Origin of the sequence: Thermaurantimonas sp. (genome assembly GCF_046299575.1) — a bacterium.
GTDB lineage: Bacteria > Bacteroidota > Bacteroidia > Flavobacteriales > Schleiferiaceae > Thermaurantimonas.
The window spans coordinates 1-57178 of record NZ_JBKBHX010000008.1; the positions used below are offsets into that span (position 1 = coordinate 1).

The 57178-nt window shown below is 44.0% G+C and carries 61 protein-coding genes (1 of these 61 cut by a window edge); 52 read left to right on the top strand and 9 right to left on the bottom strand.

What is annotated here, in order from left to right; genetic code table 11:
• The first annotated feature begins 362 nt into the window (after positions 1-362).
• The 6 genes from ACK4EX_RS10270 (at position 363) to ACK4EX_RS10295 (ending at position 14195) form a co-directional block, all read left to right on the top strand.
• The gene (locus ACK4EX_RS10270; protein ID WP_409772461.1) at positions 363-962 is read left to right on the top strand and encodes a T9SS type A sorting domain-containing protein; all 600 of its coding nucleotides are present in this window, start codon (positions 363-365) and stop codon (positions 960-962) included.
• A 53-nt stretch (positions 963-1015) separates the two neighbouring features.
• Positions 1016-2647, top strand: coding sequence for a gliding motility-associated C-terminal domain-containing protein (locus tag ACK4EX_RS10275; protein WP_409772464.1), 1632 nt, complete (start codon positions 1016-1018; stop codon positions 2645-2647).
• A gap of 212 nt (positions 2648-2859) precedes the next feature.
• Positions 2860-10524, top strand: a complete 7665-nt coding sequence (locus ACK4EX_RS10280) for a PKD domain-containing protein (RefSeq protein WP_409772466.1) — start codon at positions 2860-2862, stop codon at positions 10522-10524.
• A gap of 474 nt (positions 10525-10998) precedes the next feature.
• Entirely contained in the window at positions 10999-12348 is a 1350-nt protein-coding gene (locus ACK4EX_RS10285) for a vWA domain-containing protein (protein WP_409772468.1), read from the top strand.
• 2 nt (positions 12349-12350) lie between these two features.
• On the top strand, positions 12351-13136 hold the full coding sequence (locus ACK4EX_RS10290; protein WP_409772470.1) for a hypothetical protein: 786 nt from the start codon (positions 12351-12353) through the stop codon (positions 13134-13136).
• Positions 13137-14195: a glycosyltransferase family 2 protein gene (locus ACK4EX_RS10295; protein WP_409772472.1), complete on the top strand. Its 1059-nt coding sequence runs from the start codon at positions 13137-13139 to the stop codon at positions 14193-14195. It begins immediately after the preceding gene.
• Here the strand turns inward: ACK4EX_RS10295 and ACK4EX_RS10300 are convergent.
• The 4 genes from ACK4EX_RS10300 to ACK4EX_RS10315 form a co-directional block, all read right to left on the bottom strand.
• Positions 14184-14585, bottom strand: a complete 402-nt coding sequence (locus ACK4EX_RS10300; protein WP_409772474.1) for a DUF2141 domain-containing protein — start codon at positions 14583-14585, stop codon at positions 14184-14186. The genes ACK4EX_RS10295 and ACK4EX_RS10300 overlap by 12 nt on opposite strands.
• A 24-nt stretch (positions 14586-14609) precedes the next feature.
• On the bottom strand, positions 14610-16178 hold the full coding sequence (locus tag ACK4EX_RS10305; protein ID WP_409772477.1) for an endonuclease: 1569 nt from the start codon (positions 16176-16178) through the stop codon (positions 14610-14612).
• 85 nt (positions 16179-16263) lie between these two features.
• Complete coding sequence (locus ACK4EX_RS10310; RefSeq protein WP_409772480.1) at positions 16264-16629, bottom strand: CoA-binding protein; 366 nt, start codon at positions 16627-16629, stop codon at positions 16264-16266.
• Complete coding sequence (locus tag ACK4EX_RS10315; RefSeq protein WP_409772483.1) at positions 16629-18209, bottom strand: peptide chain release factor 3; 1581 nt, start codon at positions 18207-18209, stop codon at positions 16629-16631. The genes ACK4EX_RS10310 and ACK4EX_RS10315 overlap by 1 nt, the downstream gene beginning before the upstream one ends.
• Before the next feature lie 185 nt (positions 18210-18394).
• On the opposite strand from ACK4EX_RS10315, the gene ACK4EX_RS10320 reads away from it, so the two are divergent.
• Positions 18395-18721: a hypothetical protein gene (locus tag ACK4EX_RS10320; RefSeq protein ID WP_409772485.1), complete on the top strand. Its 327-nt coding sequence runs from the start codon at positions 18395-18397 to the stop codon at positions 18719-18721.
• A gap of 67 nt (positions 18722-18788) precedes the next feature.
• On the opposite strand, the gene ACK4EX_RS10325 is transcribed toward ACK4EX_RS10320, so the two are convergent.
• The gene (locus tag ACK4EX_RS10325; protein WP_409772487.1) at positions 18789-21302 is read right to left on the bottom strand and encodes a VPS10 domain-containing protein; all 2514 of its coding nucleotides are present in this window, start codon (positions 21300-21302) and stop codon (positions 18789-18791) included.
• A 71-nt stretch (positions 21303-21373) separates the two neighbouring features.
• On the opposite strand from ACK4EX_RS10325, the gene ACK4EX_RS10330 reads away from it, so the two are divergent.
• The 45 genes from ACK4EX_RS10330 (at position 21374) to miaA (ending at position 52317) form a co-directional block, all read left to right on the top strand.
• The gene (locus ACK4EX_RS10330; RefSeq protein ID WP_409772489.1) at positions 21374-22564 is read left to right on the top strand and encodes an aminopeptidase C; all 1191 of its coding nucleotides are present in this window, start codon (positions 21374-21376) and stop codon (positions 22562-22564) included.
• Between the two features lie 35 nt (positions 22565-22599).
• On the top strand, positions 22600-23292 hold the full coding sequence (locus tag ACK4EX_RS10335; protein WP_409772492.1) for an ABC transporter ATP-binding protein: 693 nt from the start codon (positions 22600-22602) through the stop codon (positions 23290-23292).
• 69 nt (positions 23293-23361) lie between these two features.
• On the top strand, positions 23362-24477 hold the full coding sequence (gene dnaN / locus ACK4EX_RS10340; protein ID WP_409772495.1) for a DNA polymerase III subunit beta: 1116 nt from the start codon (positions 23362-23364) through the stop codon (positions 24475-24477).
• Between the two features lie 36 nt (positions 24478-24513).
• Positions 24514-25212 carry a metallophosphoesterase family protein gene (locus ACK4EX_RS10345; protein ID WP_409772498.1) on the top strand — a complete coding sequence of 233 codons (699 nt, stop codon included), beginning with the start codon at positions 24514-24516 and terminating at the stop codon, positions 25210-25212.
• Positions 25213-25234: 22 nt separating this feature from the next.
• Entirely contained in the window at positions 25235-26266 is a 1032-nt protein-coding gene (mvaD, locus tag ACK4EX_RS10350; RefSeq protein ID WP_409772501.1) for a diphosphomevalonate decarboxylase, read from the top strand.
• A 4-nt stretch (positions 26267-26270) separates the two neighbouring features.
• Entirely contained in the window at positions 26271-27215 is a 945-nt protein-coding gene (locus tag ACK4EX_RS10355) for a mevalonate kinase (protein ID WP_409772503.1), read from the top strand.
• Between the two features lie 77 nt (positions 27216-27292).
• On the top strand, positions 27293-28135 hold the full coding sequence (locus tag ACK4EX_RS10360; RefSeq protein ID WP_409772505.1) for a geranylgeranylglycerol-phosphate geranylgeranyltransferase: 843 nt from the start codon (positions 27293-27295) through the stop codon (positions 28133-28135).
• Positions 28136-28196: 61 nt separating this feature from the next.
• Positions 28197-29390: a hypothetical protein gene (locus ACK4EX_RS10365; RefSeq protein WP_409772508.1), complete on the top strand. Its 1194-nt coding sequence runs from the start codon at positions 28197-28199 to the stop codon at positions 29388-29390.
• Between the two features lie 219 nt (positions 29391-29609).
• Complete coding sequence (gene rpsL, locus ACK4EX_RS10370) at positions 29610-30029, top strand: 30S ribosomal protein S12 (RefSeq protein WP_124398483.1); 420 nt, start codon at positions 29610-29612, stop codon at positions 30027-30029.
• 17 nt (positions 30030-30046) lie between these two features.
• The gene (gene rpsG / locus ACK4EX_RS10375; protein WP_409772512.1) at positions 30047-30517 is read left to right on the top strand and encodes a 30S ribosomal protein S7; all 471 of its coding nucleotides are present in this window, start codon (positions 30047-30049) and stop codon (positions 30515-30517) included.
• Between the two features lie 3 nt (positions 30518-30520).
• Positions 30521-32647, top strand: a complete 2127-nt coding sequence (fusA, locus tag ACK4EX_RS10380) for an elongation factor G (RefSeq protein WP_409772514.1) — start codon at positions 30521-30523, stop codon at positions 32645-32647.
• A 13-nt stretch (positions 32648-32660) separates the two neighbouring features.
• On the top strand, positions 32661-32966 hold the full coding sequence (gene rpsJ, locus ACK4EX_RS10385; RefSeq protein ID WP_124398486.1) for a 30S ribosomal protein S10: 306 nt from the start codon (positions 32661-32663) through the stop codon (positions 32964-32966).
• A 12-nt stretch (positions 32967-32978) separates the two neighbouring features.
• Positions 32979-33596 (top strand): 50S ribosomal protein L3, encoded by a 618-nt coding sequence (gene rplC, locus ACK4EX_RS10390; protein WP_409772518.1) that lies wholly within the window; start codon positions 32979-32981, stop codon positions 33594-33596.
• Positions 33596-34225, top strand: coding sequence for a 50S ribosomal protein L4 (gene rplD, locus ACK4EX_RS10395; RefSeq protein WP_409772520.1), 630 nt, complete (start codon positions 33596-33598; stop codon positions 34223-34225). The genes rplC and rplD overlap by 1 nt, the downstream gene beginning before the upstream one ends.
• 3 nt (positions 34226-34228) lie before the next feature.
• Positions 34229-34519, top strand: coding sequence for a 50S ribosomal protein L23 (gene rplW, locus ACK4EX_RS10400; protein ID WP_409772523.1), 291 nt, complete (start codon positions 34229-34231; stop codon positions 34517-34519).
• Positions 34520-34521: 2 nt separating this feature from the next.
• Positions 34522-35346, top strand: a complete 825-nt coding sequence (gene rplB, locus ACK4EX_RS10405; RefSeq protein ID WP_409772525.1) for a 50S ribosomal protein L2 — start codon at positions 34522-34524, stop codon at positions 35344-35346.
• Positions 35347-35351: 5 nt separating this feature from the next.
• On the top strand, positions 35352-35633 hold the full coding sequence (gene rpsS / locus ACK4EX_RS10410; RefSeq protein WP_124398491.1) for a 30S ribosomal protein S19: 282 nt from the start codon (positions 35352-35354) through the stop codon (positions 35631-35633).
• 11 nt (positions 35634-35644) lie between these two features.
• Positions 35645-36055, top strand: coding sequence for a 50S ribosomal protein L22 (rplV, locus tag ACK4EX_RS10415; RefSeq protein WP_409772527.1), 411 nt, complete (start codon positions 35645-35647; stop codon positions 36053-36055).
• 3 nt (positions 36056-36058) lie between these two features.
• On the top strand, positions 36059-36793 hold the full coding sequence (gene rpsC, locus ACK4EX_RS10420) for a 30S ribosomal protein S3 (RefSeq protein WP_409772529.1): 735 nt from the start codon (positions 36059-36061) through the stop codon (positions 36791-36793).
• A gap of 11 nt (positions 36794-36804) precedes the next feature.
• Positions 36805-37233 (top strand): 50S ribosomal protein L16, encoded by a 429-nt coding sequence (gene rplP / locus ACK4EX_RS10425; RefSeq protein ID WP_409772532.1) that lies wholly within the window; start codon positions 36805-36807, stop codon positions 37231-37233.
• A gap of 6 nt (positions 37234-37239) precedes the next feature.
• On the top strand, positions 37240-37437 hold the full coding sequence (gene rpmC / locus ACK4EX_RS10430; RefSeq protein WP_124398495.1) for a 50S ribosomal protein L29: 198 nt from the start codon (positions 37240-37242) through the stop codon (positions 37435-37437).
• Between the two features lie 11 nt (positions 37438-37448).
• A complete protein-coding gene (gene rpsQ, locus ACK4EX_RS10435) occupies positions 37449-37718 on the top strand; it encodes a 30S ribosomal protein S17 (protein ID WP_409772534.1) in 270 nt (89 codons plus the stop codon).
• Between the two features lies 1 nt (position 37719).
• Positions 37720-38088, top strand: a complete 369-nt coding sequence (rplN, locus tag ACK4EX_RS10440; protein ID WP_409772536.1) for a 50S ribosomal protein L14 — start codon at positions 37720-37722, stop codon at positions 38086-38088.
• 12 nt (positions 38089-38100) lie between these two features.
• Positions 38101-38418, top strand: coding sequence for a 50S ribosomal protein L24 (gene rplX / locus ACK4EX_RS10445; RefSeq protein WP_409772538.1), 318 nt, complete (start codon positions 38101-38103; stop codon positions 38416-38418).
• A 2-nt stretch (positions 38419-38420) separates the two neighbouring features.
• Positions 38421-38975: a 50S ribosomal protein L5 gene (rplE, locus tag ACK4EX_RS10450; RefSeq protein ID WP_409772540.1), complete on the top strand. Its 555-nt coding sequence runs from the start codon at positions 38421-38423 to the stop codon at positions 38973-38975.
• 4 nt (positions 38976-38979) lie between these two features.
• Entirely contained in the window at positions 38980-39249 is a 270-nt protein-coding gene (gene rpsN, locus ACK4EX_RS10455) for a 30S ribosomal protein S14 (protein ID WP_124398500.1), read from the top strand.
• A gap of 25 nt (positions 39250-39274) precedes the next feature.
• Positions 39275-39676 (top strand): 30S ribosomal protein S8, encoded by a 402-nt coding sequence (gene rpsH, locus ACK4EX_RS10460; RefSeq protein ID WP_124398501.1) that lies wholly within the window; start codon positions 39275-39277, stop codon positions 39674-39676.
• A 13-nt stretch (positions 39677-39689) separates the two neighbouring features.
• A complete protein-coding gene (gene rplF / locus ACK4EX_RS10465) occupies positions 39690-40250 on the top strand; it encodes a 50S ribosomal protein L6 (protein WP_409772543.1) in 561 nt (186 codons plus the stop codon).
• A gap of 3 nt (positions 40251-40253) precedes the next feature.
• On the top strand, positions 40254-40616 hold the full coding sequence (rplR, locus tag ACK4EX_RS10470; protein ID WP_409772546.1) for a 50S ribosomal protein L18: 363 nt from the start codon (positions 40254-40256) through the stop codon (positions 40614-40616).
• Positions 40617-40619: 3 nt separating this feature from the next.
• Complete coding sequence (gene rpsE / locus ACK4EX_RS10475) at positions 40620-41141, top strand: 30S ribosomal protein S5 (RefSeq protein WP_124398504.1); 522 nt, start codon at positions 40620-40622, stop codon at positions 41139-41141.
• Positions 41142-41152: 11 nt separating this feature from the next.
• Positions 41153-41332, top strand: a complete 180-nt coding sequence (rpmD, locus tag ACK4EX_RS10480; protein WP_409772549.1) for a 50S ribosomal protein L30 — start codon at positions 41153-41155, stop codon at positions 41330-41332.
• A gap of 3 nt (positions 41333-41335) precedes the next feature.
• On the top strand, positions 41336-41785 hold the full coding sequence (gene rplO, locus ACK4EX_RS10485) for a 50S ribosomal protein L15 (RefSeq protein WP_409772550.1): 450 nt from the start codon (positions 41336-41338) through the stop codon (positions 41783-41785).
• Between the two features lie 10 nt (positions 41786-41795).
• Entirely contained in the window at positions 41796-43142 is a 1347-nt protein-coding gene (gene secY, locus ACK4EX_RS10490; protein ID WP_409772552.1) for a preprotein translocase subunit SecY, read from the top strand.
• Positions 43143-43152: 10 nt separating this feature from the next.
• Complete coding sequence (gene infA, locus ACK4EX_RS10495) at positions 43153-43368, top strand: translation initiation factor IF-1 (protein ID WP_124398508.1); 216 nt, start codon at positions 43153-43155, stop codon at positions 43366-43368.
• A 6-nt stretch (positions 43369-43374) separates the two neighbouring features.
• A complete protein-coding gene (gene ykgO, locus ACK4EX_RS10500; RefSeq protein WP_037360644.1) occupies positions 43375-43491 on the top strand; it encodes a type B 50S ribosomal protein L36 in 117 nt (38 codons plus the stop codon).
• A gap of 11 nt (positions 43492-43502) precedes the next feature.
• Entirely contained in the window at positions 43503-43880 is a 378-nt protein-coding gene (rpsM, locus tag ACK4EX_RS10505) for a 30S ribosomal protein S13 (protein WP_409772555.1), read from the top strand.
• A gap of 13 nt (positions 43881-43893) precedes the next feature.
• Entirely contained in the window at positions 43894-44283 is a 390-nt protein-coding gene (gene rpsK, locus ACK4EX_RS10510) for a 30S ribosomal protein S11 (RefSeq protein WP_409772557.1), read from the top strand.
• 21 nt (positions 44284-44304) lie between these two features.
• Entirely contained in the window at positions 44305-44901 is a 597-nt protein-coding gene (gene rpsD / locus ACK4EX_RS10515) for a 30S ribosomal protein S4 (RefSeq protein ID WP_409772559.1), read from the top strand.
• A gap of 21 nt (positions 44902-44922) precedes the next feature.
• Positions 44923-45915: a DNA-directed RNA polymerase subunit alpha gene (locus tag ACK4EX_RS10520; protein WP_409772562.1), complete on the top strand. Its 993-nt coding sequence runs from the start codon at positions 44923-44925 to the stop codon at positions 45913-45915.
• Between the two features lie 3 nt (positions 45916-45918).
• A complete protein-coding gene (rplQ, locus tag ACK4EX_RS10525) occupies positions 45919-46452 on the top strand; it encodes a 50S ribosomal protein L17 (protein WP_409772563.1) in 534 nt (177 codons plus the stop codon).
• A 199-nt stretch (positions 46453-46651) separates the two neighbouring features.
• The gene (gene carA / locus ACK4EX_RS10530; RefSeq protein WP_409772565.1) at positions 46652-47761 is read left to right on the top strand and encodes a glutamine-hydrolyzing carbamoyl-phosphate synthase small subunit; all 1110 of its coding nucleotides are present in this window, start codon (positions 46652-46654) and stop codon (positions 47759-47761) included.
• Positions 47758-49041, top strand: coding sequence for a phosphopyruvate hydratase (gene eno / locus ACK4EX_RS10535; protein WP_409772568.1), 1284 nt, complete (start codon positions 47758-47760; stop codon positions 49039-49041). Before carA ends, eno begins: the two co-directional genes overlap by 4 nt.
• 24 nt (positions 49042-49065) lie before the next feature.
• On the top strand, positions 49066-50376 hold the full coding sequence (locus ACK4EX_RS10540) for a citrate (Si)-synthase, eukaryotic (RefSeq protein WP_409772570.1): 1311 nt from the start codon (positions 49066-49068) through the stop codon (positions 50374-50376).
• Between the two features lie 131 nt (positions 50377-50507).
• Entirely contained in the window at positions 50508-51395 is an 888-nt protein-coding gene (locus ACK4EX_RS10545) for a universal stress protein (RefSeq protein ID WP_409772571.1), read from the top strand.
• 22 nt (positions 51396-51417) lie between these two features.
• Positions 51418-52317: a tRNA (adenosine(37)-N6)-dimethylallyltransferase MiaA gene (gene miaA, locus ACK4EX_RS10550; RefSeq protein ID WP_409772573.1), complete on the top strand. Its 900-nt coding sequence runs from the start codon at positions 51418-51420 to the stop codon at positions 52315-52317.
• A gap of 33 nt (positions 52318-52350) precedes the next feature.
• On the opposite strand, the gene ACK4EX_RS10555 is transcribed toward miaA, so the two are convergent.
• The 4 genes in view from ACK4EX_RS10555 to ACK4EX_RS10570 are tightly spaced (at most 53 nt apart) and all read right to left on the bottom strand, a layout consistent with a single transcriptional unit that may run on beyond the window.
• Complete coding sequence (locus ACK4EX_RS10555; protein ID WP_409772575.1) at positions 52351-53313, bottom strand: AAA family ATPase; 963 nt, start codon at positions 53311-53313, stop codon at positions 52351-52353.
• A complete protein-coding gene (locus ACK4EX_RS10560) occupies positions 53306-54652 on the bottom strand; it encodes a peptidylprolyl isomerase (RefSeq protein ID WP_409772578.1) in 1347 nt (448 codons plus the stop codon). Before ACK4EX_RS10560 ends, ACK4EX_RS10555 begins: the two co-directional genes overlap by 8 nt.
• A gap of 53 nt (positions 54653-54705) precedes the next feature.
• Positions 54706-55569, bottom strand: a complete 864-nt coding sequence (locus tag ACK4EX_RS10565; protein ID WP_409772580.1) for a hypothetical protein — start codon at positions 55567-55569, stop codon at positions 54706-54708.
• A 44-nt stretch (positions 55570-55613) separates the two neighbouring features.
• Positions 55614-57178, bottom strand: partial view of a peptidylprolyl isomerase gene (locus ACK4EX_RS10570; RefSeq protein ID WP_409772582.1) — the 3' portion only. 406 nt of this gene lie beyond the right edge of the window; the window shows 1565 of its 1971 coding nt (coding positions 407-1971); its start codon lies beyond the right edge, outside the window; it ends in the stop codon at positions 55614-55616.

Below are 57178 nucleotides of genomic sequence, written 5' to 3' on the forward strand. Positions count from 1 at the left end.
GTGCCCGACGGGGTGTACCTGTACGTAATCCGCCACACCGACCGCCACGGCAATCCCATGCCCATCCGCCGGGGGGATATACGGCTGTACCGATGAGGTTAAGTGGGTGAAAGATTTAAGGGGGAAGGCAATAGACTTTTTCAATGACCGATGCTATATCAATACCTTTGAAAAAAAAACCGCCTTTTTGCTTCGTTTTCAGAGCTACTCAAAAAAAAGCCGATGTAAAACACACCTTTCCTCTGCCCTCTTGTGCCTATTCGCCTGACACCCCCTGAGGTATATGCATGCACCACAAAAAAAATTTTGCCGTTTTAAAATTTCTTTTAAATTTGACGTAGTATCGCCAAAAATGCCTGCCTGTGAATACAAATACTACCACTCACCGCAAACTGGCTAAGGCAATAACCCTATGGGTTATGAATACAACGTGTACATCCACGCTACACCATAGCTTCTACCTCGACCACGTAAACATCGGCAACTTCTGCTCTCCCGGCCAAACAGCTAATAACAGGTGGATTAACAATAATGGGGCAGTTAAAATAGATGGTTCTTTGATGAATCCAAATCCAAAAATACTCTATTACTGGAACAGCAGTCAGGGAAGTGATTACGATCCAGGTACAATTTCAAATGTCTTTAATCCGATTAATAATGCGACGTTGTATTCCTGCATATCAGCCCCCGCATACCGCCCGCTTGAAGCTGCTGAACAAGCAAAACCTGACCTACAGATCTATCCGAATCCCTTTACAGACCGACTCACTCTTCATAGCAATAGTCATCCGTTGACAGATATATCCTTATACAATCTGCATGGTCAGCTTGTATTCCAAAAAAATCAATTGAACCTAAACGAACAGGTAGTACTCCACCTGCAAGGCCTTCCGGCGGGTATTTATATGCTCTCTGTGCAGCAAAACGGCCATCAAAATGTATATAAAGTTGTCAAGCAATAAACAAATAAAAGCCGGATGAAACGTTTTATCCTGCTTTCAAAAAATCAATGCCGATGAAAAGGTATGTAGTACTTCTTTTTCTAAGCATATATGCCCTCACCAATGCGCAAAATCTGATTCAAAATCCCTCATTTGAGGAATTAGACAAACCGTGTGCCGGCGCTTTTGAATGTCCATTTTTAAGACTTTCCTTGAGATTCTCTCACTCCGGCTCATGGATAAAAAATTGGTATAACTTTACAGATAATCGCTACAATATTTTTTACGATGGATCGGATGTTTTGCGCAATGGGAAATTTCATGAATTTAACACAACGCATCCAGATTTTTTTTTATACAACTCCAATGGTGTACCCATACCACAATCAAGAAAAGGAATTACACATTTGGCATTACTTGTGCATTTTAGATATGCGGCTGTAACTGCAAGCGGCATTTGTACCAGACTTCCACATAAAGACATTTATCATGGTTTGGTCGGAAATAAATTAAAAGACACCGTCAAAACAGGGGATTATTGCGGATTTTTCTATGCCCGGGCCGATAGTAGAAATAATTTCCGGTTTAAAAGCATAGGCATCTTTTTGAAAGATGATACCCTGTATCAGCCCTTCGGACCGAATGTTCACTATACAAATGCAGATCTTCCATCGATTGGCCATGTAGTCCTTATCAACGACTCAGCTTCTATAAATCAATCATCGGAATGGAAGAAGATTTCGTTTAAGACAACCATCGCCAATGGAAATTACACGATGTTCTACCTTGGGTGGTTAGAGCCGAATATAAACGATAATTTCAGCTCAGTGGTTGATTCCACAAGTAGTTTGGTTATACTTCGATGCGGTTCAAATCAAATACCGTTAGTGTTTTCTTCTATGCTCTACATCGACGACGTGCATTTTTTCCGGTGCAGCGATACGGTCTTCAGCGTGCATCTGCCACCGGATACGACCCTGTGTGAGGGTGAGTCGCTGACCATCACCCCCACGGTGGTGGACAGCCTCTATGCCCTGGAAAACGATACCCGCTCCTACCTCTGGAACACAGGCGATACCACCCCTACCATCACCGTCACCCAGCCGGGCAGCTACTGGGTGCGGGTGACCATCGACGGGGAGTTTTCGGCCTGGAGCGATACCATTACTGTCAGCTACATCAGCGACTTCACCACCACGGCTCTGCCGCACCCCGATACGATCTGCGAGGGGCTGTCGGCGCAGTTGGCCGTGCAGGTGCCTGCCGGTGTGCCGGGCATCACCACGGTGTGGAGCACGGGCGATACAGCCTACGCCATCACCGTGCAAGAGCCGGGCACTTACACAGCCTATACCTTCAACCAGTGCTTTGCCCACACCGATACCTTCCGCCTCTACACCCGCTTCTGCTGGGACAAGGAGCAGCCCTTCACCACCCTCTACATCCCCAATGCCTTCACGCCCAACGGCGACGGGCGAAACGACTGCTTCGAGGTAGTGGGCGATAACCTGGGCAGCTACCAGATACAGGTCTTCAGCCGTTGGGGTGAACTGGTGTACCAGAGCGACGACATCAGCCAGTGCTGGGATGGCACCCACCGCGGCCGCCCGGTGCCCGACGGGGTGTACCTGTACGTCATCCGCCATACCGACCGCCACGGCAATCCCATGCCCATCCGCCGGGGGGAGATACGGCTGTACAGGTGAAAATTTGAGTTCCTGTTACAAAAGATGTATTGCTTAAAAATTTATAACCCCCATCGTCTAAAACCTCCATGTATGGCTATAACTATTCGCGCATTTGAAATACTTAGCAATTAGTCCACTGCAGCATTCTTTAAAAAATAAATCGTTTGTCATAAAAAATAAAATCTCTACATCATGTTCTTTCAGTGAATTTTTGCATACAATTCAAGGCTGTGAAAATTCGCTTTAGCCGATATGCGATTTGTGCTTTCTACTTGTTAATCAGTGCAAGGTCTCACGGACAGTGGGGCATTGTCACTACACCCCCTGCCACTAACGACACCCTTGTCATTTGTCGAAATTACGCTATACATTTTCAGGCAGATACCAATGGCTATGGCGCACTGATCGATTCAGTGCGCTGGTTGATGCCCGGCGCAAACCCCGCTACAGCTACTACATTGTCTGCACAAAATATAAAATATTCTTCCTCGGGCACTTACCTGGTTCGCCTCATCTTGTATCAAGGTGCCACAGGCTCAGAAGACTCTCTGTATGTGAATGTTTTGCCTTCTGTCACCCCATCAATTCAGATACTTAACACTACATCAGGAACCTTTCAGGGCATCACTACTTTTTCCCGCTGCGCAAGTTTGAATGTAGATACGTTTACCATCGTACATACTACGTCCCAGCCATATTCAAAATACTACCTCGACTTAGGCGACGGCACTGTGGATTCGGGTACGGCTTTCACTACGTTCAACAAAGTGTATAGCAGTTCGGGGAATTACAATTGCTTTTTGGCGTTGAAATCGCCAAACGGCTGCTGGGATACGCTGAAATTCCGGATTTTTTATGGGTCTAATCCGGCTGTAGGCCTCGGCACACAGGGAAATACTATAGGATGTGTGGGAAATCAGGGGGTCACTATGGCTTTTGATATTTTAAATACGGCCAACAATCCACCAGGCACTACCTATACCCTGGAAGTAAGCGATGGAAGCCCACCAGTGATTTTCAATCATCCACCCCCTGCTCAGTATATTCACACGTTCACCAAAGGTTCCTGTGGATTTAATGTGCCCGGCGGTGGTGGCAACAACGCTTTTTATGTGCGGATTACCGCTACCAATCCCTGTGACGTAAGCGTGGCACAGATCAGTCCTGTGCGGATTGCATCATCTATTAAAGCCGCTTTCAATAAGCCCGACAGCGTATGTGTTAGCCGCCAGGTCACCATCACCGACCAAAGCCAAAAGGGTAGCATACCTACAAATTCCGGCTGCGACAGTACAGGACGAATTCTCTGGAACATCTCACCCGGCACATTTACAGTCAATACCGGTTCTTTAGGGAATGCCAACAACTCCATCAACCCCCAAAACTGGATTACCGGCTCCCCGGTGCTCAATGTTACATTTAATCAACCTGGCATCTATCAGGTGCGCCAGGTCGTGGCCAACAGCATTAACTGCGACTACGATACTTTGATTAAAACGATTTGCGTCAATGAACTGGCAGATTCAGGTTTCTCAATAAGTACATTGCCGGCCTGCAGTGGCGATACCTTGCAATTGACCAATCTGGCCAATCTCAATAATTTCTGTAAAAACAGCCAGGTATATTACGAAATAACTCCCGCTACAGGCTGGTCGGCCATAGATAGTCTTCGTCACCCCAACCCACAGGTCAGATTTACAACGGCCGGCCAGTATCTTATACGGCAGTTTGTGTACAATTACTGCGATACAACAGTCGCAGATACATCCATCGTGATTCGCGGCAGACCGGGCGTGATACTACCGGCTGATACCGTCCATTGTGGGCCACTTACACTGAATTTTTCTCTTCCGGGTCTGCAACCTGCAGAGTTCGACAGCCTTTCGCCCATTATTTCCAGACTATGGACGATTACGCCGGCCGTGGGCTGGGCATTCACATCCGGTACTGCCACATCGGCTCAACCATCTATCCAATTCACCCAGTCGGGGGTGTATCAGATGACCTATCAGCTGCAAAATGCTTGCGGAACGACAACAGACACAATGCTTGTCACGATCTACGACCAGCCTTCAGCCAGCGCACTTTCCGATACCCTTGTGTGCTATGGCGACGATGTGTCGTTTACCTTGCAGAATGTAACAGGCCAGGCTCCCGTGCAGATCACGTGGGCATCTGCACCGCCGGGATATTCTGCTGCAGGTGCATCAGCTACTTTCTCAAACCTAACACAGAGCACACAGTTTTTTGCCTACCTTCAGGATGCGCTTGGATGCCGCGATACCATCACAGTATTTGTCACTGTAAATCCTCAAATCCTGGCTGATGCCGGCTCAGGCGGTATCATTTGCGATACTAGCAACATACAGCTCAGTGGTACAGCCTCCGGCGGCAGTGGATTTCTGCAGATCCAGTGGTCTCCTGCCACAGGTCTGAACAATCCCAATGTACTCAATCCCACAGTGAGCGGCATCACATCCAGCACATGGTACAAGCTCACAGTCACTGATTCGGTCGGCTGCAGCGCAATAGACTCTGTGCTGGTCGTTGTTAATCCGCTTCTGACTGCTTTTGCCGGGAATGATACATTGGTATGTAGTGGTAGTCCTTTCCAGCTACAGGCTGTGGCTACTGGCGGTGCTGGTGGATATCAGTACAACTGGTCGCCGGCCACAGGTCTTAACAATCCCAGCATCCCTAACCCGCTGGTTTCTGGACTTACAGCGCCACAGCAGTACATTCTGACTGTAACAGACTCCATCGGATGCACAGCCAGAGACACCATACAGATTTCCCTGTTTCCCGCTATTACCGTCGATGCCGGTTCAAATGCCGAAACCTGTTTCGGAGAAAACATTCAGCTATCAGGTTCAGCCTCCGGTGGTACAGGTCAACTTTCCTACCAATGGCAGCCGGATGCTCTGCTGCAGAATGCGACCACGCTTACTCCCACCTTCGTAAATCCTCAGCAGAATCAATGGTTTTACTTCTATGTAACAGACTCGGTAGGTTGTCAGGCGGTGGATAGCGTGTTTGTCCTGGTTGCTCCTCTGCCCCCAGCCAATGCAGGGCCTGATACTACTATTTGCAAGGGCGATATCTACACGCTCGGTCAGCCGGGTAACCCGGCATTTCAGTATGTATGGACTTCCATTCCGCCTGGAGTATTGGCCTCTACACCACAGATTCAGGCCGTTGATACAGCTAATTTTACTTACATATTACAAGTAATCGATACCCTCACGGGTTGCGTGAATTACGATACTGCTTCGGTCAACATCTCACTGCCTCCGGTAGCCGGTTTCACCACTTCTATCGATAGCGGATGCTCTCCGCTTACCATTTTGCTCTCCGACACCGGCACAGCATCTCCCGTTCGCCGGTGGTACGCCGGCCTTGCATTTATCGGTACGGCGGCTACTCTGAGCTACACAGCTGCCAATGTATCTCACACCACTGACAGTCTTATACCAATATCCCTCGTTCTGGTAAATGCGCAGGGTTGTCGCGACAGCGTAACGCGCTTCGTCAAAATTTTCCCAAGGCCTCTGGCCTCTTTTCTGCCCTCTGACACTGTGCTGTGTGCCGGCGACAGCATTACGGTCGTGAATCAATCCATGGGGAAAAATCCTCTTCAGTTTCAATGGTCAGTCACCGGCAGTGCAGCCGTCAGCAATACCACATCTGCTCAGCCGACGTTCTACTTTCCAAACTTTCAGGGCAATCAGGATAGTCTTTACTTCATCACACTTTCAGTGACTTCACCCGATGGCTGTGTGGACGACACTTCCCTTACCATCCGCGTAAAAGCCCAACCTGTGGCCTCCTTTGCGCTTTCAAGTGCTTCTTCCTGTGGTGGAACGGCCATTTCTGCCACCATCTCCAACTATTCGGCTTCGAATACGTATCAGTTTTCTTCCACCCCACCTCTAACCTTTTCCCTTTCGGGAAATACGGCCACTTTTACCCCCCCACCTCCGACCAATGATTCCGTGACCTATTCCATCCGAATGATGCTCACCACGCCGGAGGGCTGTGTGGACTCTGCATTTGCTGCCTTTACTGTACATCCTACGCCCACAGCCTCATTTGTGCCGATGCCGGCTGACACCTGTACGCCGGCGACTTTCACTTTCAGCAATCTTTCATCGACCAATCTGCCAGGAAGCCCACAAAGCGACCTCTCGTTTCAATGGAATTTCGCAGGTCTGGGTACCTCCACAGCGGCAAATCCATCCTTTACTTTCACCAATTCCGGTACATCCGATACGTCGTACGCTATTACACTGATTGCCAGCAATTCCTTTGGCTGCTCAGATACTGTAGTGGGCCAGGTCACCGTGCACCCACTGCCCAAAGCACAAATCCAAATCATTTCCAATGCCGACTGTGCACCCTTTACAGTGGACACCTCGCGCATTAAGCCAGTGGAATATCCCGGGGCTAATGGCCAATACATCTGGAAAGTACTTTCTACAAACAACACTCTTCTGGCCACCTTTACAGGGGCTAACGCACTTCAATATTCCCTTACTTCGCCAAATGATACGGTGGTCATTCGGCTAATTGCTGTCAGTCCGTTCGGCTGTGGTACAGACTCCGTCCAGACATTGGCCTACACTCTGCCCAATCCGGTGGCCAGTTTTAGCCTGTCCACTCATACCGGCTGCAGCCCTCTATCAGTCCAGGCTTTTGATTCGAGCTCGGGTGGCATTCAGTATCAATGGTATGTCAACAACCTTCCGGCTTCCAACCTTCCAAATCCATCATTTACCTTTCAAAACACACAACTGAACGACAGCACCATTGTCATTAAGCTGCGCGTAAGCACTTTGTCTGGCTGTGCTGATTCGTTGGAAAAAACCGTCACTGTTCTCGGCCGCCCCCTGGCCAATTTTATTCCACCAACAGGTTGTGTAGGCGATACGCTTCAGTATATTGGTCAGCCTACAAGTGTGCGTCCGATTGCCACTTTTCAGTGGAATTTCGGCAATGGCGATACAGCTGCCACCGCCAATGCTTCCTACGTGTACACGATGCCGGGCGCTTATGCGGTATCTTTTACAATTACCGACACAGCCGGTTGCAGCCACACCAGGACGGATACGGTCATCATCCGTCCAAAGCCTTCGGTGAATTTTTCTGTGTCCGGCGGCTGCTTTACCGACAGCATATGTCAGGGCATTTCTACCCAGCTGGTCAGTCAGTCCACCCTGCCTCCGCTTGGCGGCATCATCACAGGATATCAATGGGATATCGGAAACAACGGCATCATCAATTACACCATCCCGGGCATTACGCATACCTTCCCGGATACGGGACTGGTGCCTGTACGTCTGCGAGTTGTTTCACAGTTTGGCTGCGACTCCGAAAGAGTGAAAAATTTCTACGTACTTCCAGCTCCTATTGCGGCTTTTGCGCTTGATACCGGTATCATTTGTGCCGGCCAGCCGTCACCCTTTGTCACCCAGCAGTCTTCGGGCTTCATTCAATCGTATCAATGGACGCTCTATGCGCTGAATGCTGCCAGTCAGCCTGTCGTCATTACTACGGGCAATCAGTTTTTCCCCCCTACATTACCGACACTGACAGGTTCACTCACAAAGGATACAACTTACTACCTCAAGCTCAAGGTGAGCAGCTGCTGTGCTGCTGACAGCCTGATCCGCACAATCACCGTCAGGCCGCAGCCTACAGCCGGATTTCTGGCTTCTGATACGATCGGATGCAGTCCAAAGCTCATTAACTTCCTCATTGACGGCCAGACCCTCGGTCAGCCGGACTACATCGTCATCAACTGGGGCGATGGCAGCCCGATAGATACCATTTATCCGACCACAATCATCACCCCACAGGGGCCAATCACCCAATTTGGCATTAAAAACCATGTTTTTACCTACAACGGAACGAACAACGATACACTCTATACCGTGAGCATGACAGCCGTAAACAGCTGCGGATCCTCCACCTTTACGCGTACAGTGCGCATTATCCGCCAGACACTCAATGGCTTTTTTACTGCTACGCCCACCTCCGGTTGTGCGCCCCTTACCGTTCAATTTCAGGATCAGACCCCCAATAGCACCACCACAGCCTGGTGTTTTAATTTCAACACCTCCACCAATCAATGCACCGGTGGGGTCGCAATGGGTAAGAATGTTCAATTTACATTCCCGGCTGCCGGTACATACAATGTGTCCATGGTGGTAGGCGATGGATGTTCCGTTGACACTGTCTATAAGCTCATTCAGGTCAATCCCTCACCGGTGGCCGACTTTACTTTCAACAACAACGTCTGCCTTGGCGACACCACATATTTCACCGCATCTGCGACCATTGTCGGTGGCAGCATCACTGGCTATCAGTGGAATTTTGGCAATGGACAGTCATCTATCCTTCAAAACCCTGCTATGCGCTTCGACACCGCAGGCACCTACAATGTATGCCTCACAGTGACCAGCTTTAACGGATGTACACACACCGTATGCAAGCCTGTAACCGTACAGCCAAAACCTGATGTACAATTCACCGCCCAAAGTGCTTGCCTAAATCAGCAGCCCATCGCCTTTCAAAATCAAACCACCCTCACCTCAGGTACCCTCACATACACCCTCTGGGATTTTGGTGACGGCAACACCTCCACCCTGCTCAATCCTCAGCACACCTATGCAGTGCCCGGTACGTACACCGTCACTCTCATACACGGCACTCAGGCCGGCTGTTACGATACAGCCTCACAGCAGATTACCATCCATCCCATACCTACGGCAGCATTTACATTTACTTCCGTTTCGCAAACCGTGTGTGGCACTCCTCAGACGTTCAATTTTACTAATCAATCTGCCGGTGCTCAGGGCTATCTATGGGATTTCGATGCACTTGGCAATCCCGGATTCTTCACTTCCACCTTAGCCAATCCGACATTTACCTACACTTCCACCGGTCTCTACCGCGTGCGCCTCATTACCACCAACGCCTTAGGCTGTTCGGATACCGCCGAACAAGACATCATCGTTTCACCCTTGCCCATTGCCAAGTTTTCAATATCCGACACCAGCGGTTGCCAGCCTCTTCAGGTCGTCTTTACCAGTTTGAGTACATTTCCCGATTCATCGCTAGGTTATATCGTACGTTGGCGTTATGAGTTTGGCGACGGAACAGTACAGGACGGCCCTTCACCCAATGCTACTCACCTCTATCAACAGGCTGGCACTTATATCGCTCGCCTCATCGTCGAGACCAACCTTGGCTGCCTTGATACCTTTCAGTTTCCCGTCCCCATCGAAGTGTTGCCCACCCCCACCGCCATCTTCAGCTGGAGCATCGACGATCGCGGCCATGTAGTCTTCAGCAATCAATCCATACATCTTCCCGGTCAGACCACCTTCACCTGGCAAATGGGCGATGGCATCACCATCGTTGCCGACAGTGTGCGCTACCGCTACAGAGTCAATCGCCTGTTGAGCGATTATACCTTCACTGTATGTCTTACAGCGACCCATACCAATGGCTGTAGTCACGACACCTGTATGCCTGTCTTTCTGCCCCGTCTCAATCTCACAGTGCCCAATGCTTTGGCACCCGACGCGCCGGATGCCGGTCAGGCAGGTCTCTTTCTGCCAAAAGGACATTCCCTGCGCGAATACGAGCTGCTCATCTTCGACCAGTGGGGCAATCTCGTTTTTCGCACCGACTCCCTCACCCCTGATCGCCAGCCGGCCGAAGGCTGGAACGGCCGCCATTTCAATACCGGTCGTGAACTGCCCTCCGGTACGTATGTCTGGAAAATACGCGCCCTCTTCATCGACGGCACCCGTTGGCCCGGTTCTGATCTGGAAAACAATTCACCCGACGACAAGCCACATACCAGCGGATACATCTACCTCATTCGTTGACCAATAGCAGAAAATATTTTCTTTTTGATTTTTTTGGGCGTGCCCCCGGCAAAGCGCCAGTAGCGCTTTTGCCGGGGTCGGCGTGCTCCGGGGTCCGCTATCGCTTCCGTGCTTCGGCGCAGCTGCGCTTCGCCTGCGCACCGCGCTATCGCGCGCCCTACGCATGCCTCACGCGATGCGCGGCAGAGCCGCGCGCCTGGATTTAAGCATTGACTAATACCTCAATCACTTCGCGCCTATCTGCGAGTTCAGCAGTAAACACCTCTCATCTTTGTTGCCTCAGGCAAATGAGAGTAATTAATGCCGGATAATGTTCGTCAGAGTTTTCGTAGGCAGATGTGCAGGCGGGGTAAGTAATAAACCTTTGATCTGTTTTGAAAAAAGAGCATAAAAAATCATTTTCACTACCTCCCGCAGCATCTTAAAGATACAAGTCATTTGCTACATACTTTTGACATCAGCTTCGATCTAAAAATGAAAAAAATTCTCTGTTCGCTTACTATAATTCTGACTTTCCTTTTCGACGCTGTAGCTCAAAAAACCACCAATCGCATTCTCTTCATCTTCGATAGCAGTAATTCCATGCAAGCTCGATGGGAATCAGGTACCCGAATGGACGTTGCAAAGCGGTTCCTCGCCGAATTAATCGACAGTATCGCTCGTTTAAATGACACAGAGATAGAAGTAGCTCTCCGCCTTTATGGCCACAGCAAAGGCTTTCCGCCACAAGATTGCAACGACACACGCCTGCTGGTGCCCTTCGCACCAGATAATTATCAAAAAATCAAGCGCATCATCCAAAGCCTACGACCTATGGGTACTACCCCCATAGCCAATTCCCTCGAAAAGGCCGCCGACGATTTTCCTCCCTGTAAAAACTGCCGAAATCTCATCGTACTTATCACAGATGGCATTGAGGAGTGTGGAGGCGATCCATGCGCCGTATCCGAAAGATTGCAAACTTCCGGTATTGCCATTCGGCCTTTTGTCATCGGCATAGGCCTCGACGCACAACAGCGCCAGGCCATGGAATGTGTAGGGCGATACTACGATGCCGCTCGCGAAGACGATTTTCGCAGCGTTCTTGGCCTTGTCATTTCGCAGGCTCTTGAGAAAACTACCTATCAGATAAATTTATTGGATGCCAATAACCATCCGTCAGAAACCGATGTTGCTTTTACGGTCTTCGACCAGAAGTCTGGTAAAGTAGTTCTTCGAATGATGCACACTTTGAACAGTCGTGGTCTGCCCGATACCTTACCCGGTGATCCGCTGCTCACATACCGCATCGTCGTGCACAGTATCCCCGAAGTGGAAATACGCGATATAGTACTTTCTACCGGCAAGCACAATGTAGTAGCAGTGCCTCTGCCACGCGGTAGATTAGCTGTGAAAACTCAAAAACTCATCGGGTACAAAGAGCTCAAAATACTGTTGCGTAACGACAAAGGATACATTATAAACATCCAGGACATCAACACCGACGCTCGAGTATGTGCTGGTCGATATATTATTGAAGTACTAGCTAATCCGCCATATCGTTCACAAATTGAAGTAAAACCTGCTGAAGTAACTACAGTAGAAGTACCAGTAGCAGGAGTGCTCTCATTTCAGGCCGCTACAGTCGGCTATGGCACTGTGATCGACGCCGATGGCCATCGCGTAATAGACCTCGATGAAAATTCTACCCGTCACACCATACCCTTGCAACCCGGTAGATATACCCTTGTTTTCCGCCCAAGGGCTGCCCGCGACATTTTCTTTTCTTTTACCAAAGACTTTGAAATCGTTAGTGGCAGCACTACTATTGTAAAAGCAAACTGATTATGAATTTCATCGATATTCTGATTCTGATACTTGCCGGTGTTGGCACATTTGCTGCTGGTGCTTCCGTCTATCGATCAGGTTTGCCATTATCACTTGTCTTGTTGGCTTTACTGCCGTGGTTTTTACCCTTAGGTTTAGCGGTTTTTACAATAGCCTGTATTCATTTTATCGATTTTTTGATCAAATTTTCTGTAATGCGCTACAGAGCACATGTTCGGGGAGTTCTCTTGTTTGGTTTGTTTTCAATGGCTGGAGCATGGTTGAGTGCCAATTTTTTAACCGATTTACAGAGATACAGCCCTGTTGTGATCAACAGCTACATTTCATTATCTCCATTTGTTCTTTTCGTAGTTGGTATGATTTTATTATCTGCTCTGTTTGAATGGTTAGCCAATAGAGGTTTCAAACTTCCTCTTCAACTCCACGACATCATTTCCGGAATTCTCTGCGGTTTAGCTAGTGGTGCTTCGGGTGTGTTTGAATCTTTCAAAAAAATTATCTACAAACCTCGTGGGCTAAATTTTGTACAACTTAGCGCTACCACCATTGTGTCATCGCTGTTTACGGATATGGTGCGCCTGCCCGTCTATCTGGCACTGGTGTATGGTGGCAGCCATACGCCTTTTTATAATGCTTTGGCATTGTCATCTGGCTTAGGTGCGATGATTTCTGTTTTAGGTGGTTTGCGATATTTGAAAGAAGCTCAAATTGAAGGCTTTAGACAATGGAGCCTGGTTCTGATTGCTCTATCCACTTTAGGGTTAATTATCCGAAACTTTGTGTAAATGGCGGTTAATGCTCCGTTAGTCAGTGTAATTGTTCCAAATTACAATCACGCTCCCTATTTAACTGAAAGATTAAAATCTATTGAAAATCAAACATATAAAAACATTGAACTAATACTTTTAGACGACTGTTCAACCGATGGCAGCATAGAAATACTTAGAAATTGGGCCGCCAGTAGGCCATATACACAACTGATTATAAATAAAAACAACTCAGGATCACCCTTTGCACAGTGGAATAAAGGCCTTTCGATAGCTTCTGGAAAGTATGTATGGATTGCGGAAAGCGATGATGCATGTGAGCCAAACCTCTTAGAGGTTTTAGTCAATATGCTTGAAAATGAGAAAGATGCATCTCTTGCATTTAGCCAAAGTATTTTGATTGATAAGGTCGGAAATAAGCTTCACAGTTTTAACGAACACTACAAATTTGTTTTTAAATCTGAGCGATGGGAAGCTGACTTCTGCGCCGATGCACGCGAAGAATGCAGGCGCTACATGCTCTTTCATAACACAATACCGAATGCTTCAGCCGTCCTCTTCCGACGTAAAGATTTGTTGAAAGTCCTTCCTGTTGATCAAGATTTTAAGTTAAACGGCGATTGGTTTTTTTATGTAAAACTTCTTTCTGTATCAAACAAATTTTGCTATACAGCTAAACCGCTCAACTATTTTCGCTATCACGCCAACACTCAGCGACTATCAGCGCGAAATAAAACCCATGCATTTTTTGAAATTATTCGAATTCAGGACTTTATACTTGAAAAGTTTCCTGAAACTATAGATGATTTTATTAAAGCCAAAAGGTTGTGTGCCTATTGGTGGATTGGCAACATAAACGGAAAATCTCTATTAAACAAAGCTTTACTAAAACAGCACATTCAACTTTATAGACATTTTTCGCCCTACTTCAAGCACTTTTGGTGGCGAATCGCATGGCACTTCTTATTTATTTCTTTTCGTAAAATATTAATTATTACTGGACTTAAAAAACCTCTCAAGCGACTTCGTTCAAAGTTGTTTCCAGGTAAGTACTTTGAGTTGGAGCTACCTGAGTAATATCCTAATTTTGGTAGTAGTCATTCCCGACACTTGGAAAAGTGTGAGTTCGAAATCGGGAGGACCAAAGTTTCCTCGTACGTTGTTTGAAAAGCCATAAGGCTCGCGAGGTATGCCAAAGGGATTGGTGTCGAGCTTTCCGTTATTGTTCTGGTCGTGAAAGGCTTCTACGGAGTAATTGCCAGGTGTGAGGTCTGTGTAGCGGATGGTTGCTTTTTTGTTTTCTACGGGAATTATTGATTCTTTTACTACGGAATTCTGTTCGTTTTTCAGGCGCAAGTACACCTTGCCATTGTCTTTGGTGCTTTGGATTTCAAATTCGACAATCAAGATTTGACCTGAGATAAAAAAATTTAGTAAACTAAAGAGTAACAACCAAAAAAACTTCATTTCTGTAGAAATCCTGTAGGTGGTTTAGCGATGGGAAACAACAAATTTCTTCGCAAATTGGTTGCCAAAAAGGTCCTTTACTATCAAAATATATCCACCCGCTGGTAGATATTTGGTTGATATAAAAGGTTCATACCCTCCTTCAAACACTTTTTCACCTAAGAGCGAGAATATTTCAAGGGTTTTTACTTGCATATTGGTTTCAACGTTTAATCTTTCATCTGCCGGATTGGGGTAGAGAGCAATGGTTTGTTTAGTTGATATTTCGTTCCATCCAAGATGAGATGTGTGATTCAGGTAGAGTGTCTTCTGTGCGCTTCCAGAGTATGCAATGGCCGTGTAGAAGCCCGAGGGTAAACTTGCAGGCAGCGAAAGTGTGCATCTAGCTGCAGAAAATGCCGGCACAGTAAGCTGCGATATGCTGAATTGACCGCCTGAAGCTGAAATTTTAATAGAGTCAATTGTAAGCGGATAATACCCCTGATTCCAAAGGCTGAAATAGATATTTGACAGGGAAGTGTTCGTCAAAATGGTATCTGACGACCATTGGAAGCTTTTTGCGTTTGGAAAATCAGCTGATCCTGTCAGAGAGTTGATTCGATGTAGGATGTATGGATATTTAATAAAAACGTTATGCTTGCCCTGGTGTACAGCAATAATGCTGTCGCGACGGCGATCCATGGCGTCAGGCATATGCTGAAAATGCCATGTTCGCAGCAAGTTTTCTTGTGGTGCAACGAAGTTCGAATAGTCTTGATAGCGCAGCACAAAATAGAGCAGCGCCCGGGCAACGCGGCCTTTGGCTGAATCTCGTGGTTCAAATACACTCGAGAGATATTTGGATCCGTTGTTTTGCCAGGTAGGTGTACCTGTGATGATGCCGTATGGATGATTTGATCGGATGTTGTTTGCTGTTTCGTCGGTGCTGTACAGGTGGTTTAAATCGCTGCGCATCGGATCGTTTTGATTGAAAAAGCTCTGGGGAAAGACATGCTCAGCATTGAAATTATTAGATACTGCCCCGGCGCGTGTATTAAACTGAGCCATTCGCCCTGTGTAAAGACAAGTTACCCAGCCATTGATGTTGTCGAGCTTGCTGTACATAAGGTCGCGTGCACCATTGTATCCCAGGTTGGTATGATTGCTTTGGTAGGTAGCAAGGGCTTGTTTTAGGGCAAGGCCTGTCTTGTTTTCAGTGTGTTGACCGATGGAATATACAAACTTGCCTTGTCCGGTAAGCAGTACCGTGTAATCTCCCCCGGCATTTACAGTGCGAAGAATGAGAGGCACTCGATAATAGATGTCGTTAAGCGGGTGGAAGCGAACAATCAACTGCAATGTACCTGGAGGAATAACCGTGGGTGTAGTTGCCAGTGTAAAGGCACGATCGTTGTAAGCTTTACCGATTTCAACGGATTTCAATAAAATGTTTGAAGACGATTGATTGACAATCACAAACGATCCTACGACGGTGTCACCGTATTCCGTAGGAGGGAACCATAAGCTATCTACCTGAATTGTGAGACTTTGGCTGAAAAGGTTGTGGTAAAAAAAGGCGAAAAAAAGTACGCCTGATAACTTGACGCGATGCATAAATTTAAAATTCGGGTGCAAACCTATCGAAATGAGTTTAATTAAAAGTCAACAATTTGGATTTATACTTTCAAGAGATTGTTTTTCAGTACTGTCCGGTGCTGAGAAGTACCAGATTGCAGGCAATTTCGCAGTGAATGCCTTTACTTTCAGCCATTCTAATCAGCTCAGGATTATAAGTTCCCGGATTAAAGATGATTCTCTTTGGTTTTAGTGACAAGATGTAATCGTAGTAAGGCTTCTGATTTTCAGGCGAAAGGTAGATGGTGATGGTGTGAATATCCGAATCTTCAACGGGACCTTTGTGAATGGGAATTCCATAAGCTTCACCGCTGCGATTGCCCACTGCCACTACAGGGTGTCCGGCAGCTTTTAGCCGATAGAGGGCCATGTTTGAATATCGATCGGGGTTTTCGCTGGCACCGAGCACCAGGGTTTTCTTTTTTTCCATCAGTCGTTTGACTTAAAAGTGAATTGAATATCGGGAAATTTCTCCCGCGTCATTTGCAGGTTAAATTCCGAATCTGCCAGGAAAACAAGTCTGTCGTGTTTGTCGCGGGCCATGTTGCGCTGTTTTGTTCGGCGTAGCTCGGCCAGTTGTGCTTCGTTGTCGGTTTGAATCCAACAAGCCTTCCATGCCGGGAAGGGTTCGTAAGTACAACGCGCACCATATTCATGCTCAAGGCGATATTGGATCACATCATATTGAAGGGCACCCACGGTACCAATCACCTTACGACCGTTTTGCTCCAGAGTGAAGAGCTGGGCTACACCTTCGTCCATCAGCTGGTCGATGCCTTTGGCCAGTTGTTTGGCTTTCAATGGATCCGCATTGTTGATGAATCGGAAGTGCTCAGGTGAGAAACTTGGGATATCGCGGAAGTGGATAATTTCGCCTTCAGAGAGTGAATCACCGATTCGGAAATTGCCACTGTCAGGCAGTCCAACGATGTCGCCTGGATAAGCTTCGTCCACCACTTCCTTCTTTGCAGCCAGGAACATATTTGGGCTGCTAAATTTCATGGTTTTGCCCAGCCGAACGTGCAGATAGTTTTTATTGCGCTCGAATTTCCCGGATACTACCTTCACAAAGGCAATTCGGCTGCGGTGGTTTGGGTCGATGTTGGCGTGGATTTTAAAGATAAAACCGGTAAACTTGGGCTCGAAGGGATCTACAATGCGCTCGTCGGCCTTTTTAGGCTGTGGCCAGGGGGCGATTTCCACAAAGCAGTCAAGCAATTCTGCTACACCGAAGTTATTGAGTGCTGAGCCGAAAAATACTGGCGAGAGCTGACCTTTGAGATAGGCATCCCGATCAAAAGGTGGATACACTTCGCGCACGATTTCCACCTCTTCGCGCAATTTTTCCGCTTGTCGCTCGGTGATAAAGTCATTTAAATCGTCGCTAAAGATATCTGTAATTTCTACGCTTTCATTTACGCGCTGTTTGTTGTTACCTAAGTAAAATTTCAGTTTTTGCTCCCATAGGTTATAGACACCCTCAAAGTCTTGCCCTATGCCGATGGGCCATGAAAGCGGACACAGACGCAGGCCAAGCTTTTGCTCAATTTCGTCAAGTAAGTCAAAAGCATCTTTGCCTTCGCGGTCGAGCTTATTGATAAACACAATAATCGGTATATCGCGCATACGGCAGACCTGAACGAGTTTCTCGGTTTGGGTCTCAACTCCTTTGGCCACATCAATTACGACAATGACACTGTCCACAGCCGTTAAGGTGCGGTAGGTGTCTTCTGCAAAATCCTGGTGACCGGGAGTGTCGAGGATGTTGATTTTATAGCCTTTATATTCAAAAGCGAGTACAGAGGTAGCCACCGATATACCGCGCTGGCGCTCGATTTCCATAAAGTCGCTGGTAGCGGCTTTTTTTATTTTATTGCTCTTCACAGCACCGGCTTCCTGAATTGCTCCGCCGAAGAGCAGGAGTTTTTCGGTGAGGGTAGTCTTACCCGCGTCAGGGTGAGAGATGATGCCAAACGTCCGCCGACGTCTGATTTCCTGTTCAAAAGTCATTGATTTTCCCGCTTTGTAAAGGCCGGCAAAGGTACTTATTATACAATAGAAGTATAGCTAAGCGAGTGCGAAAAGAAACAGTTCCCCAAAATGATACATCTATTCTATCTTGCTCGCTTATACAGGCTTTACATATGATTAGAAAAAATTTTTTGTCGATTTGCCTTGCTCTTTGTGGTACTTGCATGCCCTTTCTTTTTAAGGCACAACCTGTCAAGACAGAAGTGACTATGTATGATGGATTTGCTATGATTGGCTGGTTGCCAAATGGTGGCTTTTTAAACTTTACCGGGCCAAATATTAATTTCACTTTTGCTCGTCAGAAACTCGTGATTGGTATGCTGCCGTCGCTGAGTTACCTGCGCGATGAGGGAGGACCTACGCGCAATGCGCCAATTATCCCCAATCTCAGCACAGGAATCACCTACTCATTTGACTGGGCTGCCGTACAGATGGCCTTCTATTACGACAATAAAACAAGTACTCAGGATGGCCGCTGGCTCGTGGGATAAGGGTTTGGAATCAGATTAAATAATTTAAATTGAAAAAATAAATAATACTCTGATTGATTGTTTTAGGTTACCTGGCGACTACTTTTTTTACCTCCACCTTCCCTGATCTGTCTGTGAATTTCAGTAAGTACATACCCGAAGTCAGCTGGCCGGGTCGAAGGGTAGTGAGGGCTTCTTCCACCCGGCTTTCAAAGAGCTTGCGGCCTGAGATGTCAAATAGTTCGAGCACACCTGTACTGTTGGTGCGTACATTCAGCACATCGGTAAAGGGATTTGGATAAACATCTAAGAAGGTTGGTTTTTTTTGATCATCCACCGAAAAATTAAACCATTTCAGATCACTCATCCATATTCCTCGGCCATAGGTGGCTGCATAAAGCTTTCCGTTGTTGTAGTTGATTTCCAGTTCACGCACCGGTACGTTGGGAAGGCCTTCGAAATAGGGTTCCCACTGATTCATGGTGCTGTCTCGGTAATACACGCCTATACCCATACCGAGATACATGGCATTGAGGGGATTGTGCTCCTGAAAGATGACTGTCCATGCCTGCAGATTGGGCAAGTTTTGAGAGATATTCGTCCATGTAGCTCCACCGTCAAGGGTGCGGAATACTTTCGTATTGGCGGCAAAAGAGCTGTACGTGATGACTACATGATCTGGATTATTCGGGTGAATGGCAATGGATGAAATGTTCTGAAACGGCAGTGATTGACTCACCAGAGTCCAGTTACCACCGCCATTGGTGGTTTTCCAAAGATTGTTTCCTCTTGAAAAATAAATAATAAATGGATTTGATTTCGACCAGGCCAGCGCGCCAATATTTACATTGCCGGAAGGTGAGATGGTATCCCAGCTCATCCCGCGATCATAAGTTTCCCAAACAGAGCGTCGCCCTACTAACCATCGCTGCGGATCTGTCGGATGAATCACAAAAGGGGTAATCCATCCGGAGGGTTGATTGACGCCATTCATGAATGTGGTGAATGAGTTGCCCCCATCCATCGTAAGCAGAAGTCCACCGTTTTGAAAGCTTATTACGGCTATGGCTGGAGTCGTATAGTCAATCACGGCTTCCATGCCATCAGCCCCAAAGGCCTGACGCCATGAGCCACCTGGAAACCGGCGCATACTCCCGTTGTCCTGAGAGCCGAAGTGAATGATCTGAGGATGTGTATGTGAGGTGCCAAGTCTGTAAATCTGAGTAATATTCAATCCGAAAGAGAGATCAGTCCATGACTGTCCGCCATTTGTTGTTCGAAAAATTCCACCATCGCAGCCTGCATACAAAGCTCCGTTGTAAAATCCCAGAAAGTGGATATCGGCATGTACATAGGGTACATTTTGATTGGTGTAAACCCAATGAGAATTGATGGAAAATGAAGATCCCCCATTTGTTGATTTCCAAATGTTAACCCCACCGGTGTAAATGATGTCCGGATTGGTAGGATCAACGGCTATGGCCAGGTCATACCAGGCTTGTCCACCTGTACCGGTGCCCTGCTCAGAGCTGTGCAAAATATTTGGACTTGTAGCTCGCACTTGAAACGTCTGACCACCGTTGGTAGAGCGACTTACGTTCAGAAATCCATTGTCAGCATTACCCATAAGTAGATACACAATGTTTGTATCAGACGGACTGATGGCTACTTCAATGCGCGAAATGGCTGATTGCGGGGGTATGGTATCGGTTATTGTCGTCCATGTCTGGCCAAAGTCATGGCTTCGAATCACATGCCTGAAGGCTGCAAATACGGTATTTGGATTCTGTGGATTGTACACCAGGCTTCTGGCTTGAATGCTGTTTACCAGCGTCCAGGTTTGTCCGCCGTTTGTAGTGCGGTATAGTCCCTGGGATGTGCTGGCTAAGAGAGTAGCCGTGTCTTGTGGATGCATGATAAGTCTGAAAATGCGAACCATTTGCGCCTGTGTAAAGGTCAGTCCTGTGGGCTGCCAGCTTTGTCCGTAGTCAGTTGATTTTAGAATACCTATTGAGTAGGTATCAGAACCAAAATTGTCGCCAGTTGTCAGGTACAGTACATTTGAATCAAGAGGATTCACCACGATCATACCACATCCGATGGAGGCAAGGGTATCGGTTAGTACTGTGTATGTAGTTCCGCCATCGTAGCTGCGCCATAGGCCACCGGATGGTGTACAGAGGTACATGGTATTGTTTCGGGCAGTATCAATGTAAATGTAATTAACGCGTCCTAAACCCGGAGAGTAGCCATTGTTCATTACCGTCCAGGATACAGGGCCAAGTGGCTCCCAATTGCCAGCTGAGGTTTCTGTGTTGTGCGGATTACTTCGTCTGTATTCACTCCATATGGTGGCTATATCTACTTGGGGTATCAGGCTGTCTTCCCCGAGAGATTGCAGGGTGTTGTATTCCCAGCGTTTGTACCAGTTGTAGCCTGTACCGCGTTGGGATATGTCGATTCGCTTAAAATATTCTTCAGCGCTTTTTTGAATTTTTCGAAAATCCCGCTCACCATTTTGAATCATTTCATACCATAATTGCGCATTCGAATAAAAAGCAACTAAAAATGCAAGAAAAACCAATCCAATTTTTTTCCTCATGATCGGATCATCATAAAAAACCAAAAATAGTTGAACTTAGCCTAAAATTGCACGAAGTATTTTGGGTTAAAATGAAAAGTAAATTTCTTTGGACATCAGCGCTTATTTTATTAGTCAATCTGATATGGGCACAGGATGATTTGATTAATAGAATTAAAGGTCACGGCCAGAACAATGCAGAACAGAAATTTGAATTTACAATTATTAAAAATCACGATGCACTTCCGGTTAAAGACCAGGCTTCTTCTGGTACATGCTGGAGCTATTCGGCCACTTCGTTTATTGAGAGCGAGCTCAAACGCCTGAAAAGACCAATGGTAGACATTTCTGAAATGTTTACTGTTCGTCAGGTGTACCTCGACAAAGGCATTAAATACGTGCGCATGCAAGGCCACCTCAACTTTGCTCAGGGAGGACAGCTCCCTGATGTGTTGTATGTAATGAAAAAGTACGGAGCTGTACCCGCTTCCATTTTTCAAGGCCTGGAATACGGAGAATCAAAAAACAAGCACTCTGAGCTCGAGTTGGCTCTTAAATCTTTTCTCGATGCCATCGTAAAAAACCCCAACGGACGATTATCAACTGCCTGGGTCACCGCTTATGAAAATATTATTTCAGCGTATTTGGGGAAATATCCTTCCGAATTTATGTGGGAGGGACGTCGCTACACACCCAAGACTTTTTTGTCAGATTTTTTAAAAATAAATCCGGACGACTACATCCAAATCACCTCATTCACACATGCTCCGTTTTACAAACCAATGTTTGTAGAGGTGCCTGACAACTGGGCGTGGGGCGAATCCTATAATTTACCGCTCGACGATATGATGCGCACACTTCGGCATGCTATTGACAACGGTTTCACCGTAGCATGGGCCACCGATGTAAGTGAAAAAGGTTTTTCTATAAAAAACGGAATAGCGATCGTTCCCGAAAAGCCCTTTGAAGAAATGACCGAAGAAGAGCGCAAAACCATGTTTGATGGACCTAAGAAAGAAAAGATCGTGACACAAGAGGAACGTCAGCGCGCATTTGACAATTTTGAGACCACCGATGACCATGGCATGCATATCACCGGCATGGCACGCGACCAGAATGGCACCATCTATTACATCACTAAAAACAGTTGGGGCGAAATACCCAATGCCCACCGCAGTGGCTACATTATGGCTTCAGAGGCTTATGTGCGATTTAAAACGATTGCCATACTACTCCACAAAGATGCCTTGCCCCGTGATATCCGCTCGAAGCTTGGACTTTAAGAATTTAAATAATTTTTCGTAAGTATAGCACATAGATGAAAGAAGCAATAATACAGCTTCAGCAGATCAAAAGGGAATTTAAGATGGGTGGAACCATCGTGCAGGCTCTGCGAGGTATTGATCTCATCGTTACACGCAATGAGTACACTGCCCTGATGGGCCCTTCCGGAAGTGGGAAGTCGACGCTTATGAACATTATCGGATGCCTCGATACGCCTACTTCCGGTACTTATATATTGAACGGCAAAGACGTGAGCAAAATGAACGACGATGAGCTGGCGCGCATTCGAAACAAGGAGATCGGATTTGTTTTTCAGACGTTTAATCTCCTGCCTCGCACATCGGCTCTCGAAAACGTAAGTCAGCCACTAATTTATGCTGGTATCAAGAAATCCGAACGCTTAGACAGAGCACGTGAAGTGCTGGTGCGTGTGGGCCTTGGCGATCGCCTTGACCACAAGCCTAATCAACTCTCCGGAGGTCAGCGCCAACGTGTGGCCATTGCAAGAGCATTAGTCAATAATCCTTCCATCATTCTGGCTGACGAGCCAACGGGTAACCTCGACACAAAAACCTCTTACGATATCATGGAACTATTCGACGAAATCAATCGCCAGGGAAATACCATAATACTCGTTACACACGAAGAAGACATAGCAAGGCGTGCAAATAGAATTGTACGATTGAGAGATGGAATGATTGAAGGTGATACCTTAGCTGCAGAATAATTCCTAATTATTAGGAAATACCTTTTTGTAAAAACAAGCATACTTTTGTGGCCTTAAACAATCGATCGAATGAAATTTATAGTCAGCAGCAATAAATTACTTAAATACTTACAGAGTTCAGCGAGCTTACTTTCTACCAGCCAATCAATACAGTACACCCAATACTTCTTGCTCGAACTAGCCGACGGAAAATTAAAGGTAACTGCCACCGACTCAGAGTCGATGATGATCTCAACCCTCGATGTAGAGTCAGAATCTGAAGGCGCGGTTTGTGTGCTGGGTCGCACGCTGCTCGACCTTATTAAAAGCCTGCCAGATCAGCCAGTTACTTTTACACTGAATCCTGATCTTAAAGTACTTGAAATAATCTATGAAACCGGTAAAGCCAATCTCGCTGTAATCGATACAGAGGAGTATCCGCGTATGCGCGAGATTGAGGCCTTAGCCGAAGTGCGAATTCCAACGGAAGTTTTATCGACGGCTATTTCTAAAACTCTTTTTGCCACTGGCAATGATGAGATTCGCCTGGCTCTGACCGGGGTATTTTTTCAACTGACCAGCGAAGGGTGTACCTTTGTGGCTACTGACGGGCACAAGCTTTCCAAATACAAGCGCACTGACATTACCAGTGAGCAAACTTCTGAATTTATCGTGCCAAAAAAGGCTCTTTCAATCGTTAAAAATCTATTACCCGACGCTGATAGCGTGCTCATCAGCTCAAACAATACAAATGTAAAATTTATTACCGATGATCAGGTATTCATCACAAAGCTGGTAGAAGCACGCTACCCAATGTACGAAAACGTAATACCAAAAGACAATCCCAATCAACTTCGCATCGCCCGCAATACACTGCTCTCTGCCCTTAAGCGCATCTCAATAATTGCGAGCAAAACCTCAAATCTCGTAAAACTTACCCTTAACGGCAGTATGCTTTCAGTGCTGGCCGAAGATATAGAGCTTTCAAACCGTGCTGAAGAAAACTTGCCCTGCGACTATACTGGTGCTGATATGAGTATTGGATTTAATTCCAAAAACTTGATTGAAATACTGTCTAACCTCGAATCAGAGTTTGTACGGATGGAAATGTCTATACCTTCTAAGCCAAGCCTAGTATTTCCTGAAGATGGACTCAATGAGGGCGAGGAAGTTCTAATGCTCATTATGCCATTGATGATTACCTAATAAACCAAAATCCTGTTTGACGGGTTTCTTAAAGTAATGAATCTACTCGTTGTCGGCGATGTTCACGGGTGTCACTACACCTTTAAAAATCTGGTGAAAGCGCACTGGAATCCTGACAACGAGTTTTTAATTCAGTTAGGAGATTTTATTAATAAGGGTCCCCACTCTGCTAAGGTTATTCGATATGCCCTGAAGCTGGTTAATAAATACCCTTATTTGGTGTATTTTCTTCGGGGAAATCACGAACACATGTTTCTCGACTCGCTTCGTTCAGGTTCATTTAATGTGATCAATCGAGAAACGTTCAATCAAGCTAAGGCTCATCCAAAGTTGGAGCTTAACAAAGTAAAGAACTGGATCAAGAGTTTACCTATTAAATGGGAAAACAAAAACGTTCTTATCACCCACGCCGGCGTGTCGCGCTCATCAATCGATCCATTCAATCCTTACTCCGACCACAATGTGCTCATCAATCGTGAGCCTCTGAAGCTGATGCAAAAGCTGCAGATAGTCGGCCATGTCGTTCAGCCGCTTGGAAAACCCACCTACGTACCTCGCGAAAATGCCTGGCATATCGACACCGGTGCCTATCTGGGCATGAAGTTAAGCGCTGTCAGGATCAGTTATACCGGTCAGTTGCTAGAAGTCATTACGGTAGAGACCGACCCAAGAGACCTACCACAATCTGCTGCCAACGCTACCCTTTCAACCAACGATTCTCTAAAGTTTTTTTGACAAATAAAAATTCGAAAAATATATGTACACTACGCGTTGGATCGCGCCAAGTAATATAGCCATCGTTAAATACTGGGGAAAGTTTGACCATCAGATCCCGGCTAATCCCTCGCTGAGCTTTACTCTAACTCATTCTTATACGGATACGAAACTTATTGTGATTGAGGGTAAAACAACCCAAGGTGATGATCCTACAGTCGAAGTGTATTATGACGGCATTCCAAAACCCGAATTTCAGCCTAAAATTCTTAAATTTTTAAAAGCCATTCTTCACGAATATCCCTGGATAATGGGCAAACTGCTGAAAATAGAAACGAAAAATACCTTCCCACATAGCTCTGGAATTGCTTCATCAGCCAGCGGTATGGCGGCATTGGCCTGCTGTATCGAAGATTTGCATACAACTCACTTTGCCCCGCAGTCTTTTAGATGGCATAAGGCTTCAGAATCAGCCCGCTTAGGCTCAGGTAGTGCTTGTCGTAGCGTATATGGTGGTTTTGTACAATGGGGACTTTCTTCTGATGGAGAAGGATCAGATTTATATGCGACTCCAGTTCAACAGGTCCATCCTGACTTCAAAACTATTTACGACTTTATTTTAATTCTCGACTCAGGCGAAAAATCGGTATCGAGTACTGTTGGCCACTCACTAATGAAAGGCCATCCATTTGCCAGTCGTCGGTTTGAGCAAGGCAAGGAGAACGTTATTAGGCTTAAAGAAATATTAAAAACTGGCAATTGGAGCAGTTTTATTGAGCTCATGGAGTCAGAAGCTCTTACCCTACATGCGATGATGATGACCTCCACTCCACCATTTATTCTCATGAAACCAAAGACCCTGGAAGCCATTCAAAAAATTTGGCAGTTTAGACAAACTACGAATTTACCTGTAGGGTTTACCCTCGACGCTGGGGCAAATCTTCACCTCATCTTTGCAACTAACGCCCTTGAGGCAGTAGAACAAAAATTATTACCTGAATTACAGTACCTTTGCGAACAAAATTTGATTATTAAAGATTTAATTGGTCGAGGACCTTACAAGGTTGATTCGTAAGAAAATGAGCAACTCTCCACTTTACTACGCAAAAATTCTCCTATTTGGCGAATACGGAATAATTAGCAACTCAAATGCACTTTCTATTCCATTCAGCTCGTTTTACGGCAGCTTCGGATTTATGACCAAAGGCTTCGAAACTCTTGAGCAGATCGAATCCAATAAGCATATTGCCGAATATGCCAAATACTTGCAAACTCTCGAAATCAACGACGAATTTTTTACAAAATTTGATTTTGAGCGGCTTAATAAACACATCAAAGAAGGTCTATATTTCAATTCGTCCATACCACAAGGCTTTGGTGTTGGTAGTTCAGGTGCATTAGTGGCTGCTGTGTACGATACCTATGCCAACAATAAAATAGACCCTGATACTACATTAAGTCAGGAAAATCTTCCGTTGCTCAAAAAGCAGCTTGCCATCATGGAAAGCTATTTTCACGGCAAGAGCAGTGGCATGGACCCCTTGATTTGCTATCTCAAAATTCCAGTTTTACTGAGCTCCAGTAATAGTCTCAATCCCATTCAACTACCTGAGTCAGGCAACAGCAGTGCTGCCATATTTTTAATTAACAGCGGAGTACCCGGCAAAACCCAATCCATGGTTTCAATCTTTATGGAAAAGATGAAGAACGAAGGATTCCGCCGTTTGTTGAAAAATCAATTTATTAAGTATAACGATACTTGTATTGATGCCTTTTTAAAAGGAGAAATCAAAGTTTTTTTCAAAAATCTCAAAAAACTGTCGAGCTGGGTACTAACCCATTTCACTCCCATGATTCCCGAAAACCTCATTGAACTCTGGGAAAAAGGATTAGCTACCAATGAATACTATTTAAAACTATGTGGTAGCGGTGGAGGAGGATTTGTATTGGGTTTTGCCCCAGATTACGAAAAGGCACACAAAACACTTGCTCCCTATAATCCACAAATTATCTTCCGACTGTAATGGAAGGGAATTCCTCACATACCAAAAGCTCCCCTTCCCCGACATTTACCCTTAAAATACTTGCCCTCTTAAGTCATGTGCGCTGGCAAAACATCTTTGTGCTGGCCCTTTCACAATATCTTGCGGTTTTCTTCGTATTAAATGACCCTAAAGTTTGGCAAAAGGTAATGACCGATTGGGTTATGCACATCATTATTCTATGTGGTGTGTTAGCAGTTGCCGGTGGGTATTTAATAAATAACTTTTATGACCGGGAAAAAGACTTAATTAATAGACCGCATCGCACCCTATTTGAGGCCTATGTAAATAACGATTTAATCGTTAGGTTGTATATTTTAATCAATTTTTTATCTCTTGTACTATCGCTACTCGTATCCCTGCGGGCCTTTTTTTATTATGTTGTTTTCATCGTTTTGCTGTGGTTTTATTCTCATAAGGTTAAAAAGAAACCTTTGGCTGGTAATCTTTTGGCAAGTTCGCTGGCGATTTATCCATTTTTTTCGGTTTTTATATATTATAAGTTGCACAATTGGAATGTATTGATTTACACTTTGCTTATATGGATGTTGCTTTACACTCGTGAGCTGATCAAAGATATGGAGTCTCATCGCGGTGATTTGATCGCTGGTTACCATACGTTACCAGTTTTAATGGGGAAAGTGAATGCTCAAATTTTTCTGCGCTGGATTTTTTTGGCTGATGTTGTGTTTTTTCTCGTCTTTTCATTACATATTTTCGGTCGTCTGAATGTCTTATTTTATTATACATCAACTGTGGCAGGTATTATTTTCGGTATGTTTCTCCTAAGCTTAAAAACTAACATCAACGTGTATATCAATTTATGGCATCAGATTTTTCGAATTATCGTTTTTATCGGTGTATTTTTTTTAGCATTGGAACCAAATTGGCAATTAGCTTAAAACTTAACATTCGCAAAATAGAGTAGAAAATATCTTCGCGGTCCGAAACAAAATATTTTTTATGCCAGCCGGCAAATCCTCGAAATCAAAAAAAAACACCTCCTCAAAAAATCAGTCTCTTACCTTCGACTTATTGAATTTAGATTTTAGTTCAGTTTTAATAGGTCGCAGATACAGAATTTTACGTCTTTTTCTCTGGAAGGAGCGCCAATTCTTACAATCAATCATCATCTTCTTCATCATAGCAGGCATATTTTATCCGTACCCAAAGGTGGCTATGTGGTTAGGTTTTGCATTTGCGGGCTATAGTGCCATTGCCAATGATTCCATTCAGACTATTGGAACCTTTTTGTCGTCAAATGCAAATAAAAAGTGGTGGGTGCTCTGGCTTTTTATTGGCGGGATTTTTTTAGTCACAATGACCACAGGTTGGATAATCTATGACGGCGATGTGTCTTTTCAACGGTTACAGTCAAAAGGTTTCGAAAAAGCACCCGAATCCTTCACCTTTTTACAATTAGCTGCTCCTTTAGTTCTTCTCATTTTAACAAGATTGAGAATGCCAGTATCTACTACCTTTCTATTGCTCAGCACTTTTTCGGCAACGAGTTCAGGCATTATCGGTGTTTTACAAAAAAGCCTTTTCGGATATGTCATTGCTTTTGTGGTCTCAATAAGTGTGTGGTTTGTTTTTGCTAAAGGGATAAACAATCTAAATAAGGGTAAAGCACATCCCATTTGGACTGCTTTGCAATGGTTCACCTCTGGAGTGCTTTGGTCCGTTTGGTTAATGCAGGATGCTGCGAATATTGCCGTGTTTTTGCCGCGCAGCCTTTCCACCTATGAATTTATTGCTTTTGTAAGCTATGTCTTTTTTGGTATAGGCTTATTGCTCTATTTCAGAGGTGGACGAATACAAAATATAATCAATGAGAAATCTGCCGTTAAGGATGTTCGAGGTGCTACGATTATTGATTTTATATATGCAATGATTCTCTTGTTTTTCCAAAATTTGAGCAATATTCCGATGAGTACTACATGGGTTTTTCTCGGGTTGCTGGCCGGTCGGGAGATTTCTATGAATATTTCACCTCTTTACACCACAATCAAGCAGAAAAAACTGCCCATTGTCTTTAAGCTAGTTGGGCGCGATGCACTTTTTGCATTAATTGGGCTAGTAATATCCGTTGCTATGGCTATTGCTGTTAATCCTTCGATTCAACAGGAAATTCTGAATTATTTTAATGGCCTTTAAAAGTTAAAAAGCACCTAAAAATCTCTTTCTATTAATTTCTTTTTATACAACCAAATCCCAAGAAATGCCTAAAAAGAGCTTAAATCTAATGGTGAAAAACCGTTGGGGAAAAAAAGCATAATTACTTATTTGTCAGGAAAAAAAATTATGTACATTTGCAGCCCCAATTAACGGGGGTATATTTTATTGTAAAACAAGAAATTTATTTTTTGCTATCATATGCCAACCATTCAACAACTGGTTAGAAAAGGGAGAACCAAAATTAAAAAGAAGAGCAAGTCAATAGCGCTTACGGCTTGCCCTCAGAGAAGAGGGGTATGTACACGTGTGTATACCACTACCCCCAAGAAACCGAACTCAGCCATGCGTAAGGTGGCCCGTGTAAGGCTAACTAATGGCAATGAAGTGAACGCCTACATACCAGGCGAGGGCCACAATTTGCAGGAACACTCCATCGTATTAGTAAGAGGTGGTCGGGTGAAAGATTTGCCCGGTGTAAGATACCACATCGTACGAGGTGCACTCGACACAGCTGGAGTAGAAGGTCGTCGTCAGAGAAGAAGTAAGTATGGTGCTAAGCGTCCGAAAAAGGGTGCGGCTGCAGCAGCCCCAGCAGCTAAAGGTAAAGGTAAAAAGTAATTCATAGCTGAATACAAATGAGAAAAGGTAGAGCTAAAAAAAGAATTTTATTGCCAGACCCTGTGTATGGCGACCAGCTCGTTACGAGGTTTGTAAATAACCTGATGTATGAAGGTAAAAAAGAGAAGGCCTTCAAAATTTTTTATGAAGCAATCCAAATAGTGGAACGCAAGTCTGAAAAGCCAAATGGTCTGGAGGTTTGGAAACAGGCGCTCACCAATGTAATGCCTCACGTAGAGGTAAGAAGTCGTCGTGTAGGTGGTGCTAACTTTCAGATCCCTGTGCCAATACGTCCAGATAGAAAAGTTTCATTGGCGATCAAATGGCTAATTCAATTCAGCAGAAAGAGAAATGAGAAATCTATGTCTCTTCGTCTAGCCAATGAAATTCTCGCTGCAGCCAAGGAAGAAGGCGCTGCTGTGAAAAAGAGAATTGATACACATAAAATGGCTGAAGCTAACAAGGCATTTGCTCACTTCAAAGTTTAACATATGGCAAGAGATCTCAATTACACTCGAAATATAGGAATCGCAGCTCACATCGATGCCGGAAAGACTACAACTACAGAGCGAATCCTCTACTACACCGGTAAGACACACAAGATCGGTGAAGTACACGATGGAGCTGCCACCATGGACTGGATGGAGCAAGAGCAAGAGCGAGGTATCACCATTACTTCAGCTGCAACTACCTGTCGTTGGAACTTCCCAACGGAGCAAGGTCGCAATATCCCCGAATCAAAAGAGTACCACTTTAATATCATAGATACTCCAGGCCACGTGGATTTTACCGTAGAGGTAAACCGTTCGCTCCGCGTTCTAGATGGTCTGGTATTCTTGTTTTCAGCCGTTGATGGCGTAGAGCCACAGTCAGAAACCAATTGGCGCCTTGCCGATAATTACAAAGTGCCTCGCATGGGCTTTGTAAATAAAATGGACCGCCAGGGTGCAGACTTTCTCGCTGTGTGTCGTCAGGTACGCGAGATGCTTAAATCTAAGGCTGTTCCCATCGTACTGCCTATCGGCGCTGAAGAAACTTTCAAAGGCATCGTTGACCTTGTAAAAATGCGCGCCATCGTCTGGCACGACGAAACACAGGGTGCTACCTTCGATGTAATCCCCATCCCCGATGACATGAAGGATGAGGTAGAAAAGTACAGAAACGAACTGATCGAAGCGGTAGCCGAGGTAGACGATCGAATCATGGAGAAATTTTTTGAAGATCCAGATTCCATTACGGAAGATGAGATCAATGCCGCTCTTCGCAAGGCTACCATCGAAATGCGCATTGTGCCAATGCTGTGCGGTAGCGCCTTCAAAAACAAGGGTGTGCAGTTTCTTCTTGATGCAGTATGTCTCTACCTGCCTTCACCACTTGATAAAGAAGCTATTACTGGTACAGATCCCAATACCGGACAAGAAATTAAGCGCAAGCCCTTGCCAACTGAGCCATTCTGCGCTCTGGCATTCAAGATTGCCACTGACCCTTACGTTGGTCGCCTGGCGTTCTTCAGAGTGTACTCAGGCAAGCTTGAATCAGGCTCCTACGTGTTAAACACTCGCACCGGTAATAAAGAGAGAATCTCTCGCGTGTACCAGATGCATGCCAATAAACAGAACCCAATCGATTTCATCGAAGCAGGAGATATCGGAGCAGGAGTTGGCTTTAAAGACATTAAGACCGGAGACACTCTCTGCGACGAGAAGTATCCAATAGTACTCGAAAGTATGGTGTTTCCCGAGCCAGTTATAGGTATCGCTGTAGAGCCCAAGACAAAAGCTGACATCGATAAGCTCGGTATGGCACTTTCGAAACTGGCAGAAGAGGATCCAACTTTCCAGGTTAAAACAGATGAAGCAACCGGCCAGACCATCATCAGCGGTATGGGTGAGCTTCACCTCGAAATTATTGTTGACCGTCTAAAACGCGAGTTTAAAGTTGAAGTAAATGTTGGTCAACCACAAGTAGAGTACAAAGAAGCACTGACCACTGCAGTAGAACATCGCGAGCTTTACAAGAAGCAAACAGGTGGTCGCGGTAAGTATGCTGATATCATCTTCCGACTCGAACCAGCTGAAGAAGGCAAGTCAGGTCTAGAATTTATCAATGAAGTTAAGGGTGGTAACGTGCCTAAGGAATACATCCCAGCAGTAGAAAAGGGCTTCAAGGAAGCCATGAAAAATGGTCCATTGGCTGGCTATGAAGTAGAAGGAATGAAAGTGACCTTGATCGATGGTTCATATCACGCTGTTGACTCAGATTCACTCTCCTTCGAGCTTGCAGCCAAACTTGGTTTCAAGGAAGCAGCCAAAAAGGCTAACCCAGTTATTCTCGAGCCTATAATGAAGCTCGAAGTGGTAACACCTGAAGAAAACATGGGCGACATCGTGGGCGACCTCAACCGTCGTAGAGGTCAAGTAGTATCGATGGACGACAGAGCCGGCTCTAAGGTAATTAAAGCCCTGGTGCCCCTTTCCGAAATGTTCGGTTATGTTACCACATTGAGAACCTTGTCATCAGGCCGTGCTACTTCATCCATGGAATTCAGTCACTATGCTGAAACTCCAAAGAATATAGCCGACGAAGTAATTGCTAAAGTAAAAGGACAGACTGTATAATTAAACCTCACACATGAGCCAAAGAATTCGAATTAAACTAAAAAGTTACGATCACAATCTCGTTGATAAATCAGCTGAGAAGATCGTAAAAACCGTGAAGAGTACTGGCGCTGTGGTAAACGGACCCATTCCGCTGCCTACCGATAAGCGCATCTACACAGTACTCCGCTCACCACACGTAAATAAGAAGAGTAGAGAGCAATTTGAGCTGAGTTCATTCAAAAGACTGCTCGATATCTACAGCTCATCTGCAAAAACTATTGATGCGCTAATGAAGCTTGAGCTTCCCAGTGGAGTAGAAGTTGAAATTAAAGTGTAACCTCTATAGATCATGCCCGGTTTAATTGGACGCAAAATTGGAATGACCAGCATTTTCAGTGCCGATGGAAAAATGATTCCCTGCACTGTGATTGAAGCTGGTCCTTGTGTGGTAACACAAGTAAAGACAAAGGACGTTGATGGATATGAGGCAGTTCAGCTCGCCTTCGGCGAAAGAAAGCCCAAAAACACCCCTCAACCTCTCCTCGGACACTTTGAAAAAGCCAAAACTACCCCAAAACAAAAGTTGGCTGAATTTGATGTTAACGGAACTACATACGAGCTTGGCCAGATCGTGAATGTTGAAATCTTCAAAGAGGGAGATGTAGTAGATGTGGCTGGCATTTCAAAAGGTAAAGGTTTTCAGGGCGTTGTGAAGCGCCACGGATTTGGCGGGGTAGGTGAGAGCACTCACGGCCAGCACAACAGAGCACGTCACCCAGGTTCTATAGGTCCTGGTTCTTATCCGGGTCACGTAGTAAAAGGTCTTCGCATGGCCGGAAGAACTGGAGGCAAGCGCGTAACCATAAAGAACCTGAAAGTTGTAAAAGTAGATGTTGAAAAAAATCTACTGCTTGTAAAGGGCGCTGTACCAGGTCATAAAAACTCATTTTTAATTATTGAGAAGTAATGGAACTATCAGTTTATACCATAGAGGGAAAAGATACAGGCCGCAAGGTTACTCTCGATGAGCGCGTCTTTGGAATTCAGCCTCATACACAGTCAGTATATCTCGACATAAAGAGATATCTCGCTCATCAGCGGCAAGGTACACATAAGACAAAAGAACGTGCCGAAGTAGCTCGCACTACTAAAAAGCACCACCGTCAAAAGGGAACTGGCGGTGCTCGCCATGGCTCATTGAAAAGCCCTATCCATAGAGGTGGTGGTACCGTGTTTGGTCCAAGACCCCACGACTATGTAGTGCGTCTTAACATTAAAACCATTCGCCTGGCACGTCGCTCTGCCCTTTCAGCCAAGGCTGCCGAAAACGCGATCACAGTGGTTGAGGATTTTACCCTCGAAAAGCCAAAAACAAAAGATTTTCTTAATATTTTAAAAAACTTGCAATTGGCTGAAAAAAAATCACTTGTGATCATCGGGGATAAAGATAACAACGTATATTTGTCGTCCCGAAATTTGGAGCAATCAAAAGTTGTAATTGCCTCTGAATTAAACACTTATCAGATTATGAATGCTCAAAATCTCATCATATCTGAGAGTGCTTTGGGAAAAATTCAAGACACATTAACCAAGTAAGTCATGAGCATCCTTATAAAACCAATCATCACCGAAAAGGCAAATCTCCTCTCTGAGAAGAAAGGTGTATATTGTTTTCGTGTGCAGACTGACGCCAACAAAATTCAAATAAAAAAGGCTATTGAAGAGGCTTATGGTGTTAATGTGGAAAGCGTAAATACTGCTATCATGCCGGCAAAAAGAGTGGTAAAATATACCAAAGCTGGAATGATACAGGGTAGAAAGCCAAAATTCAAAAAGGCCTATGTCAAAGTAAGAAGTGGTGAAGTAATTAACATATACGAAAACATTTAACAATGGGTCTTAGAAAATTAAAACCGGTAACTCCGGGTACGCGCTTTAGAGTAATCAATGGGTTTGATGCCATCACCACATCTACCCCTGAAAAGTCACTGCTCGTTCCCAAGAAAAAAACCGGCGGTCGCAATAATACAGGAAAAATGACCATGCGCTATCACGGCGGTGGTCATAAAAGGATGTATCGCATCATCGATTTCAAAAGAGATAAAGAGGGTATCCCGGCAAAAGTAGCCTCCATCGAATACGATCCAAACCGCAGTGCCTTTATTGCCCTCTTGCACTATGTAGATGGTGAAAAGCGATATATCATAGCACCTAACGGTCTTACAGTAGGTATGACTGTGATGAGTGGCAAAAATGCTACTCCTGATTTAGGTAATGCCCTGTATCTTTCAGATATACCATTAGGTACAATTATTAGTTGTATTGAACTCAAGCCAGGGCAAGGTGCTAAAATTGTTCGTTCAGCCGGTTCATTTGCCCAGTTACTAGCTCGCGACGGAAAATATGCCGTAGTGAAATTGCCAAGCGGAGAAACCCGTCTGATCCTTGTTACCTGCAAGGCTATGATAGGGTCTGTTTCAAACAGCGACCACTCACTGGTAGTAAGTGGTAAGGCTGGTAGAAGCCGCTGGCTCGGTCGCAGACCACGCACACGTGGTGTAGCCATGAACCCCGTCGATCACCCAATGGGTGGTGGTGAAGGTCGTGCTTCTGGTGGTCATCCAAGATCAAGGAAAGGTATTCCAGCTAAAGGATACAAGACCAGAAACAGAAAGAAATATTCTAATTCATTGATCATCGAACGTCGTAAAAAATAAGCTAAATGGCTCGTTCACTAAAGAAAGGACCTTATATCCACTACAAACTTGAAAAGCGGATTCAGGAAAACATAGCATCCGGCAAGAAGACTGTTATTAAAACCTGGTCAAGAGCTTCGATGATATCACCTGATTTTATTGGTCAAACGATAGCTGTTCATAACGGCAAGGCTTTCATTCCAGTATATATTACTGATAATATGGTAGGCCACAAGTTAGGCGAATTTGCTCCGACCAGAACCTTCAGAGGCCATGCCGGAAATAGAAAAGATAAAGGTAAGAAATAAGATATTGAGTCATGGGAGTTAGAAAAAGACAAAGTGCTGAGGCAAGAAAGCAGGCAAAAGCCGCGAAGGCTACTGCTACATTGAGAAACTGTCCGACCTCGCCCCGCAAAATGCGCCTAGTGGCCGATATCATCCGCGGACAGAAAGTTGAAAAAGCACTTTTTATCCTCAGAAATACCGGCAAACACGCAGCTCGTGATCTTGAAAAAGCCCTTTTAAATGCCATTAATTCATGGCAGCAAAAAAATGAGGGAGCTAACGTAGATGAGGCCGGATTGTTTGTAAGCAAAATCACGGTTAGCTGTGGTCCAACTCTTAAGCGTATTCAGCCGGCACCACAGGGTCGTGCTCACCGCATCAGAAAGCGCTCAAACCACGTTTTCATCGAATTAGGAACCCTATCAACCCCTTCAAACGCATAACAAATGGGTCAGAAAACAAATCCAATAGGCAATAGATTAGGTTACATCAGAGGCTGGGAATCAGCTTGGTATGGTGGTCGTAACTATGGAGATAAAATTGCTGAAGATTATCAAATACGCAAGTATTTATATGCACGCCTAAGCAGAGCTAACATATCCAGAATCGTCATTGAGCGCACCCTGAAGCTCATTACAGTAACTATTACTACCGCTAAACCTGGCGTAATCATCGGCAAAAGTGGACAAGAAGTAGAAAAGCTGCGTGAAGAGCTCAAAAAACTTACTGACAAGGAGATTCAAATAAACATCTTTGAAATCAAAAGGCCTGAGCTCGATGCAAAACTCGTAGCCGACAGCATAGCGCGTCAAATCGAGGGAAGAGTAAGCTATAAGCGAGCAGTTAAAATGGCCATTGCTTCTACCATGCGCATGGGTGCCGAAGGTATAAAAGTTCAAATCAGCGGTAGATTAAATGGTGCTGAGATGGCTCGAAGCGAGATTTATAAAGATGGCCGTATTCCGCTCCATACATTCAGAGCTGATATTGACTATGCTCTTGGTGAAGCACTTACAACCTATGGCCTCATAGGTATCAAAGTGTGGATTATGAAGGGCGAGGTGTACGGCAAGAGAGACTTGTCAAATTTTCTGGGTGTTACCACCAAAAAGACAAAAGCTAATGACAAGCCTGCTCTTCCATCAAAGCCAGCAAAAGGTAAGAAAAAGTCAAAAGCTTAAAACATTGAACAATGTTACAACCTAAAAAGACAAAATATAGAAAGCAGTTTAAGGGCAGAATGAAAGGTGCTTCACACAGAGGAGCCACCATTGCCTTCGGAAGCTATGGCATCAAATCACTAGAAGCTTCCTGGGTAACTGCTCGCCAGATTGAGGCTGCTCGTATCGCTGCCACACGCTATATGAAGAGGGAAGGTCAGCTTTGGATACGCATATTTCCCGACAAACCCATCACCAAAAAACCTCTCGAAGTACGTATGGGTAAAGGTAAAGGTAACGTAGAATACTGGGCTGCTGTCGTGAAACCCGGACGCATCATGTTCGAAATCGATGGTGTGCCCTACGAAGTTGCTAAAGAAGCTCTTCGCCTGGCAGCTCAAAAACTTCCGGTAAAGACCTCTTTTGTAGTGCGCAGAGATTTACAACTTCAACAATTGTAAGATCGTATGAAACAATCTGTTGTATCACAAATGACCACTGAGGAACTCAAGGAGCAAATCTTCGAAATGAAAAAAGCCCTTGAAAAACTCAAAGCTACCCATGCCATTACTCCTTTGGAAAATCCGATGGAGATACGCAATAAAAGAAGAAGCATTGCGAGAATGCTCACTGAATTGACAAAAAGAAATAATCAAGTAGCCTAATAATTCACCCGATGGAAGCTGTAGCTACCAAAAGAAATTTTAGAAAAGAGCGCGTAGGTGTGGTAACCTCTACAGCTATGAATAAGACCATTGCTGTATCTGTAGAGCGTAAGGTGAAACACCCCAAGTATGGTAAGTTTATGAAAACTACCAAAAAATTTCATGCTCATGATGAGAAGAACGAATGCAAAGTAGGTGATATCGTTCGCATTATGGAAACTCGCCCGCTGAGCAAGACCAAAAGATGGAGATTAGTTGAAATAATCGAAAGAGCTAAGTAAAATGGTACAACAGGAATCAAGACTCACCGTAGCTGATAATACCGGAGCCAAAGAAGTTCTGGTAATTCGGGTAATCGGCGGTACCGGACGTCGCTACGCATCTGTAGGCGATAAAATTGTAGTAACCGTAAAAGATGCATCACCCTCTGGAAACATAAAGAAAGGCCAGGTAGCCACTGCAGTTGTAGTGCGCACTAAAAAAGAGGTGAGAAGGCCAGACGGATCATACATCCGTTTTGACGATAATGCTTGTGTATTGCTCAATGCTGCTGGCGAAATGAGAGGAACACGCGTATTCGGACCCGTAGCACGTGAGCTTCGCGATAAACAGTACATGAAGATTATATCATTGGCACCTGAGGTGCTTTAAAATATTGAAAAAATGATAAAAATTCACATTAAAAAAGGCGATAAGGTACGAGTAATCGCAGGTGATGACAAAGGAGCTGAAGGCGAAGTTATCCGCGTGATTCGCGATAAATATCGCGCTGTAGTAAAAGGTGTAAACATGGTAAAACGCCACATTAAGCCCTCAGCGCAAAATCCACAAGGTAAAATCGTGGAAATGGAGGCTCCTATTCACATTTCCAACCTTATGCTCATCGATCCAAAGACCGGACAGCCGACTCGAATATCAAGAAAAAGAGATGAGAATGGCAAGCCCATTCGTGTATCAAAAAAATCCAATGAAATCATTTGATCATGGAAGCTAAATACGTTCCTAATCTGAAAAAACTATATAAAGAAAAGGTGGTACCAGCTCTCATGCAGGAGTACTCCTATAAAAGCGTAATGCAGGTACCCCGTATCGAAAAAATTGTCATCAGCCAGGGTCTTGGCAAGGCGACAGCTGACAAAAAATTGATCGAGTATGCTGTCGATGAGCTTACTAGAATAGCCGGTCAAAAGGCTGTTCCAACACGCTCAAAGAAAGACATCTCTAACTTTAAACTCCGCAAAGGAATGCCTATAGGGGTGAAAGTAACCCTGAGAGGTGATAGAATGTATGAATTCCTGGAAAGATTAATGGTTGCCGCCCTTCCCCGTATTCGCGATTTCAACGGTGTAAAGGCCACGGGTTTCGATGGTAGAGGTAACTACAATATGGGCATTACTGAACAAATCATCTTCCCGGAAATCGATATCGACAAAGTCAATCAAATCTGGGGAATGGATATCACCATAGTGACAACTGCCAAAACCGATAAAGAAGCTAAATCCCTTTTAACCTTATTTGGATTACCTTTTAAAAAATAATTAGATGGCAAAAGAGTCGATGAAAGCGCGCGAAAGAAAGCGCGAAAAACTTGTAGCCAAATACGCAGCCAAGAGAGAAGCTTTGAAGAAGGCTGGAGATTATGAGGCACTTCAAAAGCTTCCGAAAAATTCATCTCCAGTAAGACTGCGCAATCGCTGTAAACTAACTGGCAGACCCAGAGGTTACATGCGCCAGTTCGGAATTTCGCGCGTTTTGTTCCGCGAAATGGCTAACAACGGTCTGATTCCGGGTGTAAAAAAGGCAAGTTGGTAATTTGTTTAATATAAAAAATTTAAATATGTACAGCGATCCGATTGCTGATTTTCTTACCAGAATACGTAATGCTGTGACAGCAGGACACAAGGTGGTAGAAGCGCCATCTTCAAAGATGAAGCTTGAAATAGCCAGAATCTTAAAAGAAAACGGATTTATTCACAGCTACAAAACAATTAAGCCGGAGAAGGGTCCAGAGATTTTAAAAATAGCTCTGAAATACGATCCCGTAAATCGTATACCAGCTATAAGAAGCATTAAGCGAGTAAGTACGCCAGGTCTTCGTATCTATAAAGGTGTACATGAGCTTCCTCGTGTACTCAACTCATTGGGCATCGCAATTATATCAACCAATAAGGGAGTAATGACCGACAAGCAAGCCAGAAAAGAAAATACTGGTGGAGAGGTAATTTGTTATGTATATTAATCGCTTTTAAGTCATGTCAAGAATAGGTAAACTTCCCATCGCTATACCAGCCGGCACCGAAGTGACTATCGGTCAAGACGAGGTAACCGTAAAGGGCAAGTTGGGAACTCTTACAACGAAATACAACCCTGTAATCGAAATAAAAAAAGAGGGTAATACCATCACTCTGACTCGCTCATCTGATGAAAAAACAGTGAGAGCTCTTCATGGACTCTATAGAGCCTTGATAGCCAATATGGTAACAGGAGTTACTCAAGGCTTTGAAAAGCAACTGGAGCTTGTGGGAGTTGGATACAGGGCCAACGCTACAGGTCAACTACTTGACCTTTCTCTTGGCTACTCGCATAATATTGTAATCGAGCTACCAAAAGAAATTAAAGTAGAAACCATTAACGAGAAGGGGAAAAACCCCATCATTAAGTTGCAATCACATGACAAGCAACTGCTTGGAATGGTATGCGCAAAAATTCGCTCCTTCCGTCGCCCTGAACCGTATAAGGGCAAAGGTATCCGCTTTGTAGGCGAAATAGTGAGAAGAAAAGCTGGTAAAACTGCAAGTAAAGGTAAAAAATAAACCATGGCTCTTAGTAAAATTGAACGCAAAGCGAGGATTCGCAAAAGAATACGCAAGGTTGTTTCTGGTACTGCTGAGCGTCCGCGCCTGTCGGTGTTTAGAAGCAACAACGAAATATATGCACAGCTCATTAATGATGATACAGGCACTACACTTGTAGCTGCATCTACTATGCAAAAAGATATCAGAGAAAAAATCGCAGGCATGACTAAAGTAGAGGCAGCTCGCGAGGTGGGTAAAGCACTGGCTGCCAAGGCAATTGAAAAAGGCATCGAAGTTTGTGCTTTTGACCGCGGTGGTAACCTCTACCACGGAAGAGTTAAAGCTTTGGCAGAAGGTGCACGTGAAGGTGGTTTAAAATTTTAAACGATGAAGCAAAAAAACTATATACAGAGAGTAAAGCCCAGCGGGCTTGAATTAGTTGATCGCCTTGTAGCAGTAAACCGCGTTACCAAAGTAACCAAAGGAGGTCGTCACTTCCGCTTCTCAGCCATAGTAGTGGTGGGCAATGAAAACGGTATTGCCGGCTATGGCCTGGGTAAAAGCAACGACGTATCTGAAGCTATCGCAAAAGGCGTTGAAGATGCCAAAAAGAACCTCGTTAAAATCCCAATTGTAAACCACACAGTGCCACACGAGCAAGAGGCTAAATACGGCGGTTCAAGAGTTTTCTTGCGTCCTGCTAGCCATGGTACCGGTGTGATAGCAGGTGGTGCTATGCGCGCAGTGCTCGAATCGTTTGGTATACACGATGTACTCGCTAAATCTAAGGGCAGCTCAAACCCTCACAATGTGGTAAAAGCCACTTTCCGAGCATTGACCTCAATGCGCGATGCATATCAGGTAGCTAAAGATCGCGGAATTACCCTCGATCAGTTGTTTAACAAATAATTTCTTTCACCGTGGAAAGGGTTAGAGTAACCAAAGTAAAAAGTACTATCAAGGCTTCAAAAAACCAAAAGCTTAACATGAAAGCCTTGGGTCTTAATAAAATTAATTCCAGCAACGAATTTGACCTTACCCCACAAATTGCTGGTATAATAGAACGTGTTAAACACCTTGTTAAAGTAGAAAAAATTTAAAGAATGAAACTTGAGAATCTAAGACCTGTTGAAGGATCGACACATCGCGAAAAGCGCATTGGTCGTGGTGAAGGTTCAGGACACGGTGGCACTTCTACTCGTGGTCACAAGGGTGATAAACAACATTCAGGCTTCAGGATAAAAAGAGGTTTTGAAGGTGGTCAGATGCCCTTGCAGAGAAGAATTCCCAAATATGGTTTCAAAAACATAAACAGAGTAGAATACCGTGCAATAAACCTCGATGTGCTTCAAACTTTGATCGACAATAACAAAGTAACTGACCGAATTGCTCCAGAAGATTTGGTTAAAAACGGCTATGCCAGCAAAAACGATTTGATCAAAATCCTTGGCAGAGGTGAAATAAAGGCTAAAGTCGAGGTAATAGCCCACAAATTTTCTAATTCTGCAATAGAGGCTATTCAAAATGCCGGAGGCACAGTAGTGACCATTTAAACCGTATTGAATGAAAAAATTTATTGAAGTACTGAAAAATATCTGGAATATTGAAGAGCTAAGGTCAAAAATTCTTCTGACCTTAGGTCTTCTCTTCGTATACAGATTGGGTTCTAACGTGGTATTGCCAGGTATAGATCCCGATAGCCTCTCAGCACTTCAGCAGCAGACTGGCGACAATAATTTGCTAGGTATCCTTAACGCTTTTACCGGGGGTGCTTTTGCTAATGCCAGTATCATGGCACTTGGAATTATGCCATATATCTCCGCTAGTATTGTAATACAGTTGTTGGGCATCGCTGTTCCAAGTATTCAAAAGCTCGACAAAGAAGGTGAAAGTGGAAGAAGAAAGAAAAACAACTATACCCGAATTCTTACCATCTTCATAACCCTTGCTCAGGCACCGGGCTATCTCGCTAACCTTATTGCACAGCAGGTGCAGATAACAATTAGTCCTTCAACATTCTGGTTCCTTGGTATTCTAGTATTGGTTACCGGTACAATATTCGCCATGTGGCTTGGGGAGCGTATTACAGATAAGGGCATTGGTAACGGGATCTCGCTTCTCATTATGATAGGTATAATCGCTACCTTACCTCAGGCGTTCCTTCAGGAGCTAATAACCAAAATTGAAAACCAAACCGGAGGTATTCCCATCTTCTTGATTGAGATAGCAGCTCTGTTTGTAGTCATACTCCTCTCCGTCGCTCTTATTTCTGCTACACGTAAAATTCCGGTACAATACGCAAAACGTGTGGCAGGTGGCCGCATGGCTGATACACAGCTATCGCGCAGCTACATCCCACTCAAGGTCAATGCTGCCGGAGTGATGCCGATCATTTTTGCTCAAGCTATCATGTTCATACCAATTACAATTCTTACCTACGCAGGCGCTACGGATAATCTCGGATGGATTGTCTCTCTTTTCGGCAACATCAGCGGCTTTTGGTACAATTTCCTGTTTGCCGTTTTAATTATCCTGTTCACATACTTCTACACTGCTATACAGATCAACACCAACCAAATGGCTGATGACTTGAAGCGCAACGGGGGATTTATTCCAGGCATTAAACCTGGAAAGCCAACTGCCGAATACATCGACCTTATTTTGTCGCGAATTACGCTCCCAGGCGCCATCTTTTTGGCAATCATTGCAATACTTCCAGCCTTTGCAATGCAAGCTGGAGTAACTACACAGTTTGCCTACTTCTACGGTGGCACATCGCTTTTGATCATGGTGGGCGTGGTAATAGACACACTTCAACAAATTGAAAGCTATCTGCTAGCAAGGCATTACGATGGCCTGATCCAGAGCGGTAGGATTAGAGGTAGATCATCCATTTCAGTTGAACAATAAAAACTACTAAATGGCAAAGCAAGCTCTAATCGAACAAGACGGAACCATTATCGAAGCGCTTTCGAATGCCATCTTCAGAGTAGAACTCGAAAATGGCCACGTGGTGACCGCACATATATCCGGTAAAATGCGAATGAACTACATCCGCCTTTTGCCAGGTGACAAGGTGAAAATGGAAATTTCACCCTACGATTTAACCAAAGCAAGAATCATTTATAGATATTAATTCATCATGAAAGTAAGAGCATCTCTCAAAAAAAGAAGTCCTGAATGCAAAATCGTGCGCAGAAAGGGCAGACTTTATGTCATCAACAAAAAGAATCCAAAATACAAACAAAGACAAGGGTAAAACTTTGAACTATGGCCAGAATTGCAGGTATTGATTTACCAAAAAACAAAAGAGGAGAAATAGGCCTGACCTATATCTTCGGTATCGGCAGAAGCCGTGCTCGTACTATACTCAATATGGCTGGCGTCGATTATGATACCAAAGTACAAAACTGGACCGATGAACAAATCCAGGCAATCCGCAAGGTGATCTCTGAAAACTTTAAGGTGGAAGGTGAGCTGAGATCTGAAATTCAGCTCAACATCAAACGTCTAATGGATATTGGCTGCTACAGAGGTATCAGACACCGCAATGGTCTGCCTGTACGCGGTCAAAGAACAAAGACAAATGCTCGTACACGTAAAGGTAAGAGAAAGACCGTAGCTAATAAGAAGAAAGCCACTAAATAATCATTGAATACCTATGGCTAAAAATACCAAAACAGTAAAAAAGCGCATTGTAAAAGTAGAGGCCGCCGGTGAGGCACACATCAATGCTACCTTTAACAACATCATTATTTCACTCACAAATTTAAATGGTCAGGTAATCAGCTGGTCATCAGCTGGTAAAATGGGCTTCAGAGGTTCAAAAAAAAATACTCCCTACGCAGCACAGATGGCCGCTGAAGATGCAGCTAAGAGTGCCTTAGAAGCCGGATTGAAAAAAGTGAAAGTATTTGTAAAAGGTCCTGGAGCCGGTAGAGAATCAGCAATCCGAACCATTCACAATACAGGTATAGAAGTAACTGAAATAGTGGACGTAACACCAATTCCTCATAACGGTTGCCGTCCGCCCAAGAAAAGAAGAGTGTAATAACAATTTTTAATCATCCAAATGGCACGATACAGAGGTCCGTTATCAAAGATAGCCAGAAGATTTGGAGAGCCAATCTTCGGCCCGGATAAAGCCCTGGAGCGCAAAAATTATCCTCCGGGCATGCATGGATTTACCCGCAAGAGAGGTAAAAAATCAGAATACGCCGTACAGCTTGCTGAGAAGCAAAAGGCGAAGTACACCTACGGAATTCTTGAAAAGCAATTCAGAAATCTCTTTGAAAAGGCAAACAGAGCTAAGGGTATCACTGGTGAAATTTTGCTTCAGCTATGCGAAATGAGGCTCGACAACGTGGTGTACCGCCTCGGCATTGCACCTACTCGCAGAGCTGCCCGTCAGTTGGTTAGCCATCGCCATATTGAGGTGAACGGCGAAGTAATAAACATTCCGTCATATCACTTGAAACCTGGAGATGTAGTGTCTGTTAGAGAGAAATCAAAATCTCTCGAAGCAATTAATCTTACTAAAGGCACAAAAATGGATTGGCTCGAATGGAACAGCGCTACAGCTTCAGGCCGAGTGCTAAACGCTCCACAGCGCGAGCAAATCCCGGAAAACATCAAGGAACAGCTTATCGTCGAGTTGTACTCTAAATAATTAATTCAAACACCTGATTCTATGGCTATTTTAAATTTTCAAAAGCCTGATAAAGTTATTTTAATTCATAGCAACGACTTTGAGGGTCAGTTTGAATTTAGACCTCTGGAACCCGGCTATGGTCTTACAGTGGGCAATGCCCTTCGCAGGGTTCTGCTGTCTTCACTCGACGGATATGCCATTTCTTCTATACGAATCGATGGTGTAGAGCATGAGTTTTCTACTATAAAAGGCGTAGTAGAAGATGTAACGGAAATGGTTTTAAACTTCAAACAAGTTCGTTTAAAAAATCAAATTCCTACCCAGGAAAGCGAACTTGTTAAAGCCACTTTTAGTGGAATGAACCGCATCACTGCCGGTGATTTGGGTAAGTTCATTTCTGCATTCAAAGTGCTAAATCCAGAGCTTGTAATTTGCAATCTCGACCCATCCGTTACACTCAACATCGAATTTACCATCGACAAGGGCAGAGGGTATGTGCCGGCTGAAGAAAACAAAAAAAGCACTGCTCCACTGGGTACCATCTTTCTCGATACCATCTATACACCCATTAAAAATGTTAAGTATAGCATCGAGAACTATCGTGTAGAGCAGAAAACTGACTACGAAAAGCTGATCATTGAAATCGTAACAGATGGTAGCATCACCCCTCAGGATGCCCTGACCGAAGCAGCAAAAATCTTGATAGAGCATTTCATGCTCTTTTCTGACAAGCTGGTAAACGTAGAACCAGTGAAAGTAGAAGAGCCCGATACCTTCGACGAAGAGATCATCCGCATGCGCAACTTGCTAAAAACAAAACTCACCGATCTCGATCTTTCAGTAAGAGCTCTTAACTGCTTGAAAGCTGCAGAAGTCGAAACCCTCGGAGATCTGGTTTCATACACCAAGCAAGATTTGATGAAATTCAGAAATTTTGGAAAGAAGTCACTCACCGAATTGGAGGAACTCATCGAGTCTAAAGGTCTCTATTTCGGAATGGACTTATCAAAATACAAATTAGACAAGGAATAAAAAATGAGACACGGACGTAAAGTAAACCACCTTGGCAGAAAAGCCGGTCACCGCAATAACATGCTCTCCAATATGGCGAGCTCACTCTTGCTGCACAAGAGAATCACAACTACACTGGCCAAGGCGCGTGAATTGAGAAAATTCGTTGAACCTTTGATCACTCGTTCAAAGGAAGACAATACGCACAATCGCCGTATAGCATTCTCTTACCTTAAAAATAAATATGCCGTCACTGAGCTCTTCAGAGAAATATCTGTAAAAGTGGCTGATAGACCCGGAGGCTATACCCGAATCATCAAATTAGGTAATCGACTCGGTGACAATGCTGAAATGGCCTTGATCGAGCTGGTAGATTACAACACTCTTTACACCAACGAAAAATCTGCTAAGAAAACCCGCAGAAGCCGCAGAGGTGGCAAATCAAAATCAGCACAACCCACTGCCGAATCAGCCCCACAAACTGAGCCTAACACTAATCAAACGCAAACTGAAAACGCAGCCGAGTCAACTGAAGCTAATGAAGCTGATAAGGCATAAATTAACGCAAAGATTCTACAGTGAAAAGGGTAAAGCTTTTGGCTTTACCCTTTTTTTTTGCCTACTAAATGCGCTGGTATCGAAAAGCAAATTCATTTTTTGTCAAAAAACATTTAATAATGTTTTTGCCAGCTAACAGTTTTTTAAGAATCTCACTTATACAAATAATCCAGGTATAAATTTGTCCAACTACAAGAAAATGATTTCATCCATAAAACCTACAGCCGCAGTTGTACTCGAAGACGGCACTGTGTTTTTTGGTCGCTCTATCGGCATCGAAGGTGAAACTTCAGGTGAACTGTGTTTTAATACCGGGATGACCGGTTATCAAGAAATCTTTACAGATCCCTCATACTACGGTCAGCTCATGGTCATGGCCTCAGTTCATATAGGAAATTATGGGGTGAGGGAAGACGAAAGTGAGTCGAATAGCTTGAAGATCAGCGGACTAATTTGCCGAAATTTCACTAATCGCGGTTCACGTCCGGCGATGGATCAAGAACTAAAGGAGTTTTTTAAAAAGCACAAGACTATTGCCATAGCAGGCGTCGACACACGCGCATTGGTACAGCATATTCGCGACTTTGGCGCTCAAAATGCCGTGGTTTCCACCGACATTTCAAATCTCGATGACTTAAAAAAGAAGGCTAAGGCAGTGCCTACGATGGCCGGCTTGGAACTGTCATCTAAGGTGACCTGTTCGGAGCCATATTATTATGGCAACCCAGCGGCAACCTACAAAGTGGCTGCCTTAGATATGGGAATTAAGCAAAACATTCTCAGATGCCTGGCAGAAAGAGATGTGTATGTGAAAGTCTTTCCACTCAATACCTCGTTTGAAGAGTTTACTTCTTGGCCGTGTGATGGATACTTCTTCTCCAATGGTCCTGGTGACCCGGCTGCCATGCCCACGACTGCTGAATTAGTAAAAAGAATCATTGACTTAGGCAAGCCCGTCTTTGGCATTTGCTTAGGACATCAAATCATCGGATTATCACAAGGCCTTGAGACTTTTAAAATGCATCATGGGCATCGAGGCATCAACCATCCAGTGATGAAGAACTCAACAGGTAAGGGTGAAATTACTTCACAAAACCATGGATTTGCTGTAAAAAGTCAGTCTCTGCCCAACGATGGCTCAATACTTTTGACACATAATCACCTAAACGATCACACTGTGGCGGGCATCAAATTGAAAGACAAACCAGTTTTTTCAGTGCAGTATCATCCAGAATCAGCACCTGGTCCACACGACAGCCGCTATTTGTTCGATGAATTTGTTAATCTATTAAAACAATACAAATCATGAGTATCATCACCGCAATCAATGGGCGTCAAATACTCGACTCCAGAGGTAATCCAACCGTAGAGGCCGAAGTTTGGCTAGAGACGGGTGAAATGGGAAGAGCAGCTGTACCCTCTGGTGCATCCACCGGAATTCATGAAGCTGTAGAACTCCGCGATGGGGATAAAAAATACTACCTGGGCAAGGGAGTTACAAAAGCTGTAGAGAATATTGAAAAAATCGCAGAGGCTTTAGTTGGGATGGATGTACTTGATCAGACAGCCCTTGACCATGCCATGATCGACCTCGATGGTACGGAAAATAAAAGCAATCTAGGAGCTAACGCTATTTTGGCCGTTTCACTGGCTGCTGCCAGGGCAGCAGCCGAATTTACAGGATTGCCTTTGCATCAATACATCGGGGGAGTATCAGCTCGCACCTTACCTGTACCGATGATGAACATACTGAATGGAGGAGCGCATGCAGATAATTCTATTGATTTCCAAGAGTTTATGATTATGCCCGTAGGGGCTCCTACATTTTCTGAAGGTTTGAGAATGGGTGTAGAAGTATTTCATCACCTCAAGTCTGTTTTAAAGAAGAAAGGATACTCCACTAATGTGGGAGATGAAGGGGGCTTTGCTCCAAACATACAAAGCAACGAAGAAGCGATCGAAACAGTACTGCAAGCCATTGAAGCAGCTGGATATCGCCCCGGAGAGGACATATTTATTGCAATGGACGCTGCAGCCTCAGAGCTCTATGACGAGTCCTCAGGAATGTATGTATTCAAAAAATCGTCGAAGCAGAAAAAGACTGCTGCTGAAATGGTAGAATATTGGAAGACGTGGATTCAGAAATATCCAATTATATCTCTTGAAGATGCTTTGGCTGAAGACGATTGGGATGGATGGAAGCTACTCACCCAAGAACTTGGTCACAAAGTTCAGCTGGTAGGCGACGACCTTTTCGTAACCAACGTCAAAAGATTGTCTACAGGCATCGAACAAAACATTGCCAATTCCATTTTAATTAAAGTTAATCAAATAGGAACCCTTACAGAAACAATCGCAGCTGTCGAAATGGCACACAGAGCCGGATATACAAGCGTGATCAGTCACCGAAGTGGCGAAACCGAAGACTCTACGATTGCTGATCTCGCAGTTGCACTAAATTCCGGACAAATAAAAACGGGTTCAGCATCAAGAAGCGATCGCATCGCCAAATACAATCAACTTCTTCGCATTGAAGAATATCTGGGCGATACAGCATATTATCCCGGTAAAAAGGCTTTTAAATTTTAATAACCCCCATAATTCACTGACCAAATGATTACTGATAAACTCAAAGAGCACTTTCGAAGCAAAATCGAGCCATACAACAAGAAGGTAAAAGATTTTGTGGCTCAATATGGAGATCAAAAATTGGGTGAATACACCATAGCTCAGGTGTACCAGGGCATGAGAGGTATTACCGGATTGATATACGAAACTTCAAAGCTCGATCCAGAAGAGGGAATTCGATTTAGAGGGTACAGCATCCCCGAAATTCAAGAAAAACTGCCAAAGTATCCGGGCGGTAAGCAGCCATTGCCTGAAGGGCTTTTCTACCTACTATTAATGGACGAGCTACCTGACGATGACGCAGTGCGCCGAATGAGCAACAACTGGGTTCGCCGTGCGCAGGTACCTCCTCATGTTTTTAAGGTGATTGACTCCTTGCCTCAGCATGCGCACCCAATGACGCAGTTTATTGCTGGTATTACAGCTCTACGCACAGAATCGGAGTTTCAAAAAGCCTATCGCCAAGGCATCAGCAAAAAAGACTACTGGGATCCAGTGTATGAGGATGCAATGAATCTCATCGCTCGTCTGCCACGCGTAGCTGCATACATCTATCGCCGTACTTATCGCAATGGCGACCATATCGAACCAGACCCGCGACTCGACTATTCAGCCAACTTTGCACACATGCTTGGTTTTGACAATCCTGAATTCTACGAGCTGATGCGCTTGTATCTCACGATTCATGCCGATCATGAGGGCGGTAATGTATCAGCACACGCCATTCGCCTGGTGGGTTCAGCTCTGAGCGATCCTTATCTTGCCTTTGCTGCAGGTATGGCTGGTTTAGCTGGTCCATTACATGGTTTGGCAAATCAGGAAGTAATCCGCTGGGTGCTGGATATGAAGAAGGAATTAGGAGGTGGTCTGCCCTCAAAAGAGGAAATCGCCGAATACGTGAAGAAGACCCTCACCGAAGGCAAAGTGGTTCCGGGCTTTGGCCATGCAGTGTTGCGTAAAACCGATCCACGCTACATGGCTCAGCGCGAGTTTGCTCTTGAGTATATGCCTCACGACCCAATGTTTTTGCTGATTTCTCGCATTTACGAGGTAGTGCCTGAAATCCTGGAGGCTACTGGCAAGGTAAAAAATCCCTGGCCAAATGTAGATGCTCATTCAGGTCAGTTGCTCATGTATTATGGACTGGTAGAGTACGATTTTTATACAGTACTCTTCGGTGTATCAAGAGCACTCGGTACTATGGCAAGCCTGATTTGGGACAGAGCTCTAGGCCTTCCCATTGAGCGCCCCGGCTCTACCACTACAGATATTCTCATGCAGAAGTTCGCTAAGTAATCTCTCTAAAAGTCAACAAATCCCACAGGGCACTGTGGGATTTTTTTTGTCTAAAATGTTTGATTTTTAGAACAATTATACGGTTTACATACGAATTGCCTAACTTGCAGCCAAATGAATTTCAAAAAACCATGAATACGTCGTCTCACCAAAGCAAAATACTTGTTCCCATAGGTTTTTCAGAGCAGAGCTTGTTAGCCCTACAGCAGGCCATCATCTTTGGCAAGGCAATGAATGCTAAGCTTTACTTGCTCAGCGTGATTGAAGAGTCAAGTCTTTTAAGCCGATTGCTGGGCGATGGCAGCGAATCAGATGAAAAAGTACGCGCTACTGTAGAAGAAAAACTCCAGCAGCTCGCTATCGAAACACGCAATAATTCAGGTCTCGAAGTAGAGTACTTGATTGCCAAAGGCACTGTATATGAAGAAATAGCCAAAACCACCGAACTGATCGATGCCGATTTGGTAGTGATGGGCACCAATGGGCGACCCTCAAATTTTAAAAAGAAGTTTATCGGTTCGAATGCCTATCGCACCGTTACAGCTGTAAAACCTCCGGTATTAGTCGTAAAAGGTGTAAACAACCCAGAAACCGTAAAAAAAATCATCTTTCCCGTCTATACCGACATCAAGTCAAGAGAGAAAACACCTACGGTCATACACTATGCCCGCTTATTTGATGCCACTGTTGTACTAATCGGATTTTTTGTAAACGACGAAGAAAAAGCTCGTCTGCTTGCTATTCTCAAACAACTCGATCATGTATTTACCGATGCAGGTATCAGGCACGAAATTCACTTTAAAGCCGTGGATTCTGAAAGCAAAAAAATCGATGAGCTTTTTGAATTTACATATAAAAACGGTGGTGATGTTCTCGCCATTACTGAAGAGGGAGAAGAACCTGATATTGCCACCGTATTGCTCGGAACTGAAGTTCAAAAAGTTCTTTATTATTCCGAAATTCCGGTATTAGCCATTACGCCCCGGAGAGATATTTATGGTGGCATAATAGGATCCTAATTGCTGTAACCTTTTTTCAGATTTGAAACATCTGATCGTAGTCGGTGGGCCAACTGCATCAGGCAAAACAAAATTTGCCTTACAGTTGGCCCTCTTATTTAAAACAGAGATAATCTCTTACGATTCCAGACAGTTTTACAAAGAAATTCCCATAGCCACTGCTCAGCCTACCGAGGAAGAGTTAGCTCTAGTACATCATCATTTTATTGGTTTTAGAAGTATTCATCAGCCACTTAATGCTTCAGATTTTGCAGACCTGGCTGAAGAAAGGCTTTACAAAATTTTTCAAAAGTCAGATTATTGCATAGCTGTAGGTGGCAGTGGATTATATGCTAAAGCTTGGCTTGAAGGTTTTGACGATGTACCAAATGTGCCCCTTGCGGTAAGAAATCACGTCAACAGCATTTACCAAATGGGCGGAATTGTAGCCCTACAATCTCTGCTAAAAGAAGTTGATCCCGTGTATTACGAAAAGGTTGATTTATCAAACCCACGGAGGCTTACAAGGGCTTTAGAGGTGTTTCATCATACTGGCAAGCCTTATTCGTCTTATTTAAACAAAAAAATTAAGACTCAGAAAAACTATAAAATTACCTATTTGGGATTGAATCCGGAAAGAGCAGATCTACATAAGGCCATCGAATGGCGAGTGGGTGAAATGGTTAAAAATGGCTTATTTGAAGAAGTTGAACCCTTGTATCTCTGCAAAGATTTGCAAGCACTTCAAACAGTAGGCTGCCGTGAAATTTTTGATATGCTCGACGGCAAATACACCCGCGATCAATGCATTGAGCAAATCATCATACATACCAGGCAATATGCCCGAAGACAAATTACCTGGTACAACAGGGTGAAGGAAATACATTGGTTTTCAAAAATCCCCCAAGAAAATGAGGTACTTGAGGTACTAGACTTAAGGTAGAAGTGATTCTCAGCGCTCTTTCTGAGTACATGGTTAGTAAAGTTTTTTAATGATATCGTCGGTGCTAAGACCTTCAGCTTCGGCTTGGTAGTTACGCACTATGCGATGGCGAAGTACTGGTAAGGCCATTTTCTGCACATCTTCTACATCGGGAGTGAATTTTCCATGAATGAAAGCGTATGCCTTAGCTGCCATTACAAGATATTGTGATGCTCGTGGACCAGCGCCCCAGTTTAGAAATTTATGGGTAATCTCAGGAGCCTTGCTATCGCCGGGTCGCGTTCTGCGCACTAAGTCGATGGCATATTCGTAAATTACATCCGTTACGGGCAATTGACGGATCACACCTGAGGCTTTCCAGATATTGTCTTCTGTAAAAACCACGTTAATCTCAGGCGACACATCTGACGTTGTTCGTTTTACGATTTCGATTTCTTCCTTTCTGCTCGGGTAGTCGAGCACGATGTTAAACATAAAGCGGTCTAATTGCGCTTCTGGCAGGGGATAGGTTCCTTCTTGTTCGATGGGATTTTGAGTGGCTAAGACAAAAAATGGCAAAGGCAATTTGTATCGATGACCCGCTGCGGTTACTGCCTTTTCTTGCATGGCTTCGAGTAGGGCAGCTTGTGTTTTTGGGGGAGTGCGATTAATCTCGTCGGCCAAAATCACATTGGCAAATACAGGCCCGGGAATGAATTTAAACTTTCTGTTTTCATCCAGTATTTCGGCACCTATAATGTCAGAGGGCATTAGGTCGGGGGTAAATTGAATTCGGTTAAATTGAAGGCCAAGGCTTTTTGCTAGCGTATTGATGAGCAGTGTTTTTGCCAAACCTGGTACACCTACCAGAAGAGAGTGGCCCTGACACATAATGCTAATGAGCAGCTGTTCGACCACCTCATCCTGACCAATAATTACTTTTGAAATTTCTTTCTTAAGATCTTTAAATTTTTCGATTAGAGCTTTAGCCTCTTGTATTTCCCTCGGTTCACTCATTCTGGGCCAGGTTTTTTATCCAACTATTCGTGAAGGTGCAATTGTAATAATTGTGATTTAGCCTAACGTAAGTGCTTTGAAGTTTTTTCTCAATCCAATTTCTGAGAACTTTGTTTTGCTTGTCCATCAGCGCAAGCTGCTTAATCTTGTTGTAGTCGTCTTGTAGGTTGATTTTATGTGCTTCAGTGCGCTTGTTTAGGCGAATGATGCGGAATCCCTCTTTGCCATCGGGCTTGCGGAAAAATACAGGTTCAGAAATCTGGCCGGGTTTTAAATTCTGAATCACGGTGAATACATCGCGTTCGATATTGCCTATCTCCCATGCAGGGTCGAGGGTATATGGATTAACTACCAAACCGCGGTTGTAGCGTGTGTTTTCATCCATACTAAAACGCTCGGCAGCAGTTTCAAAGTTGATAACACCTTCTACAATTAGAGTTCGTATAGAATCTAACTTACGACTGGTTTCTTCAAGGTCTTCATCGTCGATTTTTGGTTTAATCAATATGTGGCGCAAGTCGAGCTCCTCACCTCTACGTGCCAGAAGTTGAACTATGTGAAAGCCATACTCTGTTTCAAAAGGATCGGAGATTTCGCCTTTGCGCAGGTTAAAGGCTACGGCTTCAAATTCTTTGACAAATTGACCTCTTTTTATTCCTCTGTATTCACCACCGTTCTTTGCTGATCCGGGATCTTCAGAATACAATACAGCCATAGAAGCGAAAGATGAGCCGCGTTCGATTCGCTCTTTTAGTCGCTTGAGCTTATCGATGGCTTCTTGTTTGGCTTCTTTTCGAATTTTGGGATACAGCACGATTTGCGAATATTCTACTTCTGCATTCACTATTGGCAGGCTGTCAGAAGGTATGGAGTTGAAATATTCCAGAATTTCAGAAGGAGTTACTTCAATTTTTTCCGTGATTTTTCGTTGCATTTTTTCGGCAGTCATTTGGTCTTTGATCATTTCACTCATCTCTTCCTTGATCTCGATGATTGACTTTTTGTAAAACTCTTCGAGTTTTTGCACCGAGCCAATTTGTTGTATAATCATTTGAATACGACGTTCGATATTGGCATCTACTTCCTCATCGGTCACTACCACAGAGTCAATTTCTGCTTGATGAATGAGCAATTTCTCAAGTAAAAGGTCTTCAAACACTTTACACATGTCCTTCAAAGTATTTTCCATTTGCCCTTGGCGAACGAGATTTTCATGGTTAGCCTCGATTTCACTTTTCAGTATAATTCTGCTTCCTACTACCGCTGCTACTCCGTCTACTACTTTTTTACTTTCCTGTGCATAAAGTATGTATGCGGTTGTTAACAAGTGTACAATCACAAAAAGTAAATTTTGACGACAAAATATTTTACCAGGTAAGGTCATTTCTCTTCTTATTGTTTCGACTTTTCTTTAACGTAAATTTCAATGTATTTCTGATCTAAAGCTTGTTTTAAAAGGTTCTCTTCAAGTTGGCGAAGAAGTTCTAATTTTCTGGTATTCAGAATGGTATTTCTGATCGATTCTGATACATATTCGAGCGGTGCGGGAGAATCTTTCGAACGTACTTGTTTAATATTGATCAGATATAGGAATTTCTCGTCTTCAAACGTTAGCTGTTTTGGAGCTGATACTGTCAGTAGGGCTTCAGAGGCAAAAGGAATAATTTTCATAATTTCTGAAAAATTATACCAATTGGTGTCACCCCTTGAGTACACTCTCGCATATTTTAATGCGGCTTCTTCCAGCGAAGCGATTTCTTTCTTCGATTTTGCTTGAAAAAAGTTTCTTTTTACGTCTAAAATTTTGGGCGTTGATAGTGGAAAAATAGCGTAGTCACATACTACAATATTATCACGGAGTTGGTAATTGTTTTTGTTGTTCTGATAATATTCTGATATTTCTGCAGCTGATACGTTTGTATCGAGATTTTGATTGATATAAGCCTGTTCATAGGCGTATATTATTAGATCTCTTCTGTAATCTTCGATCTGTTTTTCAAATTTTTTGATTTCATCACCGAGGTTTAATAAAGCCTTGTCGATAAGCACTTTATTTCTTAACCAATTTTGCGCCATTCGCTGTATGATTTCCAGGCTGTCGTTTTCATTCTCAGCGTTGGCAAGTGATTCTGAAATATCGCTCAAAAATAAATACTGATCTTTGTATCGAGCTATTGTCTTTTGATTGTTTGATGTGTCGCCTTTCTCTTCTGGTTTTTTAAAATAGGAACAGGCTGTGATACAAAAAATTATCACAGCCTGTATTGTTTTAAAAACTATTTGATGTCTTTTTTTAAGCATTAAAGTTCTTTGACAATAGAATCAAAAACCTCTTGATTGAGAGTAACGGTGTATTTCTTTCTCAGAGATTCAAGCCAAACTTTTTCTAAATAATTTTGATAGTCCGTTATAACTATTCCTCGTGTTTCTTCAAATGTTTTAGGACCGGCTGGCAAATATTCCTGAATAATCACAAAAACTGAACGATCATCTTCTTTATTAACTAATTTGTTTAATCCTTTTTTGCCCCAGACACTATCAATAATATGGTTTGTACCTCTTTCAAAAATTCCTTTTTCGAAGCTTATTTCAAGTGGATTTATTTTATTAAAGCGGGCTGCAAGAGTATCTATTGGAACATTGCGTTTTAGCTCTTTTTCTACCTGTCTGGCTATGGCATCAGTTGTTACTTTCACAATAGTAGCGCGCATGCGCTCTTTCCACTGATATTTTGATTGATTGTTTCTAAAGAATTCATTTAAGCCGATACTGTCTTTGATAGCCTTTCCCCAAACTTCCTTCTCCATGATTTCAAACAGCAAAATTCCATCGCGATATTCATTTACGAGATATCTAAACTCTGGATATTTTTCTTCTAAACGGCTGTCTTCGTAGGAGAAGATGTAGGTTTCAACAAATCGATGAAAGTTTTTCCAAACTTCTCTTTCCAAAGTTTCACTTTTTGCGTCCTGCGCCTGATTTAAAAGCATGAAATCAATGAGATCAGATTGTTTAAACGTTTTACCTGCAAAAGTGAAAATTGGCTTTTTCATTTTGCGGTCGTAATTCTCAGGATTCCATTCGTTTTTCAGATAGGCAGGTTTGAGAAATTTGGCAATGGCATTTATGTTTTTAGGATAGTCCTGATAATTGTTTTCTCTTTTAAGACGCTCGAGTACAGCCTCGCGGCTTAAGTTTCCTCTTCCATCGCGCTGAATTTTTACCTCCAATTCTTTTCTTGCATCTTCAAATGAGGGGATTGGATACTTTTTAATCAACTGAACGATGTGAAAGCCGTATTGAGTGCGAAAGGGCTCAGTGTAGGTAGATGGGACGCTGAGGCTGAAAGCTTTGTCCTCAAACTCTTTAACCATCACATTAATGCCGAACGGAGGGAGTTTACCACCGTTTCTTCCCGATGCTTTGTCGTCGGAATATTGACGTGCAAGAGCTTCGAAGGATTCAAAATTTTTTATTCGCTCAAAAATTTCATATATTTTTTTTTCAGCTTCTGCAATCTGAGATGAGTCAGCATTCTGAGGTACACTTATCATGATGTGTGCAACTTCTACTTGGCCACGGGCAGGGCGCTCTTCGTATTTTTTGACCAGGTGGTAGCCAAATTGTGTGCGGATGGGCAAGGAAATTTGGCCAATAGGTGTATTGTATGCGGCTGTTTCGAAAGGATATACCATGTTGAATACGGTGAAAAACCCTAAATCGCCTCCCTGACGGGCACTGTAGGTGTCTTTAGAGTATTTCTGTGCAGCTTCTTCAAAGGTTATTTTACCAGCCAGAATGTCTTGACGCAGTTTCATGATTTCATTATACACCTTCAATGTGTCAGAAGGTCCGGCATTTTGAG

What these genes read in the sequence shown, in the direction of transcription:
- ACK4EX_RS10275 (WP_409772464.1), top strand. Translation starts at nt 1,016, where the DNA reads ATGAAAAGGTATGTAGTACTTCTTTTTCTAAGCATATATGCCCTCACC.
- ACK4EX_RS10285 (WP_409772468.1), top strand. Translation starts at nt 10,999, where the DNA reads ATGAAAAAAATTCTCTGTTCGCTTACTATAATTCTGACTTTCCTTTTC.
- ACK4EX_RS10290 (WP_409772470.1), top strand. Translation starts at nt 12,351, where the DNA reads ATGAATTTCATCGATATTCTGATTCTGATACTTGCCGGTGTTGGCACA.
- ACK4EX_RS10295 (WP_409772472.1), top strand. Translation starts at nt 13,137, where the DNA reads ATGGCGGTTAATGCTCCGTTAGTCAGTGTAATTGTTCCAAATTACAAT.
- ACK4EX_RS10300 (WP_409772474.1), bottom strand. Translation starts at nt 14,585, where the DNA reads ATGAAGTTTTTTTGGTTGTTACTCTTTAGTTTACTAAATTTTTTTATC.
- ACK4EX_RS10305 (WP_409772477.1), bottom strand. Translation starts at nt 16,178, where the DNA reads ATGCATCGCGTCAAGTTATCAGGCGTACTTTTTTTCGCCTTTTTTTAC.
- ACK4EX_RS10310 (WP_409772480.1), bottom strand. Translation starts at nt 16,629, where the DNA reads ATGGAAAAAAAGAAAACCCTGGTGCTCGGTGCCAGCGAAAACCCCGAT.
- ACK4EX_RS10315 (WP_409772483.1), bottom strand. Translation starts at nt 18,209, where the DNA reads ATGACTTTTGAACAGGAAATCAGACGTCGGCGGACGTTTGGCATCATC.
- ACK4EX_RS10320 (WP_409772485.1), top strand. Translation starts at nt 18,395, where the DNA reads ATGCCCTTTCTTTTTAAGGCACAACCTGTCAAGACAGAAGTGACTATG.
- ACK4EX_RS10325 (WP_409772487.1), bottom strand. Translation starts at nt 21,302, where the DNA reads ATGAGGAAAAAAATTGGATTGGTTTTTCTTGCATTTTTAGTTGCTTTT.
- ACK4EX_RS10330 (WP_409772489.1), top strand. Translation starts at nt 21,374, where the DNA reads ATGAAAAGTAAATTTCTTTGGACATCAGCGCTTATTTTATTAGTCAAT.
- ACK4EX_RS10335 (WP_409772492.1), top strand. Translation starts at nt 22,600, where the DNA reads ATGAAAGAAGCAATAATACAGCTTCAGCAGATCAAAAGGGAATTTAAG.
- dnaN (WP_409772495.1), top strand. Translation starts at nt 23,362, where the DNA reads ATGAAATTTATAGTCAGCAGCAATAAATTACTTAAATACTTACAGAGT.
- ACK4EX_RS10345 (WP_409772498.1), top strand. Translation starts at nt 24,514, where the DNA reads ATGAATCTACTCGTTGTCGGCGATGTTCACGGGTGTCACTACACCTTT.
- mvaD (WP_409772501.1), top strand. Translation starts at nt 25,235, where the DNA reads ATGTACACTACGCGTTGGATCGCGCCAAGTAATATAGCCATCGTTAAA.
- ACK4EX_RS10355 (WP_409772503.1), top strand. Translation starts at nt 26,271, where the DNA reads ATGAGCAACTCTCCACTTTACTACGCAAAAATTCTCCTATTTGGCGAA.
- ACK4EX_RS10365 (WP_409772508.1), top strand. Translation starts at nt 28,197, where the DNA reads ATGCCAGCCGGCAAATCCTCGAAATCAAAAAAAAACACCTCCTCAAAA.
- rpsL (WP_124398483.1), top strand. Translation starts at nt 29,610, where the DNA reads ATGCCAACCATTCAACAACTGGTTAGAAAAGGGAGAACCAAAATTAAA.
- rpsG (WP_409772512.1), top strand. Translation starts at nt 30,047, where the DNA reads ATGAGAAAAGGTAGAGCTAAAAAAAGAATTTTATTGCCAGACCCTGTG.
- fusA (WP_409772514.1), top strand. Translation starts at nt 30,521, where the DNA reads ATGGCAAGAGATCTCAATTACACTCGAAATATAGGAATCGCAGCTCAC.
- rpsJ (WP_124398486.1), top strand. Translation starts at nt 32,661, where the DNA reads ATGAGCCAAAGAATTCGAATTAAACTAAAAAGTTACGATCACAATCTC.
- rplC (WP_409772518.1), top strand. Translation starts at nt 32,979, where the DNA reads ATGCCCGGTTTAATTGGACGCAAAATTGGAATGACCAGCATTTTCAGT.
- rplD (WP_409772520.1), top strand. Translation starts at nt 33,596, where the DNA reads ATGGAACTATCAGTTTATACCATAGAGGGAAAAGATACAGGCCGCAAG.
- rplW (WP_409772523.1), top strand. Translation starts at nt 34,229, where the DNA reads ATGAGCATCCTTATAAAACCAATCATCACCGAAAAGGCAAATCTCCTC.
- rplB (WP_409772525.1), top strand. Translation starts at nt 34,522, where the DNA reads ATGGGTCTTAGAAAATTAAAACCGGTAACTCCGGGTACGCGCTTTAGA.
- rpsS (WP_124398491.1), top strand. Translation starts at nt 35,352, where the DNA reads ATGGCTCGTTCACTAAAGAAAGGACCTTATATCCACTACAAACTTGAA.
- rplV (WP_409772527.1), top strand. Translation starts at nt 35,645, where the DNA reads ATGGGAGTTAGAAAAAGACAAAGTGCTGAGGCAAGAAAGCAGGCAAAA.
- rpsC (WP_409772529.1), top strand. Translation starts at nt 36,059, where the DNA reads ATGGGTCAGAAAACAAATCCAATAGGCAATAGATTAGGTTACATCAGA.
- rplP (WP_409772532.1), top strand. Translation starts at nt 36,805, where the DNA reads ATGTTACAACCTAAAAAGACAAAATATAGAAAGCAGTTTAAGGGCAGA.
- rpmC (WP_124398495.1), top strand. Translation starts at nt 37,240, where the DNA reads ATGAAACAATCTGTTGTATCACAAATGACCACTGAGGAACTCAAGGAG.
- rpsQ (WP_409772534.1), top strand. Translation starts at nt 37,449, where the DNA reads ATGGAAGCTGTAGCTACCAAAAGAAATTTTAGAAAAGAGCGCGTAGGT.
- rplN (WP_409772536.1), top strand. Translation starts at nt 37,720, where the DNA reads ATGGTACAACAGGAATCAAGACTCACCGTAGCTGATAATACCGGAGCC.
- rplX (WP_409772538.1), top strand. Translation starts at nt 38,101, where the DNA reads ATGATAAAAATTCACATTAAAAAAGGCGATAAGGTACGAGTAATCGCA.
- rplE (WP_409772540.1), top strand. Translation starts at nt 38,421, where the DNA reads ATGGAAGCTAAATACGTTCCTAATCTGAAAAAACTATATAAAGAAAAG.
- rpsN (WP_124398500.1), top strand. Translation starts at nt 38,980, where the DNA reads ATGGCAAAAGAGTCGATGAAAGCGCGCGAAAGAAAGCGCGAAAAACTT.
- rpsH (WP_124398501.1), top strand. Translation starts at nt 39,275, where the DNA reads ATGTACAGCGATCCGATTGCTGATTTTCTTACCAGAATACGTAATGCT.
- rplF (WP_409772543.1), top strand. Translation starts at nt 39,690, where the DNA reads ATGTCAAGAATAGGTAAACTTCCCATCGCTATACCAGCCGGCACCGAA.
- rplR (WP_409772546.1), top strand. Translation starts at nt 40,254, where the DNA reads ATGGCTCTTAGTAAAATTGAACGCAAAGCGAGGATTCGCAAAAGAATA.
- rpsE (WP_124398504.1), top strand. Translation starts at nt 40,620, where the DNA reads ATGAAGCAAAAAAACTATATACAGAGAGTAAAGCCCAGCGGGCTTGAA.
- rplO (WP_409772550.1), top strand. Translation starts at nt 41,336, where the DNA reads ATGAAACTTGAGAATCTAAGACCTGTTGAAGGATCGACACATCGCGAA.
- secY (WP_409772552.1), top strand. Translation starts at nt 41,796, where the DNA reads ATGAAAAAATTTATTGAAGTACTGAAAAATATCTGGAATATTGAAGAG.
- infA (WP_124398508.1), top strand. Translation starts at nt 43,153, where the DNA reads ATGGCAAAGCAAGCTCTAATCGAACAAGACGGAACCATTATCGAAGCG.
- ykgO (WP_037360644.1), top strand. Translation starts at nt 43,375, where the DNA reads ATGAAAGTAAGAGCATCTCTCAAAAAAAGAAGTCCTGAATGCAAAATC.
- rpsM (WP_409772555.1), top strand. Translation starts at nt 43,503, where the DNA reads ATGGCCAGAATTGCAGGTATTGATTTACCAAAAAACAAAAGAGGAGAA.
- rpsK (WP_409772557.1), top strand. Translation starts at nt 43,894, where the DNA reads ATGGCTAAAAATACCAAAACAGTAAAAAAGCGCATTGTAAAAGTAGAG.
- rpsD (WP_409772559.1), top strand. Translation starts at nt 44,305, where the DNA reads ATGGCACGATACAGAGGTCCGTTATCAAAGATAGCCAGAAGATTTGGA.
- ACK4EX_RS10520 (WP_409772562.1), top strand. Translation starts at nt 44,923, where the DNA reads ATGGCTATTTTAAATTTTCAAAAGCCTGATAAAGTTATTTTAATTCAT.
- rplQ (WP_409772563.1), top strand. Translation starts at nt 45,919, where the DNA reads ATGAGACACGGACGTAAAGTAAACCACCTTGGCAGAAAAGCCGGTCAC.
- carA (WP_409772565.1), top strand. Translation starts at nt 46,652, where the DNA reads ATGATTTCATCCATAAAACCTACAGCCGCAGTTGTACTCGAAGACGGC.
- eno (WP_409772568.1), top strand. Translation starts at nt 47,758, where the DNA reads ATGAGTATCATCACCGCAATCAATGGGCGTCAAATACTCGACTCCAGA.
- ACK4EX_RS10540 (WP_409772570.1), top strand. Translation starts at nt 49,066, where the DNA reads ATGATTACTGATAAACTCAAAGAGCACTTTCGAAGCAAAATCGAGCCA.
- ACK4EX_RS10545 (WP_409772571.1), top strand. Translation starts at nt 50,508, where the DNA reads ATGAATACGTCGTCTCACCAAAGCAAAATACTTGTTCCCATAGGTTTT.
- ACK4EX_RS10555 (WP_409772575.1), bottom strand. Translation starts at nt 53,313, where the DNA reads ATGAGTGAACCGAGGGAAATACAAGAGGCTAAAGCTCTAATCGAAAAA.